We start from the raw sequence: 57,671 nt of genomic DNA, 5'->3' as shown, positions 1-57,671 counted from the left end.
CGATGCGCCCGTACCCGGGGGCGGTGGCGAACCCGACGGCGATCGTCGCGGGGACCGCACCCGGCCCGGTCACGGTGATGACGACGAGCGCGACGAGCAGGATCGGCAGGGCGAACCCGACCTCGAGCACCCGTCCGACCACGGCGTCGGCGATCCGGCCGCCGAGCCCCGCGACGAGCCCGAGGAGGACCCCGGCGACGCCGCCGACGAGTGTCGCGACGACGCCGACGGTCAGCGAGGCGCGCGCCCCGGCGACCACGCGCGCGAGGACGTCGCGGCCCGACTCGTCGGTGCCGAACGGATGGAGCGGGGACGGCGCGAGCAACGCCTGCGCAGGGTGCACCGCCAGCGGGTGGGCGCCGCCGAGTGCGGCCGGCCAGACGGCGGCGAGGACGGCGAGGAGCACCACGACGGCGGCGACGCTCCCGGACGGTCCGAGGGCGCGGACCGTGCGTCGCCATGCGGTGCCCGGCGCGCCGACGGTCGCGGGGACGGCATCGTCCACGTCGGCCGCCGGGAGGCCCGGGTCGACGATCCCGGTCACGGAGCGGCCCGCCCCGTGGTCGGCCGGGGAGCACCCGGGCGGGGCCGGCGAGTGCGTCGGACGGACGAGCCGGTCGGTGCCGTGCGGGTCACCCGCGGGTCGACGACGCGTTCGACGAGGTCCGCGACCGCGAGCACCACGACGTACGCGAGGGCGGACACGAGCGCGATCCCGGCAACCAGGGGCATGTCCCGCTCGGTCACGGCGCCGACGAGACTCCGTCCGATGCCGGGGAGTGCGAACACGGACTCGACGACGACCGCGCCGGACACGAGCGACCCGAAGGCCCAGGCGCTCAGGGCGATCCCCGGCAACGCCGCGTGCCGCAGCAGGTGCCGGGAGAACAGGCCGACGGGGGACTCGCCTCGCGCTCGCGCCGCGAGGGCGAACGCGGACCGCTCGGCGTCGAGCACACCGTCGCGGATCGTCTGCGCCAGGTAGCCGGCCACGGGGACCGCGACCGTGACGGCCGGGAGCACCCATCCGCCGACCGTGCCGTCGCTCACCGCGGGGGCCCATCCGAGCCCGGTCGCGAACACGACGATGAGCACGCTGCCGAGCCAGAAGTGCGGCGTCACGCTCGCCGCGACCGCGATCCCCGACGTCAGGGCGGCGGCGATCCGCCCACGACGGGTCGACCACCACGCGGCGACGACGGCCAACGCCCACGCGACGACGAGTCCGGCGAGCGCGAGCGTCAGGGTGACCGGGAGCTCCTGGGCGAGCAGGGCGGCGACCGGTGTGTGGAAGGTGTACGAGTCGCCGAGCCGCACGGTCGCCAGCCGTCCGAGGAACACCGCGTACTGCACGACGACGGGGCGGTCGAGCCCGTACTCGGCGCGGACGTGCGCGACCGCGGCGGCCGAGGCCTGCGATCCGGGCCCGCCGAGGATCGCCTGCGCGGGGTCGCCGGGGATCGCACGGATCGCGACGAACACGATCGTCGCCACGGCCCAGAGGACGACGACCGCCCCGACGACCCGGCGCGCCAGCCAGGCCGCGGCGGTGCCGAGCCGGACCCGGGGAACGGGGTCGGGCCTCCCGGCCGGAGCGGCCGGACCGGTCGGAGTGGCCGGACCGGTCGGAGTGGCCGGACCGGTCGCGCCGTCCGTCAGTGGTCGATCCACGCGGTCCCGAAGTCCGGGGTGCTCACCGACGTGGTCGTGATGCCGTGGACGCTCGACCGGTACAGGAACTGGTTCTGCTGGTCGTACAGCGGCAGCACGGTGCGGCTCGTGAGGATCCGGTGCTGCGCCTCGGCGTAGAGCTTGGACCGCGTGGTCGGGTCCGTCGTGCGGGCGGCCTGTTCGAGCTCGGCGTCGAGCTGGGGCTCGGACAGCTGCGCGAGGTTCGCGAAGTACCCGGACGGCGCGGGCGTGATGCTCGCGCTGTCGTACAGGATCCGGAGCACGTCCGGGCCGACCTTCGTGTACGGGGCACTGACGACGTCGTAGTGGTTCGCGGCGAGTGCGGCGTACCAGCTGGACAGGTCGAGCTGGTCGATGCGGACGTCGAAGCCGACGGCCTTCTCGGACGCCTGGATCTGCTGGAAGAGGCTGCGCTCGGCCGGGATCGACTGGTTCGTCGACACCGGGAACGTGACGGTGAGCCGCTGGCCGTCCTTCGTGCGGACGCCGTCCGACCCGACCTTCCAGCCGTCCGCGTCGAGCAGGCGCTTCGCGGTCGCGGGCGAGGAGCTGAACAGCCGCTTGTCGCTCACGGCGAGCGGCTCGACGCTCGACAGGACGGAGTACGACCGCTTCGCCGTGCCGAGGAACAGGGAGCGGATGCCCGGATCGATCTGCGCGCCGGCGATGAACGCCTTGCGCACCTGCTCGTCCCGGAACACCCCGTGGCCGGAGTTGAGCTCGAGCCGGTTCGAGGCGCCGGGCCGCGGGGCGTCGAGGTCACGGATGCTCCCCGTCGAGCTCGCCGCGTGCAGCTGGTCGGGCTGGGCGTTGTCGATGACGTCGACCTGGCCGGACTTCAGCGCCGCGTAGCGCGAGGTCGAGTCGGGCAGGAACCGCCAGGTGATCCCGGACAGCCGGGGCTTCGTGCTCGAGTTCCCGAGCGGCGTGAAGTGCGTGTTCCGGGTGAGGCTGACGTGGTCGCCGTGCACCCACTTCGTCACCACGAACGGACCCGTCCCCACCGGGCTGGCGCAGTTGGTCGCCTGCGAGCGGGCCAGCGCCGTCGGCGACTCGATCCCGACCCACGGCTGCGACAGCGACTCGAGCAGGGCGCTGTCCGGGCGGCTGAGGCGCAGCGTCACCGTGTGGGCGTCGGTCGCGGTCGCCGTCGTGATCGCGCCGAGGGCCAGGTACCCGGTGCTCGACGCGGTCGCCGGGTCCTGCACGTGCTCGATGTTCCGGACGACGGCGGCCGCGTCGAACGGCGTCCCGTCGCTGAACGTGACGCCCTCGCGCAGGTGGAAGGTCCAGGTGCGGCCGTCGCTGCTCGTGGTCCAGCTCGTCGCGAGGGCGGGCTGCGCCTTCCGGTCGCTGCCCATGGTGACGAGCTCCTCGATGTACTGCGACGCGAGGAGCGCCTGCGGGTAGTTGCCGCCGACGTGCGGATCGAGGCAGGTCGGTTCGGCGTCGCCGGACGCGTACACGAGCGTCCCGCCGTGCGTGGGCGTGCTGCTGGCGCTCGGGCTCCCGCCGGAACACGCGGCGACGGCCAGGAGGACCGCGGTCGCGCCCGCCACGGTCGTCGCGGTGCGCGCGACGCGCTTCGAGCGGGTGCGGATCAGCGGGGGAGCGACCGCGGTGCGAACGGCGGAGGCGACTTTGTGTACCGAGTCCAAGAACATGTCCGGGTGAGTCTAGCGGTTGAATGGGGGCATGGCCGATCCGGAGGACCCACAGGCGGAGCGTGTGCGCCGAGCCGGCCGCCCGCGGCGCTCCTCGGCAGTGGTGCTCGCCGACGCCGCCGCCGAGCTCTTCCTCGAGCAGGGGTACGCCGGCACGACGGTCGACCACATCGCGCAGCGCGCCGGGGTGAGTCGCGCCACGTTCTTCAACTACTTCACCGCGAAGTCCGACGTCATGTGGCTGGAACTCGACGAGGCCGTGCGCGAGATCCCCGCGCTCCTCCGCGTGTCCGAGGAGCGCTCGCCGGTCCGGGCCGTCGAGGACGCCCTGCTCGCCGCGGCCCGGCGGCACGACCCCCAGCGGGTGCCGTGGTCGATCGCCCAGGCCGAGGTCATGCGGATCGGCCCCGAGCTGGTGCAGAGCGCCGCGGCCCGGATCATGGGGCAGCACAGTGCCGTCGCCGCGTTCGTCGCCGACCGCACGGGCGAGCGTCCGAGCGGGTTGTGGCCCCAGACGGTCAGCGGCGCGATGCTCGGCGCGGCGGCCGCGGCGTTCGGGGTGTGGGTCGCCGACGGGGTCGGGCGTGGACCCCTCGTCGAGTACGTGGCCGCGGCGCTGACCCCCGTCGCCGCGGGACTCGACGCGCGGTAGCACGCTCGCTGGACCCGTCCGGCGTCCCCTCGGGATCGTCCGGTGCTCCCTCGCCCCAGGTCGGCGCTCAGACGGCCACGGCGACCGGTCGTCGGTGCCGACGCGCGAGCCCCGCGCCCGCCCAGCGGTCCCCGGCGACCGCGAGCGCGAGGAGCGTCACGGCGGCCACCGCGAACGGTACCGGTCCGGTGTGCGGGAACCCCCACTGCACGAGCAACGGCCAGTGGAACACGTACAGCCCGTACGAGATCGACGCCAGGAACGCGGACGGCGCCGCGACGCGGGCCAGGCCCCGGCCGAGCGCAGCGGCGAGGGCGGGCCGTGCCCGCAGCGTCGGAGCCACGACCGCGACGAGCGTCACCAGGGCCGTGGCCACACCGAAGTGCCGGACCATGAGCAGGGGGTAGGCCGCGAATCCGCCCCCGGTACCCGAGCGGAGCGTCGTGCCCACGGCGAGCGCCGTGAGCGCCGTGAGCCAGAGCAGCTCCGGGGCGAGCGCGCGCGGACCGACCCGGTCCTGGAGGAACGCACGCGCCATCGCCGCGCCGGCCCACCACACGAGCAGGTACGCGAGCACGAGCACGGCGTGCCCGGGGTGCACCGTGTAGGCCGCGAACGCCGCGAGCGACACCGCACCGACGAGGTGGGGGGTCAGTCGCGGCCACCGGTGCAGTGCCGACGCGAGGAGCGGGAACACCAGGTAGAAGGCGATCTCGTACGACAGCGACCACAGGGCGAGGTTGTGGAACGGCGGGTCGACGATGACCCCCGGCTTCAGCGCCCCGTTGTCCTGCAGCGCCACGAGTGTGCCGAGGACCTGCCCGGGGTGGAACTCGGCCACGAGGTCGCGGTCCGCCGCCGCGACCCCGATCGACAGCACCAGTGCGAGCACGAGCGGCGGGTAGATCCGACGGAGACGCCGGAACAGGTACGCGCCGACCCCGCCGCGCCGGTCGAACTCGTTGGCGTACACGACGAATCCGCTGAGCAGGAAGAAGACCATGACGGCCTCCTGTCCGAACGCGAACACGTCGCGCAGGACCACGGGTCCGCCGTAGGCGTTGACCGACACGAGGTGGTGGGCGACGACCTCGAGCGCCGCGAGTCCGCGCACCGCGTCGAGGAACACCCGCAGGCCGCGGGGGAGTGCCGGTCGCGCCATCGGGACCTCCCGTCCGTCGACGCTGATGGTCCTCGGGGGCCGGTGGGGCCGTTCCCAGCACCCCTGGGACGGTCGTGGAGGCCCGGTCAGGCGCGGAGGGTGCGCCCGTCGCCCGTGGCGACCTCCTCGAGGGTGCCGTCCTCGACGATCTCCGGGACGTCGCCGTCGTTGTCCGGCACCAGGCTCGCGTCGCCCGGCTGCGAGAGCGTGAGCACGGCCTCCTCGATGTAGGGGCTCGACTCGAGCTGTTCCTCGACCGCACGCAGCCGGAGCGCGACCTGCTCCTCGCGCTCGTTGCCCGCCATGTCGATCGCCGCGACGAGGTACACCCGGCTCGGCCCGACGAACTCGAGGTGCAGGTACGTCACACGCTCCACCTCGGGCTTGCGGAGGATCTCCGCGAGCACGGCGTCCTCGAGCTCGGGCGACGTCGACTCCCCGATGAGGAACCGCCGGTTCCGGTCGATGAGCACCACCGCGACCACGCCGAGCAGCACCCCGACGGCGATCGAGCCGAGCGCGTCCCACACGGCCGACCCGGTCAGCTGGTGCAGGAGCAGGCCGAGGAACGCGAGGACGAGACCGACGAGTGCCGCGGAGTCCTCGGCGAACACCGCGCGGAGCGTCGGGTTCGAGGACTGGAGCACGTGCCGGAGGATCGGCACCCGGCGTCGGGTCGCCGCGCCGTGGGCCTGCCGGAACGCCTGCAGGAAGCTCGTGCCCTCGAGGCACGCGGAGACCGCGAGCACGATGTAGCCGATGAGGACGTCGCGCGGCGGTTCGTCGGAGGTCAGCTCGCTGATCCCGTGGTAGATCGACACGATCGCGCCGGCCGTGAACAGCCCGAACGCCGCGAACATCGACCAGATGTAGGTCTCGCGGCCGTAACCGAGCGGGTGGTCGGCGTCGCGCTGCTTGGCGCCCCGGCGCTCGGCGATGAGCAGGAAGATCTCGTTGCCGGTGTCCGCCCACGAGTGCGCCGCCTCGGCGACCATCGACGCCGAACCGGTCAACAACGACGCGAACGTCTTGGCGAGGGCCACGAGCAGGTTCGCGGCGAAGGCGATGACGACCGTGAGCAGGCTCTCGGGCTTCGGGGCGCCCGAGGCCGCCGCGTCCGGGTGGTCCGTGCTCTTGCGGTCCTCGGTCGCGTCGCTCACCATGCCCCCAGTCTGCTCCGCGGGCGGTACGATCGTCCCAGCGGCGTCGATCCGGCCATCACCGGGGAGCCTTCGGAAGAACACCATCCGTCCTCCGCGAGCGTCCCCGGGCGCGAGCGGGAGTCGGGCGGCCACTAGAACCGAACGGGTCGGGTCCGTCACAGCCTGAGCAACGAGCGGTGGTCCGCGCGACGGGAGCAGTGCCTCCCGGCCGTGGCCGCAATCGAGGTGGTACCGCGCCGCCGGGTCGAGTCGACCGGGTGGCGTCCTCGTCGACAGCACGCACACGACCACTCGCCGAGGACCAGATGCGCTACCCCTTGAACGACCCGGACGCCGCCGGCGTCACCCCGTCCCCCTCGTTCCCCGAGGTCGAGCGCGGCGTCCTCGCCTTCTGGCAGCGCGACGACACGTTCCGGGCCTCGGTCGAGCAGCGGCAGGGCTGCGACGAGTGGGTGTTCTACGACGGCCCGCCGTTCGCGAACGGACTCCCGCACTACGGGCACCTGCTCACCGGCTACGCCAAGGACGTCTTCCCGCGGTTCCAGACGATGCGCGGCAAGCAGGTGCACCGCCGGTTCGGGTGGGACACCCACGGACTGCCGGCCGAACTCGAGGCCATGCGCCAGCTCGGCATCACCGAGAAGCACGAGATCGACGACATGGGCATCGACGTGTTCAACGCGGCGGCGCGTCGGTCCGTGCTCCAGTACACCGACGAGTGGCGCGACTACGTCACCCGCCAGGCACGCTGGGTCGACTTCGACGACGACTACAAGACGCTCGACGTCACGTTCATGGAGAGCGTGCTGTGGGCGTTCAAGTCGCTCTGGGACAAGGGCCTGGCGTACGAGGGCTTCCGCGTGCTGCCCTACTGCTGGAACGACCAGACGCCGCTGTCGAACCACGAGCTCCGCATGGACGACGACGTCTACCAGCAGCGCCAGGACCAGTCGGTGACCGTCGCGTTCCCGTTCACCGGCGCCCGCGCCGAGGAGCTCGGGCTCTCGGGCGTCCGCGCGCTCGCGTGGACGACGACGCCATGGACCCTGCCGACGAACGCGGCGCTCGCCGTGGGCCCCGCCATCGAGTACGTGGTCGTGCCGGCCGGTCCGGACGGCGCAGCCGACGGGACCGCGGCAGGCACCGCGTCGTTCCTGCTCGCCGGCGACACGCTCGCCGCGTACGCCAAGGACCTCGGCCACGGCTCCGCCGACGAGGCCCGTGCCGCGGTCACCCGCACCGTCACCGGTGCCGAGCTCGACGGCGTCGCGTACGAGCGGCTGTGGGACTTCTACGTCGACGTCGAGGGCATGGAGAACGCCTGGCAGGTGCTCGTCGCCGAGTACGTCGCCACGGGCGAGGGCACGGGCATCGTGCACCAGGCACCGGCCTACGGCGAGGACGACCAGGCCGTCTGCTCGGCGGCGGGCATCCCGACGATCCTCTCCCTCGACGACGGCGGGCTGTTCCTGCCGCAGGTGGACCTCGTCGCGGGCCAGCTGTGGTCCGACGCGAACAGGCCGCTGACGCAGGAGCTCCGCGCGATGGGTCGCCTGCTCCGGGTCGCCTCGTACGAGCACAGCTACCCGCACTGCTGGCGCTGCCGGAACCCGCTCATCTACAAGGCCGTGTCGAGCTGGTTCATCCGGGTCACGGATTTCCGGGACCGCATGGGCGAGCTCAACGAGCAGATCACCTGGGTGCCCGAGAACGTCAAGGACGGCCAGTTCGGCAAGTGGGTCGAGGGCGCTCGTGACTGGTCGATCTCGCGCAACCGGTACTGGGGGTCGCCGATCCCGGTGTGGAAGAGCGACGACCCCGCCTACCCGCGCGTTGACGTGTACGGATCCCTCGCCGACCTCGAACGCGACTTCGGGCGCCTGCCCCTGAACGACGCCGGCGAGCCGGACCTGCACCGCCCGTTCATCGACGAGCTGACGAGGCCGAACCCCGACGACCCGACCGGCCGCTCCACGATGCGCCGGATCACCGACGTGTTCGACGTCTGGTTCGACTCCGGGTCGATGCCGTACGCCCAGGTGCACTACCCCTTCGAGAACCGCGAGTGGTTCGACACCCACAACCCGGCCGACTTCATCGTCGAGTACATCGGACAGACGCGCGGCTGGTTCTACGTCATGCACGCGCTGGCGACGGCCCTGTTCGACCGTCCGGCGTTCTCGAACGTCATCAGCCACGGCATCGTGCTCGGGTCCGACGGCCAGAAGATGTCGAAGAGCCGGCGGAACTACCCCGACGTCAACGAGGTCTTCGACCGCGACGGCGCCGACGCCATGCGATGGTTCCTCATGTCGTCCTCGGTGATCCGCGGTGGGAACCTCGTCGTCACCGAAGAGGGGATCCGCCAGGGCGTCCGCGAGTTCCTGCTGCCCCTCTGGTCGACGTACTACTTCTTCACCCTCTACGCGAACGCGTCGGGGGACGACGGGTACCAGGCCACCTGGCGCACCGACTCGACGGACGTGCTCGACCGGTACCTGCTCGCGCGCACCCGGCAGCTCGTGCTCGACGTCACGGCGCACCTCGAGGCCCTCGACACCCCGCTGGCCACCCTCGCGGTCCGCGACTTCGCCGACGTCCTCACGAACTGGTACGTCCGGCGGTCCCGTGACAAGTTCTGGGCGGGTGCCGGGTCCTCGGACGCCGCCCGCGATGCCTTCGACACGCTGTACACGGTCCTCGAGACCCTGACGCGCGTCGCCGCCCCGCTCGCGCCGCTCGTCGCGGACGAGGTCTGGAGGGGCCTCACCGGTGGGCGCAGCGTCCACCTCGAGGACTGGCCGGACGCCGAGGCGTTCCCCGCCGACGACGCCCTCGTCGCCGCGATGGACCGCGTCCGCGACGTCGCGTCGAAGGGCCTCGCGCTCCGCAAGGCGACCGGCAAGCGGGTCCGTCTGCCGCTCGCGACCCTGACCGTCGTCACCGCGGATCCCGCCGGGCTCGAGCCGTTCGCCGACATCCTCCGCGACGAGCTGAACGTCAAGCGCGTCGTGCTCGAGCAGCAGGCCGAGGAGTCGCTGGCGCAGTACGGCATCGAGCGGAAGCTCACGGTGAACGCCCGTGCCGCGGGTCCCCGCATCGGCAAGCTCGTGCAGCAGGTGATCCCGGCGGCCAAGCGCGGTGACTGGACCGCCACCGCCGACGGCGTCACGGTCGGCGGCGTCGACCTGGTCGAGGGGGAGTACACGCTCGACCTCACCGTGGCCGATCCGACGAGCGCGGTGGCGTTCCTCGAGGGCAGTGGCTTCGTCGTGCTCGACACCGTGACGACCCCGGAGCTGGAGGCCGAGGGCCTGGCCCGCGACGTCGTGCGTGCGGTGCAGCAGGCGCGTCGGGACGCCGGGCTCGACGTCAGCGACCGCATCGTCCTGCGCCTCGAGGCCGACGAGGCCGCGAGCAGCGCGATCGAGGCGCACCATGGACTCATCGCGCAGGAGACCTTGAGCAGCCGGCTCGAGCAGGTCGTCTCCGCGCTGGACGACGACGACCCCGGCGTCGAGCACGTCGGCGACGGCGCGCTCGTCCGGGTGGAGGTGACCCGCGTTGGCTGAGATCGGCAACGGTACGAACCCCTACGGCGACGACGACGCGTACGACGAGGACGGCGAGCCCGTCGCCGGGACTCCACGTCCGGTGACGGCAGGCGTCCCCGTGCCGCACGGGCCCGAGGACGACGGCGTCGCCCAGGTCGAGTCGGAGCTGTACGCCCGCATCGGGGAACAGGCCCCCGAGCGTCGGCTGGCGGCGACCCGGCGTGCCGTCGAGCTGCTCGGCGACCCGCAGCACGCGTTCCCGGTCATCCACATCACCGGCACGAACGGCAAGACGTCGACCGCCCGGATGATCGAGAGCATCGTGCGCGCGCACGGGCTCCGCACCGGACTCATGACGAGCCCGCACCTCGTGTCCATCCGAGAGCGCATCGTCATCGACGGCGAGCCCATCCGGCCCGAGTCGTTCGTCGAGAACTGGCGCGACATCCAGCCGTACCTGACCATGACCGACGACGAGCTCCGCGCCGCCGGACAGCAGCCGCTCACGTTCTTCGAGGCGCTCACGGTCCTCGCGATCGCGTGCTTCGCGGACGCGCCGGTCGACGTCGCCGTGATCGAGGTCGGCATGGGCGGCGAGTGGGACTCCACGAACGTGGTCGACGGCCAGGTGGCGGTGTTCACCCCGATCGCGATCGACCACGCCAAGCAGCTCGGCAACACCGTGGCCGAGATCGCCCGGACCAAGGCCGGGATCATCAAGCCCTCGGCGGCGGTCGTCAGCGCGCGGCAGACGCCGGAGGCCCTGGGGGAGCTCGAGCGCGCGGCGGCCCTGAGCGAGGCGACGCTCGCCGTCGAGGCGACCTCCGGCCCGAACGGCGGCTTCCGTGTGCTGTCGGACACCCCGGCCGTCGGCGGTCAGCTCGTCAGCGTCCAGGGCGTCGCCGGACGGTACGACGACCTGTTCGTGCCGCTCTTCGGTGCCCACCAGGCCGAGAACGCCGCGGTGGCGATCGCCGCCGTCGAGTCGTTCCTCGGTCGCGGATCGCAGCCCCTCGACGAGGACGTCCTCAGCGAGGGCCTCGCGGCAGCGACGTCGCCCGGCCGTCTCCAGCCGATCGCCCAGCAGCCGACCGTGGTCGTCGACGCCGCACACAACCCGCACGGCGCCCGGGCCCTGGCCGAGGCCCTGCCCGTCGCGTTCCCGTCCGACCACGTGGTCGGCGTGCTCGGCGTCCTCGCCGACAAGGACGCCCGCGGCATCGTTCGCGCGCTCAAGGACGTCGTGGCCACGTTCGTCGTCACGCAACCGCCCGGTCCCAGGGCCCTCGACGCCGACGCGTTCGCCGCGATCGTCGTCGACGAGGTCGGCCCGGATCGGGTGGTCGTCGAGCCCGACGTCGAGGCCGCCCTGGCCGAGGCACGGACCCTCGCCGAGGACGCCGACGCTGACCTGGCCGAGGGGGAGCCGGGCGCCATGGTCCTCGTCGCGGGCTCCATCGTGCTCATCGGTCGGGTCATGGACCTGGTCCACGGCGAAGGCGAGTCGGCATGACGGACGCTCCCCGCACCTCCCCGCCGGCCCGCGGCACACGGATGCGGCGTCCCCGCCCCCCGCGCGGCGCCCGCGAGAGCCTGCTGTCGATCGTCCTCGTGCTCGAGGCCGTGGTGTTCTTCTTCCCGATGCTCGTCGTGTTCGGCAAACACGAGCTCCCGCCGGCCGCGGCGTTCGGCGGCGGTCTCGGCTTCATGGTCGTGCTCGCCATCGCCTCCCGGCTGACCGGTCGCCCCGCCGGTGTAGGGTTCGGATGGCTGCTGCAGGCGGCCATCCTCGCCACCGGCTTCGTGGAACCGTTCATGTTCGTCGTGGGCGCCATGTTCCTGGCGTTCTGGATCTACTGTTTCGTCAAGGGTGGTCAGCTCGACCGGGCGAATGCGGCCCGCGCGGCGGCCCTCGGCGAGGACCCCGGACCGGGCACCGACGCCGGCGCCTGACCGCCGCCGCCGCACACCGACCACATCCACCCCCGAACCCAGGGAGCAATGCGTGTCCGACCTCGAAGAGACCCTCGTCCTCGTCAAGCCCGACGGCGTCGCCCGCCAGTTGACCGGGGAGATCCTCCGCCGCATCGAGGCGAAGGGCTACGAGATCGTCGACCTGAAGATGCTGACGGCGTCCCGCGACCTGCTCAGCGCCCACTACGAGGAGCACCAGGGCAAGCCGTTCTTCGAGCCCCTCGTCGAGTTCATGGAGTCCGGGCCGATCGTCGCCGTCCGCGTCGCAGGGAACGGCGTGATCGCCGGATTCCGCTCGCTCGCGGGCACCACCGATCCGACCTCGGCCGCGCCGGGCACGATCCGAGGCGACCTCGGGCGCGATTGGGGTCTCAAGGTGCAGCAGAACCTCGTGCACGGCAGCGACTCGCCCGAGTCCGCCGCGCGCGAGCTCGGTCTCTGGTTCGCCTGAACCGCCGTTCCACGTGTTCCCGACAGGCCCGTCGTCGTCCGACAACGGGCCTGTCGCCGTATCCGCACGCATGCGATGCGTGGGCATCTGACGACGGCACCCCTGTCGTCCGACACCCGCGCCGTCGAGACGAGCACCCGCACCGCGCGTGACCGGGAGGCCCGACACCACCCCGGGGAGCGAGCGGACACCCGAGGCGGAACGACGACGGGCCGCCCCCATCGGGACGGCCCGTCGTCGCACGGCTGACGGTCGCCGCGGGGCTGGCCCGCGGCGACCGTGCGATCAGCCCGCCGAGGGCGTGGCGGTCGGCGTCGCGGTCGAGCTGCCCGACGAACCCACGGCCTGCTCGGCGACCTGCTCCACGAACGACGAGAACGCCGACGTGTCGGTCAGCGACCCGGTGTACTGCTGCCCGTTGACGAGGACGAGCGGGGTGCCGGTGAGCTTCTTGACGTCGGAGTTCGGGATCTTGTCGTTGAGCGTCCGGTTCGTGACGTCGGCGACCCACCCCTTGAACGTGCCGTTGTGGATGCAGCTCGGGATGTTCTCGTTCGTCGCGCCAGCGGCCTTGACGAGGCGGACGATCTGGTCGTCGGTCAGGCCCTTGGTCTGCTCGCTCGGTTGCTTCTTGTAGAAGCGCTGGTTCACGGCGAGGAACTTGTTCGGCTCGTAGTTCGCGACACAGGCGGCGGCGTTGGTGGCGCGGGTCGAGTACTTGGTGCCGAGGGAGCTCGCGTCGAGCAGCGCGAACGGATGGAGCTCGAGCGTGGCGTACCCGGCGGTGACCCACTGCTTGATCTGCGTCATGTTCGTCGTCTCGAACTGGTTGCAGTACGGGCACATGTAGTCCTCGTAGATCACGACGTTGATCGTGTCCTTGTGGGCTGCCGTCTTGGTGGCCGTCGGCTCCGCGCCGGCCTTCGTCGCACCCGTGGTGACCGCGGTGATCGACTTGCCGTTGCCGTGCAGGAGGATGCCGTCGCTCGCCATGTTCTTGGGGCCAGGGCCGGCGGGCTGGATCGAGTTCACGACGACGAGCACGACGATCGCGGCGACGGCGAGGACCACGACGGCGATCCCGCTCTGCAGGAACAGCCGGTTGCGGCGTCTGCGCTGTTGTTCTCGCTCGCGCATCGCCCGCGCGTGCTCGCGGGCTGCTTCGCGCCGTGCCTTCTTGGAGGAGTTGTCGCCTGCGGTGCTCATCGGCAACAACCGTAACGGGTGCTGGAGGGGGTCGAGCGCGGCTCGGCTGACAAACCTCCCAGAAGTGCGTGACGCGTGATCGACGCCGGTGCGCGGGGCGTCGACATCAGGCCGGTGTCGCGGTGCGGACCGGTCGTACGCGATCAGAAGAGGATGGCCCGCAGCGTCGGGAACATGATGAGGATCACGAGGACGATCACGACGTAGTTGACGAGCACGATGAGCCAGGAGAACGGGAGGACCGCCTGGCCGATCCGACGTCCACGTTCGCCGAGGTTCCCCCGCGCCAGGTTCCAGCACGTGAACACCCAAAACATCGGGATCGTCATGGACCAGACGAGCATGCACCAGGGGCAGAGCGCACCGATCGACCACACCGTCTGCGTGAAGAGCCACGTCACGAACACCCACGCCAGGAACACCCCGGCGTTGAACGCCACCCAGAACCAGCGGGCCGCGACGACGCCGGCCAACAGCATCACCGCGACGGCGATCGGTGCCACGAACCCCGAGACGCCGAGGATCGGGTTCGGGAACCCGAACAGATGTGCCTGGTGGCTCGCCATGACGTTCGAGCAGCTGATGAAGGGGTTGACGTCGCATCCCAGTGCCTGCTTGGGGTGTTCCAGCAGTTGGTACTCGTCGACGACGAGCCGGAAGGCGCCGTACAACCCGCCCGCCCCGGTGACGAGGAGGAACACGGCCATGGCCACGGGTGGACGACGGAGGGCTTCGCGGGACGTCACGAGCGCCATCATCGCATGCACGTTCGGCGTTCCCATGGGCGGGCGTGCGATAATCGATGGGTCGACGGTCCCGTACCGTCGATGACGAAGAGCTTTCCGGGCCCGGTGCCCGGACAACGAAGCGCCGTGAGAGGGCGCGCGCGACCGTGGTGCTGCCCCGTACGGAGCGGCACCGGCCGCTTGGAGCGAGCGCGGGGGCGTAGTCGCCGCCCGCCGAGGATTCCCGCCGGTCACATGCTGACCAGGCCGGGCTGAGGAGTGCACCAGTCGATGGTGGAGCAGAACGACAACAACAACGAAGACGGTACGAAGCGCCGCGGGCGCCTGTTCGGCAGCCGCCGGGCACGGTCCCACGGACCGGACGACCACGTCGCCGACCGGGAGGCCCGGGCGACGCCCGTCACGCCGCCCGCGTCCGACGCGGAGGACCCGGGCGAGCTCTCGGCACCGGTGGCGTCGATCGACGCCCCGGACGCCGCGCGCGTCGTCGTCGACGAGGGCGACTCGGTGACCTCCGTGGTCGACGAGGCCGCGTCGGTGACGACGGTGGTCGACGAGGCCGCGCAGGTGACGACGGTGATCGACGAGGTCGAGTCGGTGACGACGATGGTCGACGCGGTCACGGTCGTGACGGCGACGGAGGCGGTGCCCCTCGACCTCGCAGAGGACACGGCAGCCGACCTCGCCCCGGAGGCGACGGGGTCGGGTGTCACCGATCTGCCGGATGCGGAGCCCACCGGCGCCGGGCAGCCGGAGGCCGAGCCGTCGACGGCTGAGGAGTCCGCGGCCGAACCCGCCCCGGCGTACCCGGTCGCGACGAGCACGACGAGCCTCATCTTCCATGCGCCCGTGCTGCCGGACCTGCCCGAGCGGTTCCAGCCGGACGACGAGCCGGACCGTGACCGTGACCGTGACCGTGACCGTGACCGCGACCTCGTCGAGTCGCCGAGCACCCGCCGTCGATCGCGTCGTCGCGGGGCCGCCGCGCAGGACGACCAGCAGGCCGACGACTCGGGCGTGCAGCAGCAGCGGCAGCCCAAGCAGAAGCGCGAGCCGGAGCTCATCACCGAGCCGCAGCGCATCAAGGGGTCGACCCGGCTCGAAGCGAAGAAGCAGCGTCGCCGTGACGGCCGGGACGCCGGTCGCCGCCGTCAGGTCATCACCGAGGACGAGTTCCTCGCCCGCCGCGAGAGCGTCGACCGCCAGATGATCGTGCGCTCGCAGGCGGACCGGATCGAGATCGGCGTGCTCGAGGACGGCGTCCTCGCGGAGCACTACGTCACGAAGAACCACAACGTCTCGCTCATCGGGAACGTCTACCTCGGCAAGGTGCAGAACGTGTTGCCCAGCATGGAGGCCGCGTTCGTGGACATCGGCCGCGGGCGGAACGCGGTGCTGTACTCGGGCGAGGTCGACTGGGACTCCGTCGAGACGGGCAACCAGCCCCGCCGCATCGAGCTCGCGCTCAAGCCCGGCGACAAGGTCCTCGTGCAGGTGACGAAGGACCCGGTCGGCCACAAGGGCGCCCGCCTGACGAGCCAGATCTCGCTCCCGGGGCGCTACCTGGTCTACGTGCCGAACGGCTCGATGAACGGGATCTCGCGCAAGCTGCCCGACACCGAGCGCGCGCGCCTCAAGAAGATCCTCAAGGAGGTCCTGCCGGAGCACGCGGGCGTCATCGTGCGCACCGCGGCCGAGGGAGCGACCGAGGAGCAGCTCACGCGCGACGTCACCCGGCTCACGAGCCAGTGGGAGGCGATCCAGAACAAGGTGCAGAACGGCCAGGCGCCGGTGCTGCTCCACAGCGAGCCCGACCTCCTCGTCAAGATCGTGCGCGACGTCTTCAACGAGGACTTCTCGAAGCTGATCATCGACGGTGATGCCGCCCGCGCCGTCATCGACGAGTACCTCTCGGCGGTGGCGCCGGACCTCAAGGACCGCGTCGAGCTCTACGAGGGCCCCGACTCGTTCGAGGAGCACCGGCTCAACGAGCAGATCGAGAAGGCCCTGGACCGCAAGGTCTGGCTGCCGTCCGGCGGCTCACTGGTGATCGACCGAACCGAGGCGATGACCGTGGTCGACGTCAACACGGGCAAGTTCGTCGGGTCCGGGGGCAACCTCGAGGAGACCGTCACGAAGAACAACCTCGAGGCGGCCGAGGAGATCGTGCGTCAGCTCCGACTGCGCGACATCGGTGGCATCATCGTGGTCGACTTCATCGACATGGTGCTCGAGTCCAACCGTGACCTCGTGCTCCGCCGTCTCGTCGAGTGCCTGAGCCGTGACCGGACGAAGCACCAGGTCGCCGAGGTCACCTCGCTCGGCCTCGTGCAGATGACCCGCAAGAAGATCGGCGTCGGCCTGCAGGAGTCGTTCGCCGAGGTGAACGCCAAGGTCAACGACAACACGAACGAGTCCTCGCCGAAGGGTGGCCGGAGCGGTCGCAAGGGCCGGGGCAACGGCGGTGGCCAGGGCAACGGCAGCGGCAACGGCAACGGCAACGGCCAGCAGTCGTCGCAGCAGGCGCACCAGATCACCGAGGACGTCAAGAACGCACTCTCGCGGATCGCCGCGTCGACCATCCCGCACGACGACGCCGCTGCCACGGCCGCGAGCGGCACCGCGCCGACGAGCGCGAGCCAGCTCGAGGAGGCTCTGGACAGCGCCAGCGGAGCCACACCGGGTGAGGCCGACGCCGGTACGGGGACGACGCGATCGCAGCGCCGCTCCCGTCGCGGGGACCGGAACGAGCGCGGCGATCGGAACGAGCGTGCCGACCGGAACGAGCGTGCCGACCGGAACGAGCGTGCCGACCGTGAGGAGCGCACCGAGCGCACCGAGCACGCTCCGTCCGCCGACGCGACCGTGGAGCAGCCGACCGAGGTGACACGGCAGCAGCCCGCAGCGCCGCATGAACCGGCGACGCTCGAACCGGTGTCGACGACCCGTGAGCCGGCGTCGACGGGGTCTCGTCGGGTGAGCACGACGGCGACCGTGTCCCCGACCGAGTCCGTCGCGATCCTCGACATCCCGCTCTCCGCGGCGCCGGTCCGACAGCCCCGGCCGGTGAGCACCGAGGCGGCCGAGTCCCTCCTGGACTCCGTCCTCCAGGCGCTCCCCGAGCCGAAGCAGCCCGGCCAGGGGCGCAACCGGTCCCGCAGGGTGACGTCGGGGAGCATCAGCGCACCCGCGACGACCAGCGGCGCAACCGACGCCGGCGGTGCTGACGACGCGGGCGACCCCGACGGCGCGCCGGTCATCCTCGGGCGGTGACCGCAGCGCGGGACTGAGCTGGGGCCTCCCGGCAGACGGCCGACGCGGCCGACGACGAACGCGACCTCCCCCCCGACGGGGCGGGGTCGCGTTCGTTGTTCCGCGGTAGCGTTTCCTGACCGTCGACCGGTGCCGCGTGCCGCGGCCGCCCACCGCCACCGCAGAGGAGAGCCCGCGTGTCCGATCCGACCGACGACCACCAGCAGCCGGTCGGGGGAGCGCCCGGGTTCCCGAGAGACGGCCGTGCCGCGTCGCAGGGTGACCACCACCGGATGCCGGGCGCGGCCGGCCCCGCGCCGTCGTGGGCGTCCGTCCCGGGTCCGTCGGTTCCGGGTCCGTCGGTTCCGCGGGTGCCCGGCCCCGGCATCGGGCTCCCGGGCGCCGTCCCCGCATGGCGGAGGAGCAGCCCCACGAGTGTGTTCGCTCGGGAGCGCTCGGGAGCTGGATTCGCCGCCGCGGCGCTCGCCATCGCGGTGGTCGCGGCGGTCCTGCTCGTGTCGTCCCTGTCCGAGTTCCTCGGCACCCTCGTCCTACGCGGGCGCGATGGACTTCGGCGACGAGGGCTTCACCGGCACGCCGCTCGGGTACTTCCTCGTCACGTGGCTGCTCGACCCACTGGCGTTCTACGTCGTCGCGTTCGTCGTCCTCGCGTTCCTGACCCCGGTGACGCGACGGAGTCCACTGCCGACGATCGTGCTCCGGGCGATCGTCGCCGGGGCGGCGGGGACCGTGGGCATCATGGTCGTCGGCGTGTTCGAGGGCTTCGTCCACGCGGTGAGCGAGCTCGACTGGACCTACCTGCTCACCGACATCCTGACGGACCCCCTGTCCCGCGGCGTCGAGTACACGGCGCTCACCATCACGGCCTGCACGCTCGTCTGGTTGTGGTCCGGACGTCCAGGGCGACGAGGCCGCACCGGCCGTCCGGGGATGCCGGGCATGGTCCCGCCGGCCGACGCCGTGCCGGTGGCCACGATCCCGCCGCAGGCGCCGACCTGGCAGGCGGTTGCTCCGCGACCGGGTGCGTCGCAGCCGGGGAGCGCGTGGCCGACGGGCGCAGCGCAGCCGGGGAGCGCGTGGCCGACGGGCGCAGCGCAGCCGGGAGGCGCGTGGCCGACGGGTGCGTCGCAGCCGGGAGGCGCGTGGCCGACGGGCGCAGCGCAGCCGGGAGGCGCGTGGACGGCCGATGCGTCCCGGTCGGGAACCCCGTGGCCGACGGGGACGTCGGTTCCCGAGGAGTGGCGTGCGACCGACGAGGTCGACCGGGACCGCTGAGGCGCCCGGGCAGCGGGTCAGTGCCCGGAGCGCTTGTCGCGCTGCGGGACCCGGAGTCCGCTCGCGATGAGCCGGAGGACGAGTTCCCGGCCGGACACGGCGAGGGCCCCGAGCGCGACGAGTTCGTCGTGCCGGGCCGCGGGGACGTCGTAGTGGTCGTGGTCGAACGCGCGGCGGGGCAGGCCGGCGCGGGCCGCGAAGGCGTGGAGCTCGTCGTAGGACTCGTCGCTCACCAGGTGCGACCAGACGGTGTCGTGCGCGGGCCAGACGGGAGGGTCGATGAGCACGGTCACCCGGAGGAGCCTACGGCGTGGCGCGCGTTTGACCGGACCGGGAGCCATCGAGTACCCTTGGTTGTTGGTGTCCGCGAGGCCTCATGCCCGCGTCGACCGCGTCGGCGACGGCACCGCAGACTTCCCTCCAGCAGAGTACGTAAGGAATTCCACGTGGTTTACGCAGTTGTGCGCGCCGGCGGCCGTCAGGAAAAGGTCGAGGTCGGCACCGTCCTGAACATCGACCGCATCAAGGGCGACGAGAACGGCACCATCCAGCTCGCGCCGGTGCTCCTCGTGGACGGCGACAAGGTCACCTCCGCGGCGAGTGACCTCGCCGGCGTGACGGTCACCGCCGAGGTCCTGAACGACCTCCGCGGCCCGAAGATCGTCATCCAGAAGTTCAAGAACAAGACCGGGTACAAGAAGCGTCAGGGCCACCGCTCGGAGCTCACCCGCGTCAAGATCACCAAGATCGCGTAAGGCGGAAGAACAATGGCACACAAGAAGGGTGCGAGCTCCACTCGCAACGGTCGTGACTCGAACGCGCAGCGCCTCGGCGTGAAGCGCTTCGGCGGACAGGTCGTCAACGCGGGCGAGATCATCCTCCGCCAGCGTGGCACCCACTTCCACCCGGGCGCCAACGTCGGCCGTGGCGGCGACGACACGCTCTTCGCGCTCACCGCGGGCGCCGTCGAGTTCGGCACCAAGGGCGACCGCAAGGTCGTCAACATCGTCAACGCCTGATCGCACGACGACACACTCCACGAGAAGGGCGGGCCGAGTGCCCGCCCTTCTTCGCTTTCCCGCCGGGTGCGGCGCCCTCGGTCCGGCGCCCCTGGCACCAGCTCCGTGAGGACACCATGGCCACCTTCGTCGACCACGTCACCCTGCACCTGACCGCGGGCAACGGCGGCAACGGCTGCGTCTCGGTCCGCCGCGAGAAGTTCAAGCCCCTCGCCGGGCCCGACGGCGGCAACGGCGGGAACGGCGGGGACATCGTCCTCGTCAGCGACCCCCAGGTCACGACCCTGCTCGGGTACCACCGGTCGCCCCACCGCTCCAGCCGGAACGGACAGCCCGGCATGGGCGACATGCGCAGCGGCACGAGCGGCGAGGAGCTCGACCTCCCGGTGCCCGTCGGCACCGTCGTGTACGACGAGCGCGGCGAGCAGATCGCCGACATGGACCGCCCGGGGATGCGCGTCGTCGTCGCGCAGGGCGGTCAGGGTGGCCTCGGCAACGCCGCCCTCGCCACGCCCAAGCGCAAGGCCCCCGGGTTCGCGCTCCTCGGCACGCTCGGCGAGACCGGGGACGTCCGGCTCGAACTCAAGACCGTGGCCGACGTCGCCCTGGTCGGGTTCCCGTCCGCGGGCAAGTCGAGCCTGATCGCCGCGATCTCCGCCGCCAAGCCGAAGATCGCCGACTACCCCTTCACGACGCTCACCCCGAACCTCGGCGTCGTCGAGTCGGGATCGGTCCGGTTCACCGTCGCCGACGTCCCCGGCCTCATCGAGGGGGCGTCGGAGGGTCGCGGACTCGGCCTCGAGTTCCTCCGGCACGTCGAGCGGTGCAGCGCCCTGCTGCACGTGATCGACTGCGCGACGCTCGACCCCGGCCGTGACCCGATCAGCGACCTCGACGTCATCCTCCGCGAACTCGAGCGGTACCCCGTGCCGGCCGGTCAGACACCGCTGCTCGAGCGTCCCCAGCTCGTCGCCCTCAACAAGATCGACGTCCCCGACGCCCGCGAGCTCGCCGAGTTCGTGCGGCCGGAGCTCGAGTCGCGGGGCTACCGCGTGTTCGAGATCTCGACCGCGTCGCACGCTGGACTCCGTGCGCTGACCTTCGCCCTCGCGGACATCGTCGAGCAGGCCCGGGTCACGCAGGCCACCCAGCCCGAGCCCGAGCGGATCGTGCTCCGTCCCCGGGCGGTCGACCAGACCGAGTACACCGTCCGCGCCGAGGGTGGCGAGGAGCACCGGTTCTACCGGATCCGCGGGGCGAAGCCCGAGCGCTGGGTGCAGCAGACGGACTTCGACAACGAGGAAGCCATCGGCTACCTGGCGGACCGACTCGCCAAGCTCGGCGTCGAGGACGACCTCTTCAAGGCCGGCGCGGTGGCCGGTTCGACCGTCGTGATCGGCGGGGACGGCGGCATGGTCTTCGACTGGGAGCCGACACTCACCTCGACCGCCGAGCTCATCACGAGCGCACGCGGCACGGACTCCCGCCTCGACCTCAACCCCCGCCCGACCCGCGGTCAGCGCCGTGCGGAGTACTTCGAGCGCATGGACGCCAAGGCCGAGGCGCGCGCCGAGCTCGAGCGCGAGCGCGTCGCCGGACTCTGGGCGGACGACGACGACACCGAGCCGGACGCCGACTGACCGACCACGCCCGCCCCGAGCACCCGGCAGGACCACGACCCGACACGACAGGAGTGCCGCAGCGATGACCGACAGCACGACCACGCGCGCGGAGCCGACGCCCGTCCGGACCCGTGCCGACGTCCCGACCGCGCGCCGGATCGTCGTCAAGGTCGGCTCGTCCTCGATCAGCGGGGAGAACGCCGGGCAGATCGAACCCCTCGTCGACGCCCTCGCCGCCGCGCACGGCCGGGGCACCGAGGTCGTGCTCGTGTCGTCGGGGGCGATCGCGACGGGGTTCCCGTACCTGGCGCTCGACGCCCGCCCCGACGACCTCGCGACGCAGCAGGCCGCCGCGGCCGTCGGGCAGAACGTCCTGGTGTACCGGTACCAGCGGAGCCTGCGCCGGTACGAGATCGTCGCCGGTCAAGTGCTCCTGACCGCCGGGGACCTGCAGAACCCCACGCACCGGGTCAACGCGCAGCGGGCGATGGACCGCCTGCTCGCGCTCCGGATCCTGCCGATCGTCAACGAGAACGACACCGTCGCCACGCACGAGATCCGGTTCGGGGACAACGACCGGTTGGCCGCCCTCGTCGCGCGGTTGCTCCGTGCCGACGTCCTCGTCCTCCTCTCGGACGTCGACGCGCTCTACACGAAGCCGCCGGAGCAGCCCGGCGCCGAGCGGATCGCGGAGGTCCCGTTCGGTGACGACCTCGCCGGCGTCACGTTCGGTTCGGTCGGCGCCGCGGGCGTGGGGACGGGTGGCGCGGGGACGAAGGTCGCGGCCGCCCGCCTCGCGGCCGAGGCCGGCACGAGCGTCCTCGTCACCGCGACCGCGCTCGTCGACCGCGCGCTCACGGGTGCCGCGATCGGGACCTGGTTCGCCGCCGGACCGCAGGCGTAGCGCGGGGCGGTGGCACCGCCTCCCGTCGGTCGCCCCGTCTACAATCCGGGTATGGCAACCACCGCCGTCCGCCCCACGCTCGTCGACAAGCTCGTCGCTGCGCGCGCGGCCTCACCGGCCCTCGTGACGGCGACCGCCGACGTCAAGAACGCCGCGCTCGGCGCGATCGCGGCGGCCGTGCGGTCGGCCACCGATGAGATCGTCGCGGCCAACGCCCACGACCTCGAAGCGGGGGAGCAGGGCGGGCTCGCGCCGGGCCTCCTGGACCGCCTGCGGCTGGACCCCGCGCGGATCGAGGCGCTGGCGTCCGCCGTCGAGCACGTCGCCACGCTCACCGACCCCGTCGGGCAGACCGTGCGCGGCTCGACCCTGCCGAACGGACTCCAGCTGACCGAGGTCCGCGTGCCGTTCGGGGTCGTCGGTGCGATCTACGAGGCACGGCCGAACGTCACCGTGGACATCGCCAGCCTCGCGCTCAAGAGCGGTAACGCGGTCGTGCTCCGCGGCGGCTCGGCGGCCGCCCGGACGAACGCCGTGCTCGTCGAGCGCATCCAGGACGCCGTGGCCACGGTGGGGCTGCCCGGCGCGCTCGTGCAGACCATCGACGAGTTCGGCCGCGACGGCGCGACGGAGCTCATGCGGGCGCGGGGGCTGGTCGACGTCCTCGTGCCTCGCGGCAGCGCCGGCCTCATCCAGACCGTCGTCACGGAGTCGCAGGTCCCGGTGATCGAGACCGGTGCGGGCGTCGTCCACGTGTTCCTGGACGCGTCGGCGCCCGAGGACTGGTCGGTCGACATCGTGCTCAACAGCAAGGTGCAGCGTCCGAGCGTCTGCAACGCCCTCGAGACGCTGCTCGTGCACCAGGACGCCGCACCGCGCCTCCTGCCCGTGGTCGCGGCGCGCCTCCTGGAGGCGGGGGTCACCCTGCGCGGTGACGACGCGACCCGCGCGCTCGTCCCGCAGGCGGTCCCCGTGACCGAGGAGGACTGGGGCACCGAATCGATGGCGCTCGACCTGTCCGTCCGGGTCGTGCCCGACCTCGACGCCGCGATCGCGCACATCGCCCGGTGGTCCACCCAGCACACGGAGTCGATCGTCACGAACGACCTCCGCAACGCGGACCGGTTCCTCGCCGAGGTCGATTCCGCAGTCGTCATGGTGAACGCCTCCACGCGGTTCACCGACGGCGGTGAGTTCGGGTTCGGGGCCGAGGTCGGGATCTCCACGCAGAAGCTGCACGCGCGAGGGCCGATGGGGCTGCCGGAGCTCACGAGCACGAAGTGGATCGTGCGCGGATACGGTCAGGTGCGCGGCTAGACTGGGGCGCGGCCACCGCCACACCCCATCGGAATGATCGGAGCGCCCATGATCCACCTGCTGCTCGCTGCCGGAGAACCCACCACGGCCGAGGTGCCGCGGTTCATCTTCCCGCTCGGTGCGGCCGCGGTGTTCACGTTCCTCGGGTTCGTGACCTGGAGCTTCCGCGACGTCGCCTACCGGCACAGCCACAAGTTCGACGCCACCCGGACCGACGAGACCGGCGTCGACGAGTTCGGCCACACGAAGATCTGACCCGCCGCCCGATGCTCGAGAGCACCGGTCGGCCGCGCATCGGTGTGATGGGCGGCACGTTCGACCCGATCCACCATGGTCACCTCGTGGCAGCGAGCGAGGTCGCGTCCTCGTTCGGCCTCGACGAGGTCGTGTTCGTCCCGACTGGCCAGCCGTACATGAAGTCCGACGTGTCCGACGCGGAGCACCGGTACCTCATGACGGTGATCGCCACCGCGTCGAACCCGATGTTCACGGTGAGCCGTGTCGACATCGACCGCCCCGGCCCCACGTACACGATCGACACCCTCCGTGACCTCCGCGACCAACGACCGGACGCCCAGTTCGTGTTCATCTCGGGCGCCGACGCCGTGGCCCAGATCCTCGACTGGAAGGACCACTCCGAGCTCTGGGACCTCGCCCACTTCGTTGCTGTGACTCGGCCGGGACATGACCTGACCGTCACCGGATTGCCGGAGCGGGACGTAAGCTTGCTCGAGGTACCGGCACTGGCGATCTCGTCGACCGACTGCCGAAGCCGCGTGGGCCGAGGACATCCCGTGTGGTACTTGGTCCCGGACGGCGTCGTCCAGTACATCACCAAGCACCATCTGTATCGGAGCGTCGCATGAGTTCGTCCGACTCGCAGCCGCCCCTCACGCGGCGTCAGGCCCGAGAGCGCGAGCGTGCCGCCGAGACCGGTGCTCAGCCCGTGACGCCGGAGGCCGCCGTGGCCGCCGGCGTTCCCGCATCCGTCGCGTCCGCATCCGATGGCCCGCGCAGCGTCGCGGTGCCCTCGGCACCGCCCGCCGCCCCGACCGACCTGCCGCGCCGGCGTCCGGGTTCGCACGTCGCTCCCGCCGCGTCGGCACCAGCACAGGCCGCCGCGGTGCCGGCGCGGGGTGGTGTCGCCGATCAGGGCGCCGCGGAGCCCACGCAGCGCGCGGCCGTCCAACCGTCCCGCGCCGACGATGCCGCCCCGCCCGCATCGGCCACCGAGATCGTCCCCGGCACCGGCATGACGCGGCGTCAGCTCCGCGCCCTGCGTGAGGCCGAGCAGCACCGTGACCAGGCACCCGTCCCGCTCCGGACGCCGTCACCCCAGTCGTCCGACCGCACCGTGGCGGACGTCCTCGGCGACGTCGCCGCGCTCGAGGGCCAGCGCATCGCCGCGGAGCACGACGAGCCCGCGCCGGACGCCGCGGTCCTCCACCAGGCGACCGAGGCGGACGGTTCGCCCGACGCCATCGAGCCGCTCTCGGACGCCGTCGCCCACAGCGACGAGCCGCGGGTGCACCGGTCGACCTGGGCGCCGCCGGCACCGGAGCCGGACGCCCCGCTCCCCGAGGCCGAGCCGATCGTCGACATCGTCCCGGCCGGGGACGCCGATGCGGTGCATGACGACGAGGCTGCGCGTGGCGACCGCGCTGCGCGAGGTGCCGGTGACGTCCCGGATGCCCGTGACGCCGGGGCAGCGCGCCCGTGGTCCGCGTCCGGTGCCGCCGAGGGCATCGACGCGAGCACCGACGACGTGCTCGACCCGGCCCTCCCGGCGGCCTCGACGCCGAACGTGTTCCCCCTCGACCTCTCGGACGCGGCCGGATCGCCCACCGCGGCCGACGCTCGCGCGGAAGAACGGCGTCCGGCGTCACCCGCTTCGGCGGGTCGGGCCCGTCCCGCTGCCGCGCGTGGGGGAGCGGCCCCGGAGCCGCCGGCCACGACCGGCACCATCGCGACGCCGACCGGCCACTGGTCCCGCCAGGCCGAGGCCGCGGACGAGCACCTGCACGATCCCCAGACCGGGCAGTCGCGGGCGACGCAGACGCAGACGAACGCGCTGATCCTGCCGAACTCGGCGCTCAGCGACGTCACGGGTGCCCTCAACGCCACGGGCGAGGTCATCATCACCGGGTCGATCGACCTGCCGAAGACCCTCGCCGCCACCGGAGCGCACACGCCACACATCGACGGCGTCGAGGTCGATCGGCTGCTCGAGCAGCACGACGCCGAGACCGCGACGAACGACGCGGTCCCCGTCCGGGCGAGCCGTGCGGTGTCGAGCCACACGTCGACCCGTGCGGTCGTGCTGGCCGCGGCGAAGCCGAAGCAGTCGAAGGTCCCGACCGCGTTGGCGTACTCCGCTGCAGGGGTCGGGGTGGCCGGGGTCATCGTCGTCGTCCTGGCGATGTTCTCGCTCGGCGTCTTCTGAGGCGACCCGCCGGCGTTCGTTCGCTCTCCGCGGTGGCCGGTTCGGGCCTCCAGGCTGGTCCGTGTCGTGGGTGTCGCTTATGATCGACGGCATCGACCCCTACCCGGCGTCGAACGACCGAAGGAATCCGTGACCGCTTCCCCCCGAGCCCTCGAACTCACCCAGATCGCTGCCGCCGCGGCGGACGACAAGCAGGCCGAGGACCTCGTCGCCCTCGACGTGACGGGTCCGCTCCCACTGACCGACGTGTTCCTCCTGGCGAGTGGCCGGAACGAGCGCAACGTCCTCGCCATCGCGGACGAGGTCGAGGACCGCATGCTCCAGGCCGGCGCCAAGCCGCTCCGGCGCGAGGGGCGGAGCGAGGGTCGATGGGTCCTCCTGGACTTCGGCGACGTCGTCGTGCACGTCTTCCACGACGAGGACCGGCAGTACTACTCGCTCGAGCGCCTGTGGTCCGACTGCCCGAGCATCCCGCTCGAGGTCCCCGTCACCCACTGACCGTGGTCGGGCGGCCCTCGCAGATGGTGTACGCTTGACTGGTTGCTTCCGCGCGGGGGCAACCGACCTGGGTCTGTGGCGCAGCTGGTAGCGCACCTGCATGGCATGCAGGGGGTCAGGGGTTCGAGTCCCCTCAGATCCACCATCACGACGAAGGCCCCGCTCCGGCGGGGCCTTCGTCGTTGAGCGGGCCGTCGCTGGTCGAGATCTCGGCCGGCGGTTCGGCGGGACACCGATAGCCTGGTCGGCATGAGCGCATCGCCGCGCACCGCGGACACCTCCAGTCAGCCCCTGTCGGGGACCGAATGCTCGATCAGCGCGGGGCCGTACACGGCCACGATCGCGTCGATTGGGGCGACGCTCCGGAGCCTCCGGTACGACGGCCGTGACCTCGTCGTGCCGTTCGACGCGGACGAGGTCCGTCCGGTGTTCCGCGGCGCCGTGCTCGCGCCGTGGCCCAACCGCGTCGTGGACGGCCGGTACTCGTTCGCGGGGCAGGACCACCTGCTCGCCCTGTCCGAGCCGGAGCGTGGCCACGCGTTGCACGGCCTCGTCGCGTGGGCCGACTTCGCCGTGGCTGAACGGGCCGACGACCGGGTGGTCCTCACCACCACCATCCCCGCGCAGCTCGGGTACCCGTTCCGGGTCGAGGTCGCGGTCACCCACCAGGTCGACGAGCAGGGCCTGCACACGACGATCACGGGGACGAACACCGGCCCCGACGCGGCGCCCTGGGGGACCGGGCCGCACCCGTACCTCGTCGCAGGCCCCGGGCACGTCGACGACTGGACCCTGCACCTGCCGGCGCAGCAGGTGCTCGAGGTGACGCCGGACCGACTGGTCCCGACGGCGTTGTCCCCGGTGGCGGACGTCGACGACGGTGTGTTCGACCTCCGGGTGCCGGAGCGGATCGGCTCGCGGTTCATCGACCATGCCTTCACCGGGTTCGACCGTGACGGGGACGGCACGGCGACCGTGCGGGTGACCGCCGCCGACGGCTCTGGCGTGCGGATGACCTTCGGCCCGGAGTGCCCCTGGGTGCAGGTGCACACCGCAGACCACGTCGTGCCCGAGTACCACCGTGTCGGCCTGGCGGTCGAACCGATGACCTGCGCCCCGGATGCGTTCAACGCCGGAGCCGAGCGGGGCCTCCTGGTCGTCGAACCGGGGGAGTCGGCCACGGCCTCCTGGACGATCGCCGCGGTCTGACCGGGCGCGGAGGCGCCACGGCGACTCCGTTGGCGTGTCGTGGACGAGCGACATACACTGCCGATTCGAACACGTGTTCGATGATCGGGAGGCGGTGGTCGCGGTGCCGGTGCGCGAGGCGCGAGTGGTGCGGGTGGGCACGACGGCGGCTGGCGTGCCCCGAGATCTCCTGTGGGACGGTGTCCGCTACCACGTGACCGACCGGCCGACCCGGTGGCGGGGCCGCCCGGACGAGTGGGACTTCGGACCGGGCGGCGGGGATGACGGTGCCCGGGATGCCCGGAACGACGGGCTTCCCGGGCTGTGGCGGTTCCAGGCCACGCCGCTCGACGCCGACGCGCCGAGCGTCGTCGTCGACGTCATCGGGACCGGTGGGGGCTGGGTGCTCCTCGGCGTCGTCCGGTAACGGGGCCGTGTCCACCGTCGTGCCGACGACGATCCGGCGTCCACAGCGGATGTCGGACCCGGTTGACATGATCGAACACATGTTCGAACATGGGGCGATGCAGACAGCGGCGGCTCTCCTCGGAGAGCGGGGCGATCGGACACCGGCACCCGGTGCCCATGGTGCACGCGCGGTCCGACAACCGGACCACGTGGCCGAGGCGCGGGCGGCGCTGGAGCGCATCACGAGCCTCCGCTCCCGGATCGCGGACATGGAGGACACGCGGGTCGACACCGGTGCGCTCCCGACGTCGCCTGCGCTCGCGCCGCTCCTACCGGGTGGCGCACTCCGGTCGGGGGCGGCCTACAGCGTGCACGAGTCGGTGCTGCTGGCGATGACCATGCTCCAGGCGGCGTCGGCGTCCGGCGCATGGTGCGCCGTGGTCGGTGTGCCGTCCTTCGGGGTCGAGGCCGCCGCGGCCGCCGGGATCGACCTGGAGCGGCTCGTGCTCGTGCCCGACCCGGGCGACCAGTGGCTGACGGTCACCGCGGCGCTGGCCGACGTCGCGACGATCGTGCTGACCCGACCGCTCGGGCGCGTCACCCCGGGCGACGTCGCTCGCCTCGGGGCACGGCTCCGGCAGCGGGGTGCCGCCCTCGTCGCGCTCGGCAGCTGGCCCGGTGCCGAGGCTTCGCTCCGGGTCACCGACTCCTCGTGGCAGGGCATCGGACGCGGGTTCGGGTACCTGTCGGAACGGCGGGCAACGGTCGTGGCGACCACTCGGGCCGGCGCTGGACGCCCACGCAGCGCCGAACTCCTGCTCCCCGCAGCGGACGGGACGGTCCAGCCGTCGGTGTCGGCGACCGCGAGCGGTGATCCGACCGGTACCCGGTCCCCGGTGGTCGTCACGACGGCCGGCGGAGACCGGGGAGCGCGTCCCGTGGCGGTGGCGTCGTGACCGGTGGAACGGTGGCCCTCGGGGCGGGGAGTCCGCCCGTCGAGGCCCCGCCCACCCGCACGATGGTCCTGTGGTGCCCGGACTGGCCCGTCCTCGCCGCTGCGGTGGCGTCCGGGGCGGACCCCGAGCGGCCGATCGCCCTCGTGGCCAAGGGGCTCGTGTACGCCTGTTCCGCGGCCGCTCGTCACGAGGGCGTCCTCCGCGGGCTGCGCATCCGCGAGGCCCAGGCCCGGTGCACGACGCTCGTGGTGCAGCAGTACGACGAGGCCCTCGACCACCGGGCGTTCGAGCCCGTCATCCGTGCGGTCGAGGGTGCCGTGCCCGGCGTGCACGTCCTGCGCCCGGGAACGCTCGCGATCCGCTCCCGGGGGCCGGCCCGCTACTACGGCGGGGAGCACCCGGCAGCGCTGACGCTCGCGGGCATCGCGGCCGACCACGGGGCGCCGGGCGTGCGGGTCGGCATCGCGGACACCCCGTTCGCGGCGGAGCAGGCGGCACGTGCCCGGACACGCGATGTCGAGCGGGTCCGCATCGTCCCCGAGGGTGCGTCGGCGGACTTCCTGGCACCGCTGCCGTTGTCGGTCCTCGGTCGCGACGACCTCGCGATGGTGCTCGGGCGGCTCGGGATCACGACGCTCGGTGCGTTCGCGCAGCTCACGGACGAGCAGGTGCGGGACCGGTTCGGGCCGGAGGGCGCGTTCCTGCACCGGCTCGCCGGAGGCCGTGACCCACGTGCGGTCACCGCCCGCGACGTCCCACCGGACCTGACCGTCGACGCCGCGTTCGAACCCCCGCTCGACCGTGCCGACCAGGTGGCGTTCGCGTTCCGTCGGTCCGCCGACACCTTCGCCGAGCGGCTCCGTGCGGCGGAGCTCGTGGCCACGACGATCCGCATCGAGATCACCGACGACCGTGGCGTCTGCCTCGACCGCACCTGGGCCCATCCGCGGTGGTTCGACCCCGCCGACGTCGTCGACCGCGTGCGGTGGCAGCTGCAGGGCGGTACGGACCCCACCGGGCTCGAGGCCCCCGTCGCCCACGTCCGGCTCGAGGCCGAGGCGGTCGACGCGGTCACGAACCACGAGCGTGGACTCTGGGGTTCCGGGCCGGACGAGCGGGTGCACCACGGCCTCGCCCGGATCCAGGGCATGGTCGGACACGACGGGGTCGTCACGGCACGCATCGCCGGCGGTCGGACCCTGGCGGAGCGCACGCTGTTCGTGCCGTGGGGGGACACCCCGGCAGGGGGCGAGCGCGCGGTCGCGGTCGCCCGTGCACGCCCATGGCCCGGTCGGCTGCCCGGGCCCGCACCCGCGACGGTCCTCGACCGTCCTCGGCCCGTGGACGTCGTCGCCGCCGACGGCACCCCGGTCGACGTCGACGGGCGCAGCATCCTGACCGGTGAGCCGGACCGGTTCCGCGCCGAGGGGGACCGGGGCGGACGCTTCAGTGCGGTGGCCGCATGGGCGGGGCCATGGCCGCTCGTGGTGCGCTGGTGGGAGGCCGGGGGTCGCCGCCTGCACCGGATGCAGCTCGTCGACGCCGAGGGGCGCGCATGGACCGTCGTCCTGGCGGACGGCCGGTGGTGGGCCGAGGCGGTGGCGACCTGATGGGGTACAACAACCCACCGATCCCGTGGTCGGAGTTCGAGCGTGCGCTGTCGGACAAGCGCAGTCCCGGGGCAGCGCCTCCCGGTGACGGCGGTGACAGCCCGGCGTGGTCACGCAAACGCGTCCCGTACACACCGGCGCCGGCCTCGATCGTGGACGACGGCCTGACGGTGCCGTACGCGGAGCTGCACGCGCACTCGACCTTCAGCTTCCTCGACGGTGCGAGCCCACCGGAGCACCTGTTCGAGGAAGCCGCACGCCTGCACCTGCACGGCCTCGCACTCACCGACCACGACGGCCTCTACGGGGCGGCGCGGATGGCCGAGGTCGCCGAGACCCACTCCGACGTCCGGACGGTGTACGGCGCGGAACTCTCCCTCGGCCTGTCCGAACCGCAGAACGGCGTTGCCGACCCCGAGGGCACACATCTGCTCGTCCTCGCACGCGGGCAAGCGGGCTACCACCGACTGGCCGCCGCCATGACGAGCGCACACCTGTCGCCCGGTGCGGAGAAGGGCCGGCCCCGGTACGACCTCGACGACCTCGCAGAGCGGGCCGGTGACGCCTGGCACGTGCTCACGGGGTGCCGCAAGGGGACCGTCCGCGCCGCCCTCGAGACCGGGGGTGAGGACGCCGCCGAGCGGGCGCTGCGGGACCTGCTCGACCGGTTCGGGCGCGAGCACGTCACCGTCGAGCTCATCGACCAGGGCGACCCGATGGACACGGCCCGCAACGACCTCCTGGCCGGACTGGCCGGGCGGTTCCGGTTGCCCGTCGTGGCCACCGGGAACGTGCACTACGCCACCCCGGACCGGTTCCGGATCGCCACGGCGCTCGCGGCTGTCCGGGCACGCCGCAGCCTCGACGAACTCGACGGCTGGCTCCCCGCCGCCGACACGGCGCACCTGCGGTCCGGGGCCGAGATGAGCCGTCGGTTCGCCCGGTACCCCGGCGCCGTGGCGCGGAGTGTGGAGCTCGCCGACGACCTGTCGTTCCGGTTGCGGAGTGCCGCGCCGGGCCTCCCGGACCTCGACGTGCCCGACGGGCACACGCCCATGTCGTGGCTCCGCGACCTCGTCTGGCAGGGCGCCCGGCGGTTCTACCCGGGCTCAGCCGACGGGGTCGACCCGGTCAAGCGTGACCGCATCGAGCGTGAGCTGCACGTGATACAGGAGAAGGACTTCCCCGGGTACTTCTTGATCGTGCGGGATCTCGTGCAGTACGCGCGCAGTCGGGGGATCCTCTGCCAGGGCCGCGGGTCCGCCGCGAACTCGGCGGTCTGCTACCTGCTCGAGATCACGGCGGTCGACTCGATCCGGTACGGGCTGCCGTTCGAACGGTTCCTCTCGAGCATGCGCGACGAAGAGCCCGACATCGACGTCGACTTCGACTCCGACCGCCGCGAAGAAGTCATCCAGTACGTCTACGCCAAGTACGGCCGGTTCAACGCGGCGCAGGTCGCGAACGTGATCACCTACCGTCCGAAGGCCGCGGTGCGCGACATGGCGAAGGCGCTCGGGCACAGCCCGGGACAGCAGGACGCCTGGTCCAAGCAGGTGGAACGGTGGGGGTCGGTCACCGAGAGCACGGAGCACGACATCCCGGACGAGGTCGTCGGACTCGCGCGCGAGGTCCTCGGGTTCCCCCGGCACCTCGGCATCCACTCGGGCGGCATGGTGCTCACCGACCGACCCGTCGGCGAGGTCGTCCCCATCGAGCACGCCCGCATGGACGGCCGGACGGTCCTGCAGTGGGACAAGGACGACTGCGCCTTCATGGGGCTCGTCAAGTTCGACATGCTCGGCCTCGGCATGCTCGCGGCGCTGCAGTACGCGTTCGACCTCGCGGCCGACCACTGCGGTGAGCGCTGGGACATGCACGACATGCCGAAAGAGGAGCAGGGCGTCTACGACCAGCTGTGCCGGGCCGACACCGTCGGGGTGTTCCAGGTCGAGTCCCGGGCCCAGATGGGCACCCTGCCCCGGTTGTTACCGCGGCGGTTCTACGACCTCGTGATCGAGGTCGCGCTCGTGCGTCCCGGGCCGATCCAGGGCGGTGCCGTCCACCCCTACATCCGGCGGCGGACCGGGGAGGAGCCGATCACCTACCTGCATCCGGCACTCGAACCGGTGCTCGAGCGCACCCTCGGGGTGCCGCTGTTCCAGGAGCAGCTGATGCAGATGGCGATGACCGTGGGCGGGTGCTCGGGCGAGGACGCCGACCAGCTCCGCCGCGCCATGGGGTCCAAGCGGGGGCTGGTCCGGATCGAGGCGCTCCGCGACAAGCTCTACCGCGGCATGGCCTCGAACGGCATCGAGGGCGAGGACGCCGACGCCATCTACGCCAAGATCCAGGCGTTCGCGAACTTCGGCTTCGCGGAGAGCCACTCGATCAGCTTCGCGCTCATCGTCTACGCGAGTGCATGGATGCGGTTGCACTACCCGGGCGCGTTCCTGGCGGCACTGCTCCGGGCGCAGCCGATGGGGTTCTACTCGCCGCAGTCGCTCGTCGCGGACGCCCGACGCCACGGAGTGCAGGTGCGGCGCCCGGACATCCTGCGGTCGGGGGTCGACGCCACGCTCGAGGTCCTCGATCCCGACGCACCGCTCGGCGACGACGGGCTGCCGCCACGGACCGGTTCGGACACCTGCCTGGCCCAGGAACAGGAGCCCGTCCGGCCGTTCGACCGGAGCGAACCGTTCGACACGGACGACCACCGACGCGACGGCGCCTTCGCGGTCCGTCTCGGCCTGGTCGAGGTCACGTCCCTCGGCCGACGCAGTGCGGAGCGGATCGTCGCGGAGCGCGAGGCGAACGGCCCGTTCCGGGACATGTCCGACCTGGCGCGGCGGGTGGGGCTGACCACGGCGCAGCTCGAGGCGCTCGCTGCGGCGGATGCGTTCGCGTCGTTCGACATCGACCGTCGCAGCGGCATGTGGTCGGCGGCGCAGGCCGCGGCGGAACGCCCGGACCAGCTCCCCGACACGCAGGTGGTCGTGCAGCCACCGCTGTTCGGGCAGCTCACCGACGGTGACGCCTTGATCGCGGACATCTGGTCGACGGGGCTGTCACCGGACGACCACCCGATCCGGCACGTGCGGCCGGATCTCGCCCGGCGGCGCGTGCTCAGCGTCGCGGAGCTCATGACGGCCGAGACCGGGCGGCGGATCGAGGTCGGCGGGGTCGTGACGCATCGACAGCGTCCCGCCACGGCGTCCGGGATCACCTTCATGAACGTCGAGGACGAGACCGGCCTCGTGAACGTGATCTGCAGCGTCGGCGTGTGGACACGGTTCCGTCGGGTCGCCCGCGAGGCACCGGCGCTCGTCGTGCGGGGGATCCTCGAGCGGTCACCCGACGGTGTGGTGAACGTCGTCGCGGACCACATGGAACGGTTGCCGCTCGCGGTCCGGACGCGCTCCCGCGACTTCCACTGACCGGGCGGCGAGCAGAGGGAGGGGCGAGCCGGGCGGGGTCAGACCGCGGGGACCCGCACCGTCACCTCGAGGCCGCCGGACCGGACGTTGCGGAGGCTCGCCGTGCCTCCTGCGCGCTCGGCGATGGCGCGGACGATCGCGAGTCCGAGGCCCGAGCCGCCGGGCGAGGGATGCACGGACCGTCGGGCGGCGTCGGGGCGGGTGAAGCGGTCGAACGCGACGGGGACGAACGCGTCCGGGACGCCTGGCCCGTCGTCGGTGACCTGGAGCACGCCCTGCCCTGCCTCCGCACGCCAGGTGACGACGATGCCGCCCCCGGGTTCGAGCGCGGCGACGGCGTTGCCCGCGATGTTCGTGACGAGCTGCGCCATGCCGCTCGTGTCGAGCCGGTAGCGCGGTTCGACGGTGCCGCCGCCGATGCCCGGCCCGGACCCGCCGACGGCGATCGGGGGTTCGAGCTCGAAGTCGACGGTGATGTCCTTGGCACCCGCGATGAGCCGGACGCGGTCGACGGCGGACATGACCTCGTCGCCGAGGTCCGTCCAGCTCGTCGTGCGCGCCACCTCGTCGGCCTGGGCCTCGGTCTCCTCGACGCGGGACAGCGTGAGCAGGTCGTTCGCGAGCCGGGACAGCCGCGCGACGTTCTGCTTGGCGCGGTCGATGTGTCCCGCGAGCGCGTCGGCGTCGCCGGTGTCGAGCGACGCGAGGTCGAGCTGCGTCGTCAGGATCGCCAGCGGCGTCCGGAGTTCGTGGCTCGCGTCCGAGACCATCTGCCGTTCCCGTTCCGTGGCCTGCCGGGTCCGGGCGAGGAACGCGTTGAGCGTCGTCGCGAGCGAGGACAGCTCGTCCTGCGCGGGACCGACGGGGAGCTCGGCCCGGTCGGTTGTGCCCCGGAGCCGTTCGGCCTCGCGGCGCATCTGGGCGACGGGCCGGAGCGCCACGGTCGCCAGGATCCACGACGCGATCCCGAACGCCACGAGGATCACGAGCCCGAGCACGCCGAGCGTCTCGGTGAGGTCGTCCACGACGATGCGCTCGGACTGCGCGTTGCGGGCGGCGACGACCGTCCACCGGCCGGCGTCGTTCGTGACGTGCTCGACGACGACGCGGTACTCCGAGCGGTCGACGGTGATCGACGAGGTCCGGGCGCTCGCGGTGGACAGGGATCGGATCTCGTGTTCGAAGCTCCGTGGCATCGTCGTCAACTCGAGCTGCCCGGTCGGCGACACGACGGCGACCAGCTGACCGTTGCCGGGACTCCCGAGGTCGGGCGAGCTGTCGACCTCGAGCGCGGCGATGTAGGGGTCCGCGTCGGCGACGAGCAGGGTCGTGGTGGCGCTCGCGACGACGGAGATCACCTGGAGCCGGACGACGACGACGAGCAGGACGATGACGATGGCCGCGATCGCGGTGCTGCCGATGGTGATCCGTGCGCGGAGCGACAGCAGACGGAGCGGCCGGAACACGGCGGGGAGGACCGGTTCAGGCCCCGACGCTGTCGAGGCGGTACCCGCGACCGCGCACGGTCGTGATGGCGACCGACGCGTCGTGCGCGGAGAGCTTCTTGCGGAGGTACGAGATGTACTGCTCGACGACGTTCGGGTCGACGTGCTGGCTGCCGTCCCAGACCTCCTCGAGGATCTTGGGCCGGTCCACCACGCTCCCGGCGGAGCGGGCGAGCAGCCGGAGGAGCGCGAACTCGGTCGGGCTCATCGCCACGCGTTGGCCCTGCACGACGACGCGTCGTGCCTCGGAGTCGATGGCGACGTCGGCGACCTCGATGGTCCGAGGTGCACCAGCCGCCTCGCGCCGGCCGAGGGCCCGCAGGCGCGCGGTGAGCTCGGCGAACGCGAACGGCTTCGTGAGGTAGTCGTCGGCACCGGAGTCGAGGCCGTACACGCGGTCGTCGACGGCGTCCCGCGCGGTGACGAGGAGGATCCGCATCGGGTCCTCGCGCTCGCGGATGCGGCGGCTCAGCTCGAAGCCGGACATGCCGGGCATCATGACGTCGACCACGGCGAGGTCGTACGCCTGCTCGCCGAGCGCGATGAGCGCCTCCACGCCGTTCTCGACGGCGGTGACCCGGTAGCCCTCGGCCGCGAGTCCCCGTTCGAGGAGCGCGCGCATCTCGTCGTCGTCCTCCACCACCAGCAGCCGCATGTCCTGACCTCCTCGGGCCATCGTGGCACTCCGCGCTGCGGGGCGTGCGGCGTTCCCCGTGGTGTCGCTGAATCTCGTCACAGCGTCGGTGCGGGCCGCCGCGCCGGTGGACGGCCGGGAGGCCCGATCCGCGTCCGCCACGTCCACTCCGCGCATCGTCGGGCGACCGGTCGGCACATCCTCGGGCACACATCGCGCACGCAGCGTCCGCACGTTGCTACGCTGCGGCGACGACGTGCGCTCGGCGCCGTCGGCGCCGCACCCCGGGGTGCGACGGGGGAGCAGGAGACGGGGGCCGTGGTGACGGGGGACGAAGCGTCGGTGGGGCCGACGGAGGACGAGCGTGTCGACGACCGGTTCGCCGGCGACCGACTCGTGGACGACGGGTGGGGGGAGGCCCTCCACCCGGCGGTGCGCCGATTACGACTCGAACTGCGTGCGGCGTGGCGGGTGATGACGGGGCTCCAGGAACTCGCGGCGCCGCACCGGGCGCGGGCGCTCGCGGACCTGCGGGCGGGCCTCCCGGACGTCGCGGGCCGAGCGGGGCGCGCCGACGCGGTCGCGGCGCTCGCGGAGATCCGGGCGGCGGCGCGCCATCACAGCGACCCGGTGGCCGACGCGGCCGTCGGGGACGCGTGGGACGAGCTCATCCGCACGACGCTCGCCGCGGCGACCGCGACGGCGACCTGCTCGGAGCGGTGCGCGGACCCGCTGCGCTGACCGGGCCGGCGCGTCGTCGGGTCAGGCCCCCTCGCCGAGGAGTTCCTCGCGCACGCGGCGGATGTCCTCGAGCAACGACCCGATGAGGATCCAGTGGTCCTCGTTCGGCCGGAGCACGACGACCGGGGCGGTCAGCGTCGGCGAGGCGGGATCCTCGGCGATCGGCCGCTGATCGGCAGCGGCGAAGGCCCGGACCTCGGCGGCGATCCGTGCGACCTCGGTGGCGATGCGGCCGATCGCGCGGTCCTCGACGAGGTCGGGCGCGACGTTGTCCCGGATCGCCCGGGTCATCCCGATCACGCGGGTGACGATCACGGCGAGGTGCCCGGCGATCTCCATGTCGCGCTCGAGGATCGTCCGGTGGCGCCCGCCGCGCGGGTTCATCGTCAGGCTCTCCCGCGCGGCGGCCAGCGCGGCGTCGGAGCGGGCCTGCGCCTGCCGCAGCGTCCGCGCGGTGACGAGGTCGGCCTCCCACCCGGTGCGGTCCCGGCCCTCGGTGAGTCCCACGGCGATGCGCTCGAACGCCGATGCGGTGTCCCGCGCGAGACGGGCGACCGCCAGGTGCGCGGGCTGGAGCAGCACGGGCGGCACGATGAGCGCGTTCACGGCGAGGGCGACGAGGGCGCCGATGACGGTCTCGATGATCCGGTCGACGGCGTAGTGCGGCGTGGTCGCGCCGGTCGACAGGACGAGCATCGCGCTGATCGGGATCTGCGTCGACGAACCGGGCGTGAGCCGGAGCGTCCACGCCAGGAGGATCGCCAGGACGATCACGAGCAGCACGATCCACGTGTTGTCACCGAGCAGCAGGTGGAGCGCGGTGGCGAGCAGCACGCCGAGCACCACTCCGGCGCTGCGTTCCAGGCCGCGGACGAACGACTGGTTGACGCTCGGCTGCACGACGAGCAGCGCGGCGATCGCGGCGAAGATCGGGTACTCCGAGTCGAGCAGCGCCGTGCAGAGCACCCAGGCGGCGATCGTGGCGACCGCGGTCTTGACGACCTGCAGGAACGGCGTCCGCGTCGCCTGACGGAGACGCGCGACGGGGTTCACGGTCCGAGGCTACCGAGCGCCGCTCCCGGCGTATCGATGCGGGACACGGTTGACTGGGCGCGTGTGGCCCGACCATGATCGCGTGCTCCCCGAGGCGTTCGCCGGTTCGGGGACGACGGTGCTGTCCGCGCGCGCACACTCGGTCGAGCCGTCGGGCAACGGCTACCTGTACGGCTACGAGGTCGACACCGTCGACGCCGCCGGGGCACGGGCGACGGTGCTCACCTACGTCGACACGGGCGGCGGCCACGACCAGCACTCCGCCGTCGTGCTCGACCCCGTGACCGGCGACGCCGTGTCGGTGTGGGCCTACCCGAACGACCCGGGCCTCCCGGTGTTGCCGCACGTGACCTACCGGGACGCGGTGGCGGAGCTGTTGACCGCCGCGGGCATGCCGGTCACCGCACCGACGCTCACGGTCGCGGCGTACCGACCCGGCAAACGCGCGGTGGTCCGCGTCGACTCGCCCCAGGGCACGGTGTTCCTCAAGGTCGTGCGACCACACCGCGTCACCCCGATCGTCCGGACGCACGAGCAGTTCGTGGCGGCCGGACTCCCGGTGCCGCGCGTGCTGTCGTCCCGCGGTGACGGTCTGCTCGTGCTCGAGCGCGTCCGAGGCGTCCCCGCGGGCAGTCGCATCCTCGAGATCGCGGACGATCCCCGGTTCATCGCGTCGCTCGCCGCACTGACCGGCCGGATCGCCACGGTCCGGCTGACGCAGCAGGCGCGTGCGGACGCGATGGACCACGCAGACTGGCACCGGCGCACACTCGTGTCCGCGCTGCCGGGGGAGGCCGAGGAGATCGACCGACTGTACGACGCGATCGGGCGGCGCTCGATCGGGTGGTCGACGTCCGACCGTCAGGTGGTGCACGGTGACCTGCACCTCGAGCAGATCTTCGTCGACGAGCATGAGCCGTGGCGGATCTCCGGCCTGCTCGACATCGACACCGCCGGGTGGGGGCACCCGGTCCGGGACGTCGGCGCCGTCGTCGCACACCTCGTGGTCACGGGCCTCTGGCACCGGTCGCGCGGGGACGCCGACCGGGGTGCCGCCGCGGAACGGCTCGCCGACGCGATCGCGCGGGACTGGGTGCGACGCAACCCGGAGGGGGCCGGCCGCATCGGACCCGCCATCGGCTCGCAGCTCCTCGCCCACGCGGGTGGCCAGGCGACCACCGGGTCGGCGAACGGGATCGCGACGGCCGAGCAGCTCCTCGCCGCCACGCGTGCCGCGCTCACCCCACCGGCGGCGACGCTGCCCGCCCCCGCGCCCGGTCTGCGACCGCGGTCCGCACCTGGTCTCGGGTCCTGAGCCGGGGCCTCCCGGGCCTCCCACATGGTGCCGGGGAGGCGCGGTGCACTAGACTGTCCACGCACGCGCCGTGCGCCGCACGCCGTCCCGATTCCGGGGGCGGCCCACCCGGTTCCCGGGGGCGGTCACGTGTCCCGGCCCCCCGGAGTCGGGACGCGACGGCGGCGACCCGACATCCGTGCGGCGTCGCGAGCGTGTGACAGTTCATGGAGGGCACCCACCCGGTCTCCTGATCGGTACCGGCCCGGCGCGTCGAACAGGCTCGCCCCGGGCCAGGTCCGGTCGTGTCGCCCGGGTGTCCGGAACGGCGGCCGCGCGCGGTCCGCCACGAGACGTACCGGCGGACACCGCCGGGGACTCCCGTCGGATCGGGAGACAGGAGGAGCGTTGGCTCGATCAGGCATCAGGCGAGCGGCCGGCGGCGTGCGGTCCGCACCCCGTCGGACGCGACCCGTCGACAACGAAGGGCTCATCCCCGTCCTCGCCCGCGCCGTGCGCGAGGTCGAGGCGGCGGCGCAGCGCGGGGCGCTCCGGCCCTCGAACCGCACGAAGTTCCAGGCCGTCGCGCAGCTCATGCGCGAGGAACGCGCCCGCGTCAAGGCGGACGCCGACCTGACCGACGCGCAGCGCGCCGAGCAGCTCAAGCGGCTCGACGGGGTCGCCACCATCCTCGCCAAGACGGCGGCCCGCGACACGAGCGTCATCCAGCTCCTCGCCGAGGACGCCCCCGTCACCGAGTCCACGCGGACCGTCAAGCGGGACATGATGATCGCCGCGGGCATGGAGCTCGCGCCCGAGGAGCTCGTCATCGCGGCCGAGCCGACCTCGCCGCTCGAGGCCCCGGAGCGGGCCGTCGTGCCCCAGCAGGTCGTCGCCCGGCAGCTGGCGAACCCGTTCCTCCCGCCGGACTTCTCGCTCGCCGAGGCCCCCGTCGCGCACCCGCGGCGCCTCGCGAACTGGGAGCTGTTCGGCCCGCTGTTCAAGTCGTTCGAGTACGGCGCGGGCGGGGGTGTGGCGTCGATGCCGCTCCCGGAGCCCACGACCCTCCGGACCCCGGCCGGCGCCGAGCTCATGAAGCACCAGGCGGAACTGGTCGCATCCGCGGCGCAGGGGCACCGCACGTTCCTGCTCGCCGACGAGCCCGGCCTCGGCAAGACGGCGCAGTCACTCCTCGCCGCGGACGCCGCGAACGCGTTCCCGCTCCTCGTCGTGGTCCCGAACGTCGTCAAGACGAACTGGATGCGCGAGGCCCAGCGGTGGGTGCCGAACCGCTCCGTCACGGTGCTGCACGGGGACGGCGAGGACATGGACGGCTTCGCCGACGTCATCGTCGTCAACTACGAGATCCTCGACCGGCACGTCGGCTGGCTCGGCGCGCTCGGATTCCGGGGCATGGTGGTCGACGAGGCGCACTTCATCAAGAACAAGGAATCGCAGCGCTCCCGGTTCGTGCTGCAGCTCGCCGAGCGGATCCGCGAGCGCATCGCCCGCCCGCTCCTCATGGCGCTCACGGGCACGCCGCTCATCAACAGCGTCGAGGACTTCCGGACGATCTGGCAGTTCCTCGGCTGGATCGACGACAAGAAGCCCCGCGCTGAGCTCATGAACGCGCTCGAGGACATCGGGCTGACCCCGGCCGAGCCCGGCTTCTTCGTGGAGGCCCGTCGCGCCGTCATCGAGATGGGCATCGTCCGACGCCGCAAGGTGGACGTCGCGGCGGACATCCCCGCGCGCCGGATCGCCGACATCCCCGTCGAACTCGACGACGAGGTCGGCCGGTCCATCCGCGACGCCGAGCGCGAGCTCACCGCGAAGCTCGTCGCCCGCTACCACCAGGCGCTCGCCGCCCGCACCGGCCAGGCCCCGGTCGAGGGCATCGACCACAAGCTCGTCCGCCAGGTCGCGCGGTGGGAGCTCGAGGACCAGGACGCCACGACGACCGGCGAGAACGTGTTCTCGATGGTCCGCCGCATCGGTCGCGCCAAGGCCCAGCTCGCGGCGGACTACGCCGCGCAGCTCGCGTCGAACGTCGGCAAGGTCGTGTTCTTCGCCAAGCACCTCGACGTCATGGACCAGGCGGAAGAGGTCTTCGCCCGCCGTGGGCTGCGGACCGCGACCGTCCGCGGCGAGCAGTCGACGGCGCAGCGCACGGCCGAGATCGACGCCTTCGTCAACGACCCGGACGTGGCGGTGATCGTCTGCTCGCTCACCGCGGCCGGCGTCGGCCTCAACCTGCAGGTCGCGTCGAACGTCGTCCTCGCGGAGCTGTCGTGGACGAGCGCCGAGCAGACGCAGGCGATCGACCGCGTGCACCGCATCGGACAAGAGGAGCCCGTCACGGCGTGGCGGATCATCGCGGCCCAGACGATCGACACGAAGATCGCCGAGCTCATCGACAGCAAGGCCGGGCTCGCCGCGCGGGCGCTCGACGGCTCGGACGAGGAGCTCGTCGACTCGGGCGACATCCAGCTCGACGCGATGGCGGCCATGCTCACGGACGCGCTCGAGGGGCGCTGACCCCGTCGCCGGCCGCTCGCGGTCGACGCGCCCGGCGCGCGAACGGCCCCGGAGACCACTGGTCTCCGGGGCCGTTCCCGTGCGGGTGGATCAGGTCGCGTCGCCGCGGCGTCCGCGTCCACGCGCGGCCGCCGACGAGGGCGGTGCTCAGATGCGGGACTGCACCTCGGCCAGCGAGGGGTTCGTCGCCGTCGAGCCGTCCGGGAACACGAGGGTCGGGACGGTCTGGTTCCCGCCGTTCACCGCGGCCACGAGCTCGGCCGTGCCGGGGGTCTCCTCGATGTTGACCTCGGTGTACGTGACACCGGCGCGGTCCATCTGGGTCTTCAGTCGCTTGCAGTAGCCGCACCAGCCGGTCGTGAACATCGTGACGGTGCCGGCGGCGGGGACGAACGCGTCCTTCGAGATCGTGTCACTCATGATGCCGACGGTAACCGGCGTGCCTGCGCGGGTATTCCTGCCGGACGCCGCCCCGGCCCTCCCGGTCGGCCCGCCGGATCGCAGGACCGGTCGACATACCTATTCCACATAGGTAGGTTCGGTCCATGGAACCACTCCAGCGCGTCACCGCACCGACGCTCGACGTCCTCCAGGCCCTGCTCGCCCAGGAGGAGCCACTCTGGGGCCTCGTGCTCATCAAGACCACGGGGCGCCCGTCCGGCACGGTCTACCCGATCCTCGAGCGGCTCGAGCGCCAGGGCTGGATCACCGGGTCATGGGATGACGACCCCGACCGATCCGGTCCGCGTCGCCGCCGCTACGCGTTCACGGGGGAGGGCCGGGTCGCCGCCCGCGACCTCGTCGCGTCCGCCGACGAGCACCGGGCACGCGCCGCCGCGCGACCGTCACGGCGCACCGCGCCCGGCCGGACGGTGACCCCGTGATCGGCCCCCGATCGTCGGCGGCTCGACACGGCGCCGAGGGCGCGTCGACCGCGCCGCACCCGCTCGCGCGAGCGGTCGTCGACCTCGCCGTCGCACTCTCGCCCGCCGACCACCGACCGGTCCGCATGGAGCAGTGGCACGCGGACCTCCGCGACGCCGCCGACCTCGACCTGCCCCGCGCCGGCCTGGCGTTCGGGGCGCTCACCACGGCGCTGTTCCACCGCCGCGCCGTCCACCGATCGGGAGCATCGCGGCGGCCGTCCTCGCCGGGCGTCTCGACGACGCTCGGGCCACCGGCGGCGGGCTGGTAGACAAGGACGTGTGAGCGACACGCACCTCGAGATCGAACGCACCTACGACCTGGCCCCGGAGGCCGAGTTGCCGGACCTGATCGGGGTCGGCGGGATCCTCCGCACCGAGCGGCAGGAGCCGTTCGAGCTCGATGCCACGTACTGGGACACCGAGCGCTTCGACCTGGTGGCCGCACACGTGACGGTCCGCCGCCGCACGGGAGGCCCCGACGCCGGCTGGCACATCAAACGCGCGGCCTCGGACACGGTCCGGCACGAGCAGCACTTCCCGCTCACCGAGGACACCGACACCGTGCCCGACGCGGTGCTCGCGGCGCTGTTCGCCGAGCGCCGGGGGCGGGCGCTGCGCCCCGTGGTGCGGATCCGGACGGAACGGGCCGTGACGCGCCTCCTGGACGAGGACGGCGACCAGGTCGCCGAGCTCGCGGACGACCGCGTCAGCGCCTTCCGGCTCGACCCCGACGCGCCGACCGGGCCGCGGACGTGGCGCGAGGTCGAGGTCGAGGCGGTCGAGGGCGTCGACGAGCAGGTGGCGCAGACGCTGTTCGACGGCCTCGACGCGCGGTTCGCCGAGCGTGGTGCGCAGCCGGCGGCCGTCTCCTCGAAGCTCGCCCGTGGCCTCGCGGGCGTCGACGCCCCGCGCCTCCGCACCACGGACAAGCCGGCCAAGGGCTCCGCCGCGCGCGTCCTCCGCAAGCGCGTCGCGCGACTGCGCTCGTCGCTCGCCCGCCGGGAGGCCCGGCTCCGGTCCGGCGACACCGCCGACCTCCGCGGACTGGCCACCACGTCGCTCGGCCTGGCGGCGGTGCTCGGCGCCTATCGCGCCGCCTTCGCCGACGCGGACCTCACCGATCGCGCGGTGGCCGCCGCGGAGACGCTCGCCGATGTCGTGAGCCGTGCGGCGTCGGCCGAGTACCTCGTCGGCGACCTCCACCGGGCCGGGACGCCGGCGCAGGACGCACTCGTCGACACCCTGGCGCGCGAACGGCTCCTCGCGGCGACCCGTGAGCGTCGCGACGAGGCGGTGCGCGACACCCTCCGGTTCCTGCACACGCCGGAGTACCTCGACCTGCTCGACCTGCTCGACGACGCCGTGGAGCGACCCGAGCCGACCGCCTGGGCGCTCCGGACCCCGAAGCGGGTGGCGCAGGACGTCACGGCCGCCGAGAAGCCCGTCGTGCGCGAGCTCGTGCGCGCCGCGGTCGGTGACGACCCGGCGGACGAGACCGGCGACCGCGAGGCGACCGAACGCGCGTGGCTGGCCACGATGCGGATGCGGATCGCGATGGACGTCCTCGGGGACGAGGCCTTCCCGCACGCACTCGGCCGCCGGATCACCGTCGCGGCGGACGTCCTCACCGAGCGGGCGCAGTCCCTGCACGCGCTCGAGGAGCTCCGACACGTCGCCGGCATCGCGACGCGCGCGGGGGAGGACACCTTCGGCTACGGCGTGCTCGCGGGCGACCGCGTGCGTCGTGCCGAGGAGTCCTACGACGACGCGGTGCAGGCCCTCTCGCGCGTCTGACCCAGCCCGTCACCCTCTCCCGCGAGATCGCAGTCGTTGCCGCTCAGGACGCTCCCGGAACGGCAACGACTGCGATCTCGGGGGGCGGGGATCGCGCCGTCAGGACCGCGGTTCGGCCTCGGCGAGACCGAGCACGTCGAGCAGCCACGCCAGCTCGAAGGCCCGCTCGCGCCAGGAGTCGTAGCGCCCGCTCACGCCGCCGTGTCCCGCCGCCATCTCGGTCTTGAGCAGCACCGGCGCACCGACCTCGCGCAGGCGCGCCGTCCACTTGGCGGGCTCGACGTACAGGACCCGGGTGTCGTTGATCGACGTGACCGCCAGGATCCGCGGGTAGGTGACGTCGTCGCGGACGTTCTCGTACGGCGTGTACTCGCTCATGTACCGGTAGACCTCGGGGTCGTGCAGGGGATCGCCCCACTCGTCCCACTCGATCACCGTGAGCGGCAGGTCCGGGTCGAGGATGCTCGTCAGCGCGTCGACGAACGGGACCGCCGCCAGGATCCCCGCGAACCGGTCCGGTGCGATGTTCGCGACGGCGCCCATGAGCAGCCCGCCGGCGCTGCCGCCTTCGGCGACGATGCGGTCCGGCGTGGTGCGGCCGGTCGCGATCAGGTGGTCGGCGACCGCCACGAAGTCGGTGAACGTGTTCTTCTTGGTCAGGGTCTTGCCCTGCTCGTACCAGTGCCGGCCCATCTCGCCGCCGCCGCGGACGTGCGCGACCGCGAACACGACGCCGCGGTCGAGCAGCGACAGCCGCATGACGCTGAAACCGGGGTCGATGCTGTGCTCGTAGGAGCCGTAGCCGTACAGGTGGACGGGAGCGGGCCTCCCGGCCGGCACCGCGTCGCGGCGCCACACGAGCGAGACGGGCACGCGCGTGCCGTCCGGTGCGGTCGCCCACTGGCGTTCCTGCACGTAGTCCTCGGAGCGGTAGCCGCCGAGCACCGGCTGGCGCTTCCGCACCGTGATCGCGCCCGACGCGAGGTCGAGGTCGCCGACCGTCGACGGGGTCACGAACGACGTGAACGTCAGGCGCAGGGTGGGCTGGTCCCACTCGGGGTTGCCGCCGAAGCCCGCCGAGAACAGCTCCTCGTCGAACGGGACCTCGTGCGCGTCGCCGTACCCGTCGCCCTCGATCGGCACGATCGCGACGCGGGGGAGCGCCTCGGACCGGTACTCGACCGCGAGGTGGTGGGCGAACGCGTCCACCGACTCGATGCGGCGCTCCGGGTCGTGCGCGATGACCACGCGGTGGTCGCTCGTCGACGTCGGGTCGTCCGCGGGCACGTCGACGAGCTCGAAGTTCTCGGCGCCGTCGTTGTGCAGGACGAGCAGCCGGTCACTCCCGCCGACGACCGCGTGCTCGACGTCGTACTCGACGCCCTCGCGACGCGGCCAGACGACGTGGAACTCGCCCGTCGGGTCCGCCGCGTCGAGCAGGTGGACCTCGGACGTGATCTTCGAGCCGAGCTCGATCACGATGTACTGCGACGACCGGGTCACGCCGACGCCGACCCAGTAGCGGTCGTCGGGCTCCTGGAACACGGCGACGTCCTCGCCGGTCCCGCCGACCTCGTGCCGCCAGATGGTGTCCGGACGCCACGACTCGTCGACGGTGGGGTAGAACACGTACCGGCCCGACGGGTCGAACGCGGCACCGGCCCCCGTGCCCTCGATGACGTCCGGCAGGTCCTCACCGCTCGTGAGGTCGCGCACGTGCAGCGTGTACCGCTCGTCGCCGGCCGTGTCGATGCCGTAGACCAGGCGCTCGCCGTCGTCGCTGACGTCGTACGTGCCGAGCGCGAAGAAGTCGTGCCCCGCGGCGAGCAGGTTGCCGTCGAGCACCACCTGCTCGCCCGGCACCTCGGCGCCCGCCTCGACCTCGGGCGGGGTCCAGTCGTCCTCGTCGGTGATCGGCGCGCGGCAGTGGACGCCGTACTGGCTGCCCTCGCTCGTGCGCGTGAAGTACCAGAACCGGCCCATCCGCACCGGCACGCTGAGGTCGGTCTCCTGCACCCGGGCACGGATCTCGTCGAACAGCCGGTCGCGCAGCGGGGCGAGGTGCGCGGTCGCCGCATCGGTGTACGCGTTCTCGGCTTCGAGGTACGTGAGCGTCTCCGGTGACTCCTTGTCACGGAGCCACTCGTAGTCGTCCACGAACCGGACCCCGTGGTGGGTCCGGGTGACCGGGTGCTTCGCGGCGATGGGAGGGGTGGTCGAGGACGCGTCGGAGCTCACCGGCCCAGCCTAGGACGCGCTCCGGCGGTGCACCTGGACGGTCCGGGAGGCCCGGTGTTGGTGACCGGGACCGCATCCGCCGGTCGGTAGCGTGGTCCGCATGAGCAAACGATCCTTCGTCATCACCGGTGCCCACGTCGTCCCCGTCGTCGGGGACGAGTTCGACGGCGGCGCGGTCGTCGTCGAGGACGGACGCATCACCGCGGCGGGCCCGGACGTCGCCGTGCCCGAGGGACTGCCGGTCGTCGACGCGGCGGGCACGTGGCTCGTGCCGGGCTTCGTCGAGGCGCACGGCCACGTCGGCATCCACGAGGAGGCCAACGGCGTCGCGGGCAACGACACGAACGAGATGACCGGCCCGAACATGGCCGCCGTCCGCGCGATCGACGCGATCGACATCGACGACGAGGGCTTCCGGGACGCGCTGTCCGGCGGCGTCACCGCGATCGTGGTCAAGCCCGGCTCGGGCAACCCCATCGGTGGCCAGACCGTCGCGATCAAGAGCTGGGGCGGCCGGACGATCGACGAGCAGCTCATCTCGGACAGTGTCAGCGTCAAGAGCGCGCTCGGCGAGAACCCGAAGCGCGTCTACGGGGCGAAGGACCAGACGCCGTCGACCCGCCTCGGGGTCGCGAAGGTGATCCGCGAGGCCTTCGTCGCCGCCGACCACTACCGCACCGCCCGTGCGGCCGCCGCGGGGAAGGGCGAGCCGTTCGAACGCGACCTCACCAAGGAGACCCTCGCGCGCGTCCTCGACGGGGAGCTCGCCTGGGACCAGCACACGCACCGCCACGACGACATCGCCACCGCGATCCGCCTGTCCGAGGAGTTCGGTTACCGGCTCGTCGTCAACCACGGCACCGAGGGGCACAAGCTCGCGGGTCTCCTCGCCGAGAAGGACATCCCCGTCGTGTACGGCCCGCTGTTCACGAGTCGCTCGAAGGTGGAGCTCCGGGACCGCGCGATCACGAACCTCGCCGAGATCGCGGCGGCCGGGGTGCGGGTCGCGATCACGACGGACGCGCCCGTCGTGCCGATCAACATGCTCGTGCTGCAGGCGACGATGGCGGTCAAGGAGGGCCTGCCCCGGCAGACGGCGCTCGAGGCGCTGACGACGAACCCGGCGACGTTCCTCGGCTTCGGCGACCGCGTGGGTCAGATCACACCCGGCTACGACGCCGACCTCGTGCTCTGGTCGGGCGACCCGCTCGACGCGACCTCGCGGGCGCTCCGCGTCTTCATCGACGGCGCCGAGGTCTACACGTGGGACGCGGAGGCGCACCGCGGGGTGACCGTGCCGCGGTTCTGACCCCCGGCCGCCCGCCGTGGCGCCGGTCGGGAGGCCCGGATCGCGACCGCCGTGCCGGGCGCGGCTCGGGCCTCCCGGCCGTCCGCCGGGTCACGGCGTCCGGCGCCTACGCGGTGCGGTCGAGCAGGAACGTGTTCATCGCGGCGGTGAGCTCGAGGTCCATGTCGCGCACGTCGCCGTTGACGGAACGGATCGGGGCAGCGAGCCGGGAGCTCGACACGAGCCACAGTGCGTCGGCGGCACGGAGGTCGTCGAGCGTCACGAGCTCGTACGAGGTCGCGATCCCGCGGTCCTCGGCGAAGGCGAAGACGTCCGCCTGCGTCGTCCCCGCGAGGATGCCGATGTCGGTCCGGGGCGTGACGAGGTCTCCGCCCCGTCGGAGCAGGAGCGTCGAGCGCGGGCCCTCGAGGACGTAGCCGTCGGTCGAGACGAACAGGGCGTCGTCGGCCCCGCGGCGAGCCGCCTCACGCAGGGCGGCCATGTTCACGGCGTACGACAGGGTCTTGGCGCCCTGGAGCAGCCAGGGACTCGTGCGGGCGACGTCGTGGCGGTACCCGCGGTCGAGCGTGACGACGGCGATGCCCTGCTCGCGGGGCATGGTGTACTCCTCGGCCGGGGCCGCGTACACGTAGCCCGTCGGTCGGCCGTCGCCCTCGACGCCGCGGGACATCACGGTCTTGCAGTAGGCCTCGCGGACCGGATCGAGCTCCGCGACGACGGCCTCGACCGCGCGGCGCCAGACGTCGAGGTCGGGTGCGGGCAGGTCGAGCATCGCGGCCGAGCGGGCGAGACGGTCGAGGTGTGCCTCGAGTGCCTGCGGTCGACCGTCCGTGACGTTGAGGGTCTCGAACACGCCGTCACCGCGGACCAAGCCGAGGTCGAGCACCTGGACGTGCGGCTCGATCGGACCCTCGAAGGTGAACGCGTCGGCGCCCGGGTCGTGCGCCTCGGCGTGCTGGGAGGGACGGTTCAGGATCGCGAGGACGGTTTCGGTCATGCGGTCAGTCAAGCGCATCCGCTGCCGGTCCCCGGGCCTGGTCCGCGGGTGTCCGCGGATGCGTCGGACCGGGTCAGCGGCCCTCGGGGATCGCGCCCATGAGCTTCCAGACCGCGCTCGACAGCTCCGGGTGCGCGAGCGCGATGCGCCGGAGGCGGTGGTACTCCTCGCCGTGCACCGTACCCGACCCCGACGACGGGTGCTGGGTGCGTCCGCCGGCACGGTGCTCGATGCGGGAGTCGACCTCGATGGCCTCGGCGCGGAGGATGAGCACGACCTGCTCGTCGACCGTCGGGATCAGGTGCATGAACTCCCACGGGTCGTCACCCTGGCGACAGCGGTGTTCGACGATGACGGCGATCTCCTCCGCCGCCTCGGCACGGAGCACCTCGAGGCTCCGCCCCGCGTTCCGGGACTCAGCCACGGTGTGCCCGTACCTGCGCTGCCATGGAGCGAGCCTACGCCACGCCTTCGGGGACATCGACGCCGCGCTCCCCGGCGTGCTCGGGCAGACTCGGAGCGTGCCGCACGTCGCGTCGAAGGACCAGCACCCGCGGGTGTGTGTCGTCTACCTGCTCCGATCCGGGCCCGCCGGGGTCGAGGTCCTGCTCGGACGGAAGCGGCGGGGGCTCGGGGTCGGACGGCTCGTCGGCCCCGGCGGCAAGCTCGAGCCCGGCGAGGACGCCCGCTCGGCCGCGGTGCGTGAGGTCGCGGAGGAGGTCGGGCTCGAGGTCCGTGCCGAGGACCTCGAGCCGCGGGGGACGCTCGACTACCGGTTCCCGTTCCGGCCGTCGTGGAGTCAGGTCTCGGACGTGTTCGTCGCCGAGCGGTGGGACGGCGAGCCGCGCGGTGGCGACGAGCTCGAACCGGGCTGGGTCCCCGTCGACGCCGTGCCCTACGACGCCATGTGGGACGACGCCCGCTACTGGCTGCCGGGGGTCCTGCGCGGCGGGAGCGTCCGTGCGCGGTTCACCTTCGGCGAGGACTGTGCCACGGTGTCCGGGTTCACCGGGTCCGGCGTCCGTGCGGCGGTCGACTGATCGCGACGGCGCCGGTGCGGGGTGCGGCGGTGCCCTCGAGGCCCTCGAGCCCGCCCGTGAAGACGTCGCCCGTCATCCGGGCGTCCTGGAACCCCGCGTCGTGGTGGTCGTCACCGTCGCCTCGGCCGGGGCGGATGGTGGTCAACGTGCCCGTCTCGGTCGACTGGAGTCCGTGCCGCGCGAGTTCCTCGTCGCGCTGCTGGCCCAGGAAATCGCGGTTCGCGGCCTGCGCGTCCCCGAACATCGTCGTGCGACCGGTGACGATCATCCGGATGCGGCGGTGCTCCCACCACATCTTGCCGACGACCATGAGCACGATCCCGGCCGCGGCGTAGGAGGCCATCGTGACCAGCCCGCGCTCGTACGAGGGTCCGACCCCGTACACCGTGTGCTTGATCATCTCGACCATGCTCGAGCCCACCACGACGTGGTTCAGCCAGGCGAACGGCTCCGGCATGAACCACTTCGGGTAGGCGCCACCCGACGACGGCATCGACAGGAAGACGAAACAGATCATGGCGGGTGCGGCGATGAACCGCCCGGCGAAGTAGCTCAGGCCGTTCACGGTCAGTCCGATGGCGACGATCCAGCCCCAGGCGATGAGCACGAGCGCGGCGAAGTGTCCGTGGATGGCGCCGACGACCGGGCCGGCCAGGGTGTTCGTGATGAGGGAGATGACGATCCCGCCCACCACGATGACCGCGACGCGCGTGCGGTGGCGCAGCGGGCCGCCCATGATGCCGATGAACATCGCCACCATGTACCCGCCGATGCACCACGCGAGCATGACGTACATGGCGACGGTGCCGTACTCGTCCCAGCGTGGCAACGGGGCGAGTTCGGTGATCGTCGGTGCCGGACCCCCACCGGCCGTGATCACCGACGACAGGGTCGCGGGGACGAGGCTCGCCACCTGGAACTGGTGCGCGCTCGCCTTGAACACCGTGTTCGACGACGGGTCGTAGGCGACCGCCATGAGTCCGCTGACCACGTCGTGCTTCGCGCGGGTGAGCGAGTCGACCGTGTGGAACACGTACTCGCCGGGCAGGGCCTTGTGCACGGCCGCGACGAGTGCCGGGTCCGACCCGACCAGCGCGATCGGGACGTCGTGCGGATGGGGTGCGTGGAACGCCGCGATGTAGCACAGGCAGAACCCGACGATGAAGAACAGGGGCATCCAGAGCTGCAGGCCGATGAGTTGCAGCGAGGGGTGGAGGGTTCCGTACCAGCGGCGGTAGCGACTGATGTGCTGGGGCTCGGGCGCACGGGTCACGGTCCGTCCACGCCCGGCGATGCGGGTACCCCGACGCGGCGACGATCCCCGGGTCGCCGGCCTCGTGGTGCGGGCCGTCGGTGTGCTGCGGTGCACTCCGGCACGGTCCGGGACGTCGTTGTTGCGCGGTGTGCTCACGCGGGCTGGGCCACCTCTCTGGGCTTCGGACGAAGGCTTCCAGGGTACGCCGCCGCCGCTTCGAGCCCACATGGCCGGGAGGTGCGGGCCGCGCGGTCAGGACCGACTGCGGCCCGCCTGGGACGAGTCCATCGCGAGCTCCTCGGCGTCCAGGCTGATGAGGACGCGGCGCATGACCTCTTCGTCCAGGGCGCCGTGCTCGCGCTCGCGCAGCACGACCTCGCGCCGGCGGGCGAGGAGCTCGCGCCGGACCGCCTGGACCTCGGCGGCGGTGAGCCGGGACGGGGCCTCGCGGGCGTCGAGGCGCTCGTCCTCGGCGTCGTGCTGGAAGTCCTCGGCCTGCCGCTCCAAGCGCCGCCGCAGCCGGCCCACGGTCGCGTCCACGGCCTCCCGTCCGTACCGCTCCGCCCAGACGTCCTGCCGCTCGCGGATCAGGTCGATCGCCGCCTCGGTCGTGCGGTGGGACAACAGGAGCTCGGCCGCGGTGTCGCGCTCGTGCTCGCCCGGGTCGTGGACGTGCAGACGGCGGATGACGATCGGCAGGGTGAGCCCCTGCAGCAGGAGGGTCCCCACGGTGACGACGAACGCGATGAGGAAGATGGTGTCCTGCGCGGGGATGTGCGTCGGCGAGGACACGACGGCGACGGCGGCGGCCAGGGTGACCACGCCGCGCATCCCCGTCCACGAGATCACCGTGAGCTCCTGCCAGGTCATCCGTGGTTCGGCCGCGCCGCGGAGCCACCGGAGGCGCGGCCTGCCCCGGGTCGCGCGGACGACGAGCGGTCGGAGCCAGCGCCCGTTCACGCGGCGCCGCCAGTACGACAGGAACACGAACGCGGGACGGACGAGCACGACGACGCCGAGCACCACGAAGGCCACCCCGACGCTCTCGAGCAGGCTGCGGTGGCTGGCGAGCGTCTCGTGCACGACCGTGTTGAGCTGCAGCCCGATGAGCGCGAACACGAAGCCCTCGAGGATGACGTCGGCGCTCGTCCACAGTGGGCGCTCCTGGAGACGGGTCTCGTAGCCCTCCTTCGGCGAGTTGTACCCGATGTACAGGCCGGCCGTGACGACCGCGATCACGCCTGAGCCGCCGAGTTCCTCGGCGAGGATGTAGGCCACGAACGGGAGCAGGATGCTCATGATGGTCGCGATCACCGGGTCGCCCAGCCGCATCCGGAGCCAGTGCACGAGCACGCCGAGGACCCCGCCGACCACGAGTCCCACGACGATCGCCAGGGCGAAGATCCCGGCGTCCTCCCACAGGGTCAGCGACTCGCCCGCGATGATGAGCGTGAAGACGCGGACGAGGGTCAGGGACGCCGCGTCGTTGATGAGGCTCTCGCCCGACAGCACGGTCATCACGCGGCGGGGGAGCCCGAGCTTCCGGCCGATCGCCGCGGCCGACACGGCGTCGGGCGGGGCGACGATCGCGCCGACGAGGATCGCGGCGGGCAGGGTCATGTCCGGTACGAGCAGGTAGGCGACGGCGCCGACGACGATCGCGGTCACGATCACGAGCACGATCCCGAGCCGACGGATCTGCCGGAGCGACTGCCGGAAGCTCTGCCACGTCACGTCGAGCGCCGCGGAGTACAGCAGCGGCGGCAGCACCACGGTCAGGATGACGTCGGAGTCGATCTCGATGTGCGGCAGCCCGGGGACGAACGAGGCGGCGAGCGCGGCGGCGGTGACGAGGAGCGGCGCGGGCAGGCCCTTGGCGCGGGCGAACGCGGTGAGCGCGAGGGACACCACGAGGACCACGAGCAGTTCGGCGATGTCCATCGGGCGGGAGTCCTCTCGTCGTCGGCCTGTCCATCTTCTCAGAGACCGCCTGGTGCGGGCTGGACGGGCCCTGAGCGCGACGACAGCGGACGAGGACGGGCGGTGCTCGCCCACAGAGTGGACGCCGGTGGACGGGGGCTGGACATCAGGTTGCCCCGCGGTGCCCGGAACTGGGAGACTCGTCGGCGGTGGATCTCACACTCATAGTCGTCCTGGTCATCGCGTTGGCCCTCTTCTTCGACTTCACGAACGGTTTTCACGACACCGCCAACGCGATGGCGACCCCGATCGCGACCGGCGCGATGAAGCCGACGGTCGCGGTGTCCGTCGCGGCGGTGCTCAACCTCGTCGGGGCGTTCCTCAGCACCGAGGTGGCGACATCGATCTCGCACGGCCTCATCAACGAGGGGCCGGGTGGCGTCGCGATCACCCCGGCGATGATCTTCGCGGGGCTCATCGGTGCCGTGACCTGGAACATGATCACCTGGCTCCGGGGCCTGCCGTCCTCGTCCAGCCACGCGCTGTTCGGTGGCCTCATCGGCGCGGCCATCGTCGGCGCGGGCTTCGGCTCGGTGAACTACGCCTCGCTCCTCACGGTGGTGATCATCCCGGCCGTCCTCTCGCCGGTCATCGCATCGGTGGTCGCGTTCCTGGCGACCCGCATCGCCTACACGGTCACGCGGCGCAAGGGCGCGCCGAACGAACGCGGCGGCTTCCGCATCGGGCAGATCTTCACCTCGTCCATGGTGTCGCTCGCCCACGGCACGAACGACGCCCAGAAGACCATGGGCGTCATCACGCTCACGCTCATCGCGGGCGGGTTCCAGCGCAGCGGGTCGGGCCCGGAACTCTGGGTGATCGTGGCCTGCGCCATGGCGATCGCGCTCGGCACGTACACGGGCGGTTGGCGCATCATCCGGACGCTCGGCAGCGGGCTCACGGACATCCGCGCGACGCAGGGCTTCGCCGCCGAGGCCTCGACCGCCGCGACGATCCTCGCGTCGAGCCACGTGGGCTTCGCCCTGTCGACGACGCAGGTGTCCTCGGGATCGATCATCGGTGCGGGGCTCGGTCGCCGCGGGTCGAAGATCCAGTGGTCGACGGCGGGCAAGATCGTCATCGCGTGGTTCATCACGTTGCCCGCCTCGGCAGCCGTCGGCGCGGTGGCGTCGGCGATCGCCCGCATCGGCACGGCCGGGCTCGTCGTCGACGCCGTGCTCGGGGCCGTGATCATCGCCGGGCTGTTCCTGTGGTCGCGGCGGAACCCGGTCGAGCAGGCCGCAGCGATCGAGGTCGACGTCGCCGCGAACTCGGTCCTCACGCGCAAGCAGCGCCGCGACCTGCAGCGCCGGAAGCGTGCGGAGGAGGTCGCGGCCCGCCGGGTGGCGTTGAGCCGCGAGAAGACCCTGCGCCGGATGGCCGCACGGAGAGGAGGCCGTCGATGATCGACTGGGGAGGCTTCTTGCTCGTCGTGCTCGTCGCGCTGATCTCCGCGTGCTTCGTCACCTCGGTGTACGGGCTCGGACTCCGTCTGTGGGTCACCGGGCGCGACGGCCGCGCGCGGTCGGCGCGTGCGGCGGCGGTGCTGTGCTTCGCGGTCTGCGCGGCCACGGTGCTGTACGGGGTGTACCTGATCGTCCCGCAGTTCCACCAGTAGCCCCGTCGGCCCGGTCACGAGACCGACGGAGCGGGCGCGGGTCGGGCCTCCCGGCCGTCAGTCCGTCGGCAGCGGCCGCTCGTCGGCGCGCACGCGGACCTGGTTCGCGAGATCGCGCAGACGCTGTTCCTCACGTTCGGTCTCGGGATCGGGCTCGGGCAGCTCCGCGGCGGCCAGGCGCACCTGCCGCGCGGTCGCGACGTCGTGGTCGTGCCACCGTGCCAGCGCGAAGTTGCGGCGCACATCGCGGAGGGGGAGGCGGATCGTGGCGTCCGCCTCGACGCCGGCGAACAGCTGCCGCATCCGGATGATCTCCGAGTCGAGCTCGCCCCCGACCACGAGCACGAAGTTCGAGATGTAGAGGTAGACGAGCAGCAGGATCGCTCCGCCGAGCCAGCCGTACGCGTGGTTGATGGACCCGATCGTCTTGACGTACACGACGAACCCGAGGGTCGCGAGGGCCCAGGTGCCGATCGCGAACCCGGCTCCGGCCGAGACCCACCGCAGGTGTGGTGCCCGGACGTTCGGCGTCGCGTAGTACAGCACCCCGACCATGACGACGAGGGTCGCGAGGAGGACGGGCCACTTGCCGACGTCCCACAGGCCCTCGAGCCAGGCCGGCCACCCCATCCGGTGCACAACCGTGGCGACCGCCGTCGGGGTGCCGAGCAGGATCGTGATCGCCACGGCGCCCCCGACCATGATGAGCATCGTGACGAGCAGCATCATGCTGCGGAACTTCCAGATCCGTCGCCCCTCCTCGACCTCGTAGGCCGTGTTCATCGCGCGGCCGAACGCGGTCGCGTACCCGGACAGCGACCACAGGGTCAGGAGGAGGCCGATGGCCAACGCGAGCTCCGGGCTGTCGAGCGCGGTGAGCTGCCGGAGCGGCGTCTCGAGGTGTCGCGCGGTCTCCGGGCGGATGATGGCGCCGAGGATCTGGATGATGTCGGTGATCGTGTCACCGGAGCGGTCGAGGATCGACACGGCCGACACGACGGTCAGGGCCGTGGGGAACGCCGTCAGCGTGGCGAAGAACGTGAGCGAGGCAGCGGCGTCGACGACCCGGTGCCGGATGACCTGGTGGGTCGTCCGCCGGACGACCGCCCGGAACCCGGTGCGCTTGAGGGCACGCGAGTCGGCGTCCTGCATGCCGCCCACGCTAGCCGTCCGCGGGGCGGAGGGCGTCGTACCGCCGGAACGAGGGAACGAGGCGCAGCAGGAGCGCCACGAGTCCGATGATCACGACGCCGCCGACGATCGGCGGGACCGCGATGCCGACGGCCACGACGAGGCCCGCGTACAGGTCGCCGATCCGGGGACCGCCGGTCACCACGACGACGAAGATGCCCTGCAGTCGGCCGCGCATGCCGTCCGGTGCGGCGGCCTGGAGGATCGTCCCGCGGAACACGCTGCTCACGTTGTCCGCGCCACCGGACACCAGGAGCGCCGCGGACGCGAGCACGAGCGCCGGCAGGATCCCGATGCCGAACCCGACGTGGGCGCGGCCGCCGAGCGCGTGGGCGGCCGCGATCACGATGCCGAACACGGCGATCGAGGCCCCGTAGACCGTGATCGCCCAACCCACCGCCTCACCCTGGCGTCGGACGTGTCCGAGCGGGCCGGAGAACACGCTCGACACGAGTGCCCCCACGGCGTACGCGGCCGTGAGCACGCCGACCGTGATCGAGCCGCCGCCGATGACGAGCGCCCCGATCGCGGGGAACAGGACGCGGGGTTGGCCGAACGTCATCGCGATGATGTCGAGCACGAACGTCATCGTGATCGTCGGGGAGCGCCGGAGGAACCGTGCACCCTCGACGAGCGACCCGAGCCCCGGGCGCTGTGCGTCGTGCTCCGGCGCCATGCGCGGCAGCGTGATGATCCCCGTGAACGCGAAGCTGAAGAGGACGACGTCGATCGTGTAGGTGGGCGCGTACCCGACGGCGGCCACGAGCACGCCGGCGACGGCGGGCCCCACCGTGACGGCGAATCCCGTCCCGATGCCGCTGAGCGCTCCGGCGGCCGGCAGCAGGTCGGTGCCGATGAGCCGCGGGATGATCGCGGAGCGGGAGGCCCCGATCACCGTCCCGGCGACCGCGTTCACCGTCGCGAGCACGTACAGCAGCGCCACGTTCTCGAGGCCGAGCCAGGCGTGCGTGGCGATGAGGGCGGTGGACACCCAGGCGAGGACCGCGCTCGCGAGGGCGACGGCGCGGCGGTCGAACGCGTCGGCGAGCATGCCGCCGTACAGCCCGGCCGCGATCATCGGCACGAGCGAGATGACCCCGACGAGCGAGACCGCGAACGTCGACCGGGTGATGTCGTACACCTCGAGGCCGACGGCCACGGTCGTCATCTGGGTCCCGATGCCCGCGACGGAGCTCCCGACCCAGAGGCGGGCGAACGCGGGGGACCGGCGCAGCGGCGTGAGGTCGGCGAGGAGCGACCGGTGCCGGGTCGGCTCGGTGTCGACGGACGCGGGAGGGGTCGGAGTGGTGGGGGTCTGATCGTGGGGTGGCTCTGATACACAGA

General features: G+C 72.5%; 50 protein-coding genes and 1 tRNA gene (1 of these 51 running past the window's edge). 32 read left to right on the top strand and 19 right to left on the bottom strand.

All coding sequences use genetic code 11. The annotated features are described in order from the left end of the window. The 3 genes in view from DEI92_RS13885 to DEI92_RS13875 are tightly spaced (each overlapping or abutting the next) and all read right to left on the bottom strand, a layout consistent with a single transcriptional unit that may run on beyond the window. A protein-coding gene (locus DEI92_RS13885; RefSeq protein WP_258370209.1) for an ABC transporter permease crosses the window boundary here: on the bottom strand, positions 1–544 show its 5' portion. 356 nt of this gene lie to the left of the window's left edge; only the first 544 of its 900 coding nucleotides appear in the window; its start codon is at positions 542–544; its stop codon lies off the left edge, out of view. Then, on the bottom strand, positions 541–1,671 hold the full coding sequence (locus tag DEI92_RS13880; protein WP_309147136.1) for an ABC transporter permease: 1,131 nt from the start codon (positions 1,669–1,671) through the stop codon (positions 541–543). Before DEI92_RS13880 ends, DEI92_RS13885 begins: the two co-directional genes overlap by 4 nt. After that, a complete protein-coding gene (locus DEI92_RS13875) occupies positions 1,656–3,356 on the bottom strand; it encodes an ABC transporter substrate-binding protein (RefSeq protein WP_111013913.1) in 1,701 nt (566 codons plus the stop codon). The genes DEI92_RS13880 and DEI92_RS13875 overlap by 16 nt, the downstream gene beginning before the upstream one ends. Positions 3,357–3,387: 31 nt before the next feature. On the opposite strand from DEI92_RS13875, the gene DEI92_RS13870 reads away from it, so the two are divergent. Beyond that, positions 3,388–4,008 carry a TetR/AcrR family transcriptional regulator gene (locus tag DEI92_RS13870; RefSeq protein WP_111013912.1) on the top strand — a complete coding sequence of 207 codons (621 nt, stop codon included), beginning with the start codon at positions 3,388–3,390 and terminating at the stop codon, positions 4,006–4,008. A 67-nt stretch (positions 4,009–4,075) separates the two neighbouring features. Here the strand turns inward: DEI92_RS13870 and DEI92_RS13865 are convergent, their stop codons facing one another. Both DEI92_RS13865 and DEI92_RS13860 read right to left on the bottom strand, forming a co-directional pair. Next, positions 4,076–5,170: an acyltransferase gene (locus DEI92_RS13865; protein ID WP_111011040.1), complete on the bottom strand. Its 1,095-nt coding sequence runs from the start codon at positions 5,168–5,170 to the stop codon at positions 4,076–4,078. Between the two features lie 86 nt (positions 5,171–5,256). Continuing rightward, on the bottom strand, positions 5,257–6,333 hold the full coding sequence (locus DEI92_RS13860) for a cation diffusion facilitator family transporter (protein ID WP_111013911.1): 1,077 nt from the start codon (positions 6,331–6,333) through the stop codon (positions 5,257–5,259). Positions 6,334–6,638: 305 nt separating this feature from the next. On the opposite strand from DEI92_RS13860, the gene ileS reads away from it, so the two are divergent. The 4 genes from ileS (at position 6,639) to ndk (ending at position 12,312) form a co-directional block, all read left to right on the top strand. Further along, on the top strand, positions 6,639–9,905 hold the full coding sequence (ileS, locus tag DEI92_RS13855) for an isoleucine--tRNA ligase (RefSeq protein ID WP_111013910.1): 3,267 nt from the start codon (positions 6,639–6,641) through the stop codon (positions 9,903–9,905). An 82-nt stretch (positions 9,906–9,987) separates the two neighbouring features. Further along, a complete protein-coding gene (locus DEI92_RS13850) occupies positions 9,988–11,400 on the top strand; it encodes a bifunctional folylpolyglutamate synthase/dihydrofolate synthase (RefSeq protein WP_375342546.1) in 1,413 nt (470 codons plus the stop codon). Next, positions 11,397–11,840, top strand: coding sequence for a DUF4233 domain-containing protein (locus DEI92_RS13845; protein ID WP_258370208.1), 444 nt, complete (start codon positions 11,397–11,399; stop codon positions 11,838–11,840). Before DEI92_RS13850 ends, DEI92_RS13845 begins: the two co-directional genes overlap by 4 nt. 52 nt (positions 11,841–11,892) lie before the next feature. Then, positions 11,893–12,312, top strand: a complete 420-nt coding sequence (gene ndk, locus DEI92_RS13840; protein WP_111011044.1) for a nucleoside-diphosphate kinase — start codon at positions 11,893–11,895, stop codon at positions 12,310–12,312. A gap of 285 nt (positions 12,313–12,597) precedes the next feature. On the opposite strand, the gene DEI92_RS13835 is transcribed toward ndk, so the two are convergent. Then, the gene (locus DEI92_RS13835; protein ID WP_111013909.1) at positions 12,598–13,518 is read right to left on the bottom strand and encodes a thioredoxin domain-containing protein; all 921 of its coding nucleotides are present in this window, start codon (positions 13,516–13,518) and stop codon (positions 12,598–12,600) included. Positions 13,519–13,661: 143 nt separating this feature from the next. Next, a complete protein-coding gene (locus DEI92_RS13830; RefSeq protein WP_258368710.1) occupies positions 13,662–14,264 on the bottom strand; it encodes a vitamin K epoxide reductase family protein in 603 nt (200 codons plus the stop codon). Between the two features lie 270 nt (positions 14,265–14,534). On the opposite strand from DEI92_RS13830, the gene DEI92_RS13825 reads away from it, so the two are divergent. Both DEI92_RS13825 and DEI92_RS13820 read left to right on the top strand, forming a co-directional pair. Beyond that, on the top strand, positions 14,535–17,537 hold the full coding sequence (locus DEI92_RS13825; protein ID WP_111013908.1) for an Rne/Rng family ribonuclease: 3,003 nt from the start codon (positions 14,535–14,537) through the stop codon (positions 17,535–17,537). A gap of 543 nt (positions 17,538–18,080) precedes the next feature. Beyond that, positions 18,081–18,812 (top strand): hypothetical protein, encoded by a 732-nt coding sequence (locus tag DEI92_RS13820; RefSeq protein ID WP_111013907.1) that lies wholly within the window; start codon positions 18,081–18,083, stop codon positions 18,810–18,812. Positions 18,813–18,829: 17 nt separating this feature from the next. Here DEI92_RS13820 and DEI92_RS13815 read toward each other — a convergent pair whose 3' ends face one another. Further along, on the bottom strand, positions 18,830–19,105 hold the full coding sequence (locus DEI92_RS13815) for a DUF4031 domain-containing protein (RefSeq protein ID WP_111011048.1): 276 nt from the start codon (positions 19,103–19,105) through the stop codon (positions 18,830–18,832). 153 nt (positions 19,106–19,258) lie between these two features. On the opposite strand from DEI92_RS13815, the gene rplU reads away from it, so the two are divergent. The 15 genes from rplU (at position 19,259) to DEI92_RS13740 (ending at position 34,214) form a co-directional block, all read left to right on the top strand. Then, a complete protein-coding gene (gene rplU / locus DEI92_RS13810) occupies positions 19,259–19,567 on the top strand; it encodes a 50S ribosomal protein L21 (RefSeq protein WP_111011049.1) in 309 nt (102 codons plus the stop codon). Between the two features lie 12 nt (positions 19,568–19,579). Then, positions 19,580–19,831, top strand: coding sequence for a 50S ribosomal protein L27 (gene rpmA, locus DEI92_RS13805; RefSeq protein ID WP_111013906.1), 252 nt, complete (start codon positions 19,580–19,582; stop codon positions 19,829–19,831). Positions 19,832–19,947: 116 nt separating this feature from the next. Beyond that, a complete protein-coding gene (gene obgE, locus DEI92_RS13800) occupies positions 19,948–21,471 on the top strand; it encodes a GTPase ObgE (protein WP_111013905.1) in 1,524 nt (507 codons plus the stop codon). 64 nt (positions 21,472–21,535) lie between these two features. After that, a complete protein-coding gene (gene proB, locus DEI92_RS13795; protein WP_111013904.1) occupies positions 21,536–22,357 on the top strand; it encodes a glutamate 5-kinase in 822 nt (273 codons plus the stop codon). Between the two features lie 51 nt (positions 22,358–22,408). After that, positions 22,409–23,674 (top strand): glutamate-5-semialdehyde dehydrogenase, encoded by a 1,266-nt coding sequence (locus DEI92_RS13790; RefSeq protein WP_111013903.1) that lies wholly within the window; start codon positions 22,409–22,411, stop codon positions 23,672–23,674. 48 nt (positions 23,675–23,722) lie between these two features. Continuing rightward, on the top strand, positions 23,723–23,929 hold the full coding sequence (locus tag DEI92_RS13785) for a hypothetical protein (RefSeq protein WP_111011054.1): 207 nt from the start codon (positions 23,723–23,725) through the stop codon (positions 23,927–23,929). An 11-nt stretch (positions 23,930–23,940) separates the two neighbouring features. After that, complete coding sequence (nadD, locus tag DEI92_RS13780) at positions 23,941–24,540, top strand: nicotinate-nucleotide adenylyltransferase (RefSeq protein WP_111011055.1); 600 nt, start codon at positions 23,941–23,943, stop codon at positions 24,538–24,540. Continuing rightward, positions 24,537–26,117: a hypothetical protein gene (locus DEI92_RS13775; protein WP_111013902.1), complete on the top strand. Its 1,581-nt coding sequence runs from the start codon at positions 24,537–24,539 to the stop codon at positions 26,115–26,117. Before nadD ends, DEI92_RS13775 begins: the two co-directional genes overlap by 4 nt. A gap of 129 nt (positions 26,118–26,246) precedes the next feature. Further along, positions 26,247–26,615 (top strand): ribosome silencing factor, encoded by a 369-nt coding sequence (gene rsfS, locus DEI92_RS13770; RefSeq protein WP_111011057.1) that lies wholly within the window; start codon positions 26,247–26,249, stop codon positions 26,613–26,615. A gap of 69 nt (positions 26,616–26,684) precedes the next feature. After that, a tRNA-Ala gene (locus DEI92_RS13765) sits at positions 26,685–26,760 on the top strand. Between the two features lie 104 nt (positions 26,761–26,864). Beyond that, a complete protein-coding gene (locus DEI92_RS13760; RefSeq protein WP_111013901.1) occupies positions 26,865–27,824 on the top strand; it encodes an aldose 1-epimerase family protein in 960 nt (319 codons plus the stop codon). A gap of 73 nt (positions 27,825–27,897) precedes the next feature. Further along, positions 27,898–28,230 carry a hypothetical protein gene (locus tag DEI92_RS13755; RefSeq protein ID WP_111013900.1) on the top strand — a complete coding sequence of 111 codons (333 nt, stop codon included), beginning with the start codon at positions 27,898–27,900 and terminating at the stop codon, positions 28,228–28,230. 190 nt (positions 28,231–28,420) lie between these two features. Next, positions 28,421–29,167, top strand: coding sequence for a hypothetical protein (locus DEI92_RS13750; protein WP_181434917.1), 747 nt, complete (start codon positions 28,421–28,423; stop codon positions 29,165–29,167). Then, positions 29,164–30,777 (top strand): DNA polymerase Y family protein, encoded by a 1,614-nt coding sequence (locus DEI92_RS13745; RefSeq protein WP_309147135.1) that lies wholly within the window; start codon positions 29,164–29,166, stop codon positions 30,775–30,777. The genes DEI92_RS13750 and DEI92_RS13745 overlap by 4 nt, the downstream gene beginning before the upstream one ends. Next, positions 30,777–34,214 carry an error-prone DNA polymerase gene (locus DEI92_RS13740; protein ID WP_111013937.1) on the top strand — a complete coding sequence of 1,146 codons (3,438 nt, stop codon included), beginning with the start codon at positions 30,777–30,779 and terminating at the stop codon, positions 34,212–34,214. The genes DEI92_RS13745 and DEI92_RS13740 overlap by 1 nt, the downstream gene beginning before the upstream one ends. A gap of 38 nt (positions 34,215–34,252) precedes the next feature. On the opposite strand, the gene DEI92_RS13735 is transcribed toward DEI92_RS13740, so the two are convergent. Together DEI92_RS13735 and DEI92_RS13730 are read right to left on the bottom strand one after the other, a co-directional pair. Continuing rightward, positions 34,253–35,680, bottom strand: a complete 1,428-nt coding sequence (locus tag DEI92_RS13735; RefSeq protein ID WP_111011060.1) for a cell wall metabolism sensor histidine kinase WalK — start codon at positions 35,678–35,680, stop codon at positions 34,253–34,255. Positions 35,681–35,696: 16 nt separating this feature from the next. Continuing rightward, a complete protein-coding gene (locus DEI92_RS13730) occupies positions 35,697–36,374 on the bottom strand; it encodes a response regulator transcription factor (protein ID WP_111013936.1) in 678 nt (225 codons plus the stop codon). Positions 36,375–36,674: 300 nt separating this feature from the next. Here DEI92_RS13730 and DEI92_RS13725 point away from each other — a divergent pair, with 300 nt between their 5' ends. Next, on the top strand, positions 36,675–37,094 hold the full coding sequence (locus tag DEI92_RS13725) for a hypothetical protein (RefSeq protein WP_146249159.1): 420 nt from the start codon (positions 36,675–36,677) through the stop codon (positions 37,092–37,094). A 21-nt stretch (positions 37,095–37,115) separates the two neighbouring features. Here the strand turns inward: DEI92_RS13725 and DEI92_RS13720 are convergent, their stop codons facing one another. Next, a complete protein-coding gene (locus DEI92_RS13720) occupies positions 37,116–38,147 on the bottom strand; it encodes an aromatic acid exporter family protein (protein WP_111013898.1) in 1,032 nt (343 codons plus the stop codon). Between the two features lie 82 nt (positions 38,148–38,229). Between DEI92_RS13720 and DEI92_RS13715 the strand changes: the two genes are divergently transcribed. Next, positions 38,230–39,462, top strand: a complete 1,233-nt coding sequence (locus tag DEI92_RS13715; RefSeq protein ID WP_111013897.1) for a phosphotransferase enzyme family protein — start codon at positions 38,230–38,232, stop codon at positions 39,460–39,462. A gap of 387 nt (positions 39,463–39,849) precedes the next feature. Next, the gene (locus DEI92_RS13710; protein WP_111013896.1) at positions 39,850–41,979 is read left to right on the top strand and encodes a DEAD/DEAH box helicase; all 2,130 of its coding nucleotides are present in this window, start codon (positions 39,850–39,852) and stop codon (positions 41,977–41,979) included. Between the two features lie 147 nt (positions 41,980–42,126). Here DEI92_RS13710 and DEI92_RS13705 read toward each other — a convergent pair whose 3' ends face one another. Further along, complete coding sequence (locus DEI92_RS13705) at positions 42,127–42,399, bottom strand: mycoredoxin (protein WP_111011066.1); 273 nt, start codon at positions 42,397–42,399, stop codon at positions 42,127–42,129. A 125-nt stretch (positions 42,400–42,524) separates the two neighbouring features. Between DEI92_RS13705 and DEI92_RS13700 the strand changes: the two genes are divergently transcribed. Genes DEI92_RS13700 through DEI92_RS13690 form a run of 3 tightly spaced genes read left to right on the top strand, consistent with a single transcriptional unit; the run spans position 42,525 to position 44,699 of the window. Beyond that, positions 42,525–42,863, top strand: a complete 339-nt coding sequence (locus DEI92_RS13700) for a PadR family transcriptional regulator (RefSeq protein WP_111011067.1) — start codon at positions 42,525–42,527, stop codon at positions 42,861–42,863. After that, complete coding sequence (locus DEI92_RS13695) at positions 42,860–43,174, top strand: hypothetical protein (RefSeq protein WP_111013895.1); 315 nt, start codon at positions 42,860–42,862, stop codon at positions 43,172–43,174. Before DEI92_RS13700 ends, DEI92_RS13695 begins: the two co-directional genes overlap by 4 nt. A gap of 10 nt (positions 43,175–43,184) precedes the next feature. Then, positions 43,185–44,699 carry a CYTH domain-containing protein gene (locus DEI92_RS13690; RefSeq protein ID WP_111013894.1) on the top strand — a complete coding sequence of 505 codons (1,515 nt, stop codon included), beginning with the start codon at positions 43,185–43,187 and terminating at the stop codon, positions 44,697–44,699. Between the two features lie 99 nt (positions 44,700–44,798). Here DEI92_RS13690 and DEI92_RS13685 read toward each other — a convergent pair whose 3' ends face one another. Continuing rightward, on the bottom strand, positions 44,799–46,937 hold the full coding sequence (locus DEI92_RS13685; RefSeq protein WP_111013893.1) for a S9 family peptidase: 2,139 nt from the start codon (positions 46,935–46,937) through the stop codon (positions 44,799–44,801). A 100-nt stretch (positions 46,938–47,037) separates the two neighbouring features. Between DEI92_RS13685 and DEI92_RS13680 the strand changes: the two genes are divergently transcribed. Beyond that, positions 47,038–48,246: an amidohydrolase gene (locus tag DEI92_RS13680; RefSeq protein WP_111011070.1), complete on the top strand. Its 1,209-nt coding sequence runs from the start codon at positions 47,038–47,040 to the stop codon at positions 48,244–48,246. Between the two features lie 106 nt (positions 48,247–48,352). Here DEI92_RS13680 and DEI92_RS13675 read toward each other — a convergent pair whose 3' ends face one another. Both DEI92_RS13675 and DEI92_RS13670 read right to left on the bottom strand, forming a co-directional pair. Next, positions 48,353–49,243 (bottom strand): aminodeoxychorismate lyase, encoded by an 891-nt coding sequence (locus tag DEI92_RS13675; RefSeq protein ID WP_111013892.1) that lies wholly within the window; start codon positions 49,241–49,243, stop codon positions 48,353–48,355. A gap of 73 nt (positions 49,244–49,316) precedes the next feature. Further along, positions 49,317–49,667 carry a tryptophan synthase subunit alpha gene (locus DEI92_RS13670; RefSeq protein ID WP_111013891.1) on the bottom strand — a complete coding sequence of 117 codons (351 nt, stop codon included), beginning with the start codon at positions 49,665–49,667 and terminating at the stop codon, positions 49,317–49,319. Positions 49,668–49,764: 97 nt separating this feature from the next. On the opposite strand from DEI92_RS13670, the gene DEI92_RS13665 reads away from it, so the two are divergent. Then, positions 49,765–50,283 (top strand): 8-oxo-dGTP diphosphatase, encoded by a 519-nt coding sequence (locus DEI92_RS13665; RefSeq protein WP_181434915.1) that lies wholly within the window; start codon positions 49,765–49,767, stop codon positions 50,281–50,283. Here DEI92_RS13665 and DEI92_RS13660 read toward each other — a convergent pair. After that, positions 50,249–51,556, bottom strand: a complete 1,308-nt coding sequence (locus tag DEI92_RS13660; protein ID WP_146244913.1) for an ABC transporter permease — start codon at positions 51,554–51,556, stop codon at positions 50,249–50,251. The genes DEI92_RS13665 and DEI92_RS13660 overlap by 35 nt on opposite strands. A gap of 234 nt (positions 51,557–51,790) precedes the next feature. Beyond that, positions 51,791–53,479, bottom strand: a complete 1,689-nt coding sequence (locus DEI92_RS13655) for a sodium:proton antiporter (RefSeq protein ID WP_111013888.1) — start codon at positions 53,477–53,479, stop codon at positions 51,791–51,793. 188 nt (positions 53,480–53,667) lie between these two features. On the opposite strand from DEI92_RS13655, the gene DEI92_RS13650 reads away from it, so the two are divergent. Both DEI92_RS13650 and DEI92_RS13645 read left to right on the top strand, forming a co-directional pair. Continuing rightward, on the top strand, positions 53,668–54,924 hold the full coding sequence (locus DEI92_RS13650) for an inorganic phosphate transporter (RefSeq protein WP_111013887.1): 1,257 nt from the start codon (positions 53,668–53,670) through the stop codon (positions 54,922–54,924). Further along, positions 54,921–55,136, top strand: coding sequence for a hypothetical protein (locus DEI92_RS13645; RefSeq protein WP_111011076.1), 216 nt, complete (start codon positions 54,921–54,923; stop codon positions 55,134–55,136). Before DEI92_RS13650 ends, DEI92_RS13645 begins: the two co-directional genes overlap by 4 nt. 57 nt (positions 55,137–55,193) lie before the next feature. On the opposite strand, the gene DEI92_RS13640 is transcribed toward DEI92_RS13645, so the two are convergent. Together DEI92_RS13640 and DEI92_RS13635 are read right to left on the bottom strand one after the other, a co-directional pair. Then, the gene (locus tag DEI92_RS13640) at positions 55,194–56,288 is read right to left on the bottom strand and encodes a YihY/virulence factor BrkB family protein (RefSeq protein ID WP_146244097.1); all 1,095 of its coding nucleotides are present in this window, start codon (positions 56,286–56,288) and stop codon (positions 55,194–55,196) included. Positions 56,289–56,298: 10 nt separating this feature from the next. After that, on the bottom strand, positions 56,299–57,671 hold a 1,373-nt coding region (locus DEI92_RS13635; protein WP_375342545.1), incomplete at its 5' end, for an MFS transporter.

Origin of the sequence: Curtobacterium sp. MCBD17_034 (assembly GCF_003234515.1) — a bacterium.
Classification (GTDB): domain Bacteria; phylum Actinomycetota; class Actinomycetes; order Actinomycetales; family Microbacteriaceae; genus Curtobacterium.
Note: the sequence above shows the minus strand (reverse complement) of the source record. Positions and strands in the feature narration are given on the sequence as shown.

What these genes read in the sequence shown, in the direction of transcription:
- DEI92_RS13700 (WP_111011067.1), top strand. Translation starts at nt 42,525, where the DNA reads ATGGAACCACTCCAGCGCGTCACCGCACCGACGCTCGACGTCCTCCAG.
- DEI92_RS13835 (WP_111013909.1), bottom strand. Translation starts at nt 13,518, where the DNA reads ATGAGCACCGCAGGCGACAACTCCTCCAAGAAGGCACGGCGCGAAGCA.
- DEI92_RS13870 (WP_111013912.1), top strand. Translation starts at nt 3,388, where the DNA reads ATGGCCGATCCGGAGGACCCACAGGCGGAGCGTGTGCGCCGAGCCGGC.
- DEI92_RS13675 (WP_111013892.1), bottom strand. Translation starts at nt 49,243, where the DNA reads ATGACCGAAACCGTCCTCGCGATCCTGAACCGTCCCTCCCAGCACGCC.
- DEI92_RS13730 (WP_111013936.1), bottom strand. Translation starts at nt 36,374, where the DNA reads ATGCGGCTGCTGGTGGTGGAGGACGACGACGAGATGCGCGCGCTCCTC.
- proB (WP_111013904.1), top strand. Translation starts at nt 21,536, where the DNA reads ATGACCGACAGCACGACCACGCGCGCGGAGCCGACGCCCGTCCGGACC.
- DEI92_RS13760 (WP_111013901.1), top strand. Translation starts at nt 26,865, where the DNA reads ATGAGCGCATCGCCGCGCACCGCGGACACCTCCAGTCAGCCCCTGTCG.
- DEI92_RS13845 (WP_258370208.1), top strand. Translation starts at nt 11,397, where the DNA reads ATGACGGACGCTCCCCGCACCTCCCCGCCGGCCCGCGGCACACGGATG.
- DEI92_RS13640 (WP_146244097.1), bottom strand. Translation starts at nt 56,288, where the DNA reads ATGCAGGACGCCGACTCGCGTGCCCTCAAGCGCACCGGGTTCCGGGCG.
- rpmA (WP_111013906.1), top strand. Translation starts at nt 19,580, where the DNA reads ATGGCACACAAGAAGGGTGCGAGCTCCACTCGCAACGGTCGTGACTCG.
- obgE (WP_111013905.1), top strand. Translation starts at nt 19,948, where the DNA reads ATGGCCACCTTCGTCGACCACGTCACCCTGCACCTGACCGCGGGCAAC.
- DEI92_RS13655 (WP_111013888.1), bottom strand. Translation starts at nt 53,479, where the DNA reads ATGGACATCGCCGAACTGCTCGTGGTCCTCGTGGTGTCCCTCGCGCTC.
- DEI92_RS13775 (WP_111013902.1), top strand. Translation starts at nt 24,537, where the DNA reads ATGAGTTCGTCCGACTCGCAGCCGCCCCTCACGCGGCGTCAGGCCCGA.
- DEI92_RS13705 (WP_111011066.1), bottom strand. Translation starts at nt 42,399, where the DNA reads ATGAGTGACACGATCTCGAAGGACGCGTTCGTCCCCGCCGCCGGCACC.
- DEI92_RS13820 (WP_111013907.1), top strand. Translation starts at nt 18,081, where the DNA reads ATGGACTTCGGCGACGAGGGCTTCACCGGCACGCCGCTCGGGTACTTC.
- DEI92_RS13645 (WP_111011076.1), top strand. Translation starts at nt 54,921, where the DNA reads ATGATCGACTGGGGAGGCTTCTTGCTCGTCGTGCTCGTCGCGCTGATC.
- DEI92_RS13875 (WP_111013913.1), bottom strand. Translation starts at nt 3,356, where the DNA reads ATGTTCTTGGACTCGGTACACAAAGTCGCCTCCGCCGTTCGCACCGCG.
- DEI92_RS13825 (WP_111013908.1), top strand. Translation starts at nt 14,535, where the DNA reads ATGGTGGAGCAGAACGACAACAACAACGAAGACGGTACGAAGCGCCGC.
- DEI92_RS13860 (WP_111013911.1), bottom strand. Translation starts at nt 6,333, where the DNA reads ATGGTGAGCGACGCGACCGAGGACCGCAAGAGCACGGACCACCCGGAC.
- DEI92_RS13865 (WP_111011040.1), bottom strand. Translation starts at nt 5,170, where the DNA reads ATGGCGCGACCGGCACTCCCCCGCGGCCTGCGGGTGTTCCTCGACGCG.
- ileS (WP_111013910.1), top strand. Translation starts at nt 6,639, where the DNA reads ATGCGCTACCCCTTGAACGACCCGGACGCCGCCGGCGTCACCCCGTCC.
- DEI92_RS13740 (WP_111013937.1), top strand. Translation starts at nt 30,777, where the DNA reads ATGGGGTACAACAACCCACCGATCCCGTGGTCGGAGTTCGAGCGTGCG.
- nadD (WP_111011055.1), top strand. Translation starts at nt 23,941, where the DNA reads ATGCTCGAGAGCACCGGTCGGCCGCGCATCGGTGTGATGGGCGGCACG.
- DEI92_RS13680 (WP_111011070.1), top strand. Translation starts at nt 47,038, where the DNA reads ATGAGCAAACGATCCTTCGTCATCACCGGTGCCCACGTCGTCCCCGTC.
- DEI92_RS13790 (WP_111013903.1), top strand. Translation starts at nt 22,409, where the DNA reads ATGGCAACCACCGCCGTCCGCCCCACGCTCGTCGACAAGCTCGTCGCT.
- DEI92_RS13785 (WP_111011054.1), top strand. Translation starts at nt 23,723, where the DNA reads ATGATCCACCTGCTGCTCGCTGCCGGAGAACCCACCACGGCCGAGGTG.